The following is a 57,671-nucleotide window of genomic DNA, read 5'->3' on the forward strand; positions in this document are numbered from 1 at the left end:
TCACCGTGGCCGACCCCGCCTCCAACGATCGCGTGCTCCGGCTCCTCGCAGCCCACGCGGCCCTGGCAATTCTCTGACTCTTTTCCCATTCCGTTCCACCTACCAAGTAAGAGGAATCCCCATGGAACACCAGACAAAGACGTCTGCCCGCGCCCTCGGCGCGGCCCTCAAACCCCGGCAGCTCACCATGATGGGCCTGGGCAGCGCCATCGGCGCGGGCCTGTTTATCGGCTCCGGCGCCGGCATCCAGGCCGCCGGCCCGGCGGTGCTGCTCTCCTACCTCGTGGTAAGCACGCTGATCATCCTGGTGATGTGGGCGCTCGGCGAGATGGCCGCCGCTAACCCGGACAGCGGCGCCTTCTCCGTCTACACGGCCAAGGCGTACGGGCCGGTGGCCGGCGCCACGGTCGGTTGGCTCTGGTGGATCCAGCTCGTCGTGGTCATCGCGGCCGAGGCGCTCGGGGCGGCCGGTCTGCTCGCCACCATCTTCCCGGCCCTGCCGGTGTGGCTGATGGCCTTCGTGTTCATCGTGGTGCTCACCGCCGTGAACCTGACCAGCGTGAAGAACTTCGGCGAGTTCGAGTTCTGGTTCGCCCTGCTGAAGGTGGCGGCGATCGTCGGGTTCCTGCTGGTGGGCTTTGCGCTGCTGTTTGGCTGGGTGCCGGGCGTGCAGTCGCCGGGCCTGAGCAACTTCACGGGGGAGGGCTTCGCGGTCAACGGGTTCGGCGGGATTGCGACGGCGCTGTTCGTGGTGGCATTCGCGTTCGGCGGCACCGAGATCGTATCCGTGGCTGCAGCTGAGACGGCGGAGCCGGTCCGCAGCGTGAAGAAGGCGGTCCGGACGGTCCTGTGGCGCATCCTGGTGTTCTACATCGGCGCCATCTTCGTGATCGCTGCTGTGGTGCCCGTGGGTTCAGCGGGACTGAAGAGCCCCTTCGCTGCGGTGCTGGACGCCGCCGGCATGCCCGGTGCGGCCACCGCCATCACACTGGTGGCCGTCGCAGCACTGCTCTCAGCGCTGAACGCCAACCTCTACGGTGCTTCCCGGATGGCGTTCTCCCTGGCCGAGCGGGGCGAGGCGCCGCGGTGGCTCGCTTCGGTGTCCAAGGCCCGGGTTCCGGTGGTGGCGGTCCTGGCCAGCGTGGCCTTCGGTGTGGTCACAGTGGTGCTTGAGCTGGCCTTCCCCGAGATGGTGCTTGGCGTTCTGCTGAACATCGTGGGTTCGACGTGCCTGCTGGTGTGGACGTCCGCGCTCCTGGCCCAGCTCGCGCTGCGCCTCCGCGCCGACCGCGAGGGATCAGAGCTTCCGCTGCGGATGCCCGGCTTCCCGTGGCTCACAGGCCTTGGCCTGCTCATCCTCGCGGCAATCTTTACGGTGGGCTTCATCGGCGAGGAGTCGCGGCAGCAGTTGCTGAGCACGTTCGCCCTGGTGGCGCTGCTGGCCGGGGCTTGCTGGGTGAATCACTGGAAACGGGATCCTGCGCCCGTTTCCGAAACTGCCGACAGTGCCAAGTCCCCGGTACTCGTCGACTGAACCAGATCGGCCACCCGAGGGCGCGTCCGGCTTTGGCCGGGCGCGCCACTTTGCAATTATTGCCAGGTAGCTGCGCTGACTGCCCTTGCATTCCGGCCGCCCGACCTTAGCCGCTGTCCGGACCCTTCCCATTTGTAGCAGGGGTCCTGTTGCTTGCGACGCGCCGAAGCCCGTCGTTCCTTCCTTACGGCGCGCAGCTTCCGGACGCTAAAGGGGAGCGGCCGCACCCCAAAGGGTGTAAATACGACCGCTCCCCGGCTTCATGTCAGTCGTCGCCTGGGCACTTGCTACTGCTGGACTTGGACCGCGCGGCTACAGGATGGAGCTTCCTGCTCACGTCCTTCATGTCGTCCGTGGCTTCGCTCATTCAGTCTGTAGCTCCTGGCCGTCGCCGCCTTAATGGCATCGCGCGAATACCCGATGACATCCTTTGGCAGGCTCAAGCCCTCATTGGCGGCAGCCAGAGTCTCCTTGCAGGATGATGGTGTGCCGTCAGTGACGTGGTCGATACCCACGCCCAGGCTCCCGGCAACTACGACCCCAACACAACGAGGCTCAGGGTCAGGCCGTGCTTCTTGATAAATCCCGCCGCGCTTTTTTGCGCGCAGGACTCCCGGACCACCAGCGGACGGTTGGCCAGTGTTGGGGGTCGTGCTCCGGGTGTGAGTAATGGGCGGTGGGCGGATCGACCTGCGCCCGCTGCTGCGGGTGCTCCGACGTTAGAAGTTGTATTCCCAGCCGCCGATGTTGCTAATCAGGTAGTTGGTGTAGATCAGCGTGCCCGTGGTATCCGGCACGTCGAGAACAACCTTGCCGGTGACCTTTTCAGCCGGCCCTATCCCCCGGCCATTGGCTGAGAGCATTTGAGTGTCAGGCAGGCATGTGTACGCGGGGCCAGTTCCAAGGTTGCCGTTGTACGTGGTGCCGTTCTTGCCAACGAATTTCATCATGCCCGGACCCATGTCGAACGTGAGCGGACCTTGCGAACTCACGAAGTCCGGTGTCGTCTCAACCGCCACGTCGAGCACTACAAAGTGCCCGTTCTGCGGAGCCTGTGGGTACGGGCCAGTGCATGGCGCATCCGGCGTGATCGAGTTGACGGTGAAGTTCACCATGGGCTTGCCGTCCTTGTTGGTTATACCGGCAGGATCCCCCAGCTTCTTGATGAGGTTGCCACGCGGGGACTTGTTGCCTGCGGCGGTCGGCGTCGGCGTGGACGGTGCAATGGACTCCACACTGGGGGCCGTGGGTGACGAGCTGGTAGCGCCGCCGCAGGCGGTAAGTCCCAGGCCAGCGGTTGCGGCGAGTGCGAATACGGAAAGAGACCTTGCGAACTTCAATCTAGTGTGCCTTTCTAGCATGAGTGATTCGGGAATCATCTCACGTTGTTACATATCATTTAGTTAGTGACTGGATTATGACTTTGTGGCGTGCTAATTGATCGAGTGAACATTCCGCTCCGCTTGCTATGCCGCGGGCAGTAATCAGTCCGATCTGCCCGTACACTCCCAGCTTTCTGGCGGGTCATGTCAGCTCCATGGCGCAGTTCATAAGCGTTTATGCGGACGCGCCCTGATCCAATGGCTGAATTCCATGAATATTGTGGGGAGGCGTTGCAATCAAACCTGCCTGCCCTTTAATTGCGTGACAGAAGAAGACATGATGCCTGCGGTGCAGCGTCCCTCCGTAATAGTAAGCCTGCCAGAGTCCACAGCTCATCATCTGATGACGAAGCCGTGACAGGGTGCGGCCGCGATTCGACGTGTGCAGCTTCTCGATGGGGTAGGGGATGAAGTAGTCATACAGAGCGGCGAGGGTCTCGTGACAAACGCCGACGGCTGCCCCATTCCTGACGCCGTGCCCATCCGTTGGTCGAACTGCTCGTCGGCTGGTGTAGTAGAACGAGAAAGAGCTCACTCCCGGCAGATGTTGCGGCCAGATTTGGGTGACCATACGCTGAGCAAATCGGGTCTAGCGGAGCGGACTGGACGATCTCCCGGGATTGACCGATTGCCCATCCACTCACAGGCTGCTGATTAGCAGCTCACACGAAACGTTGGTCTGGGTATGGATGCGGACGTCTTAGAGGCAATTGGACTTTCCCACCTTCATCAGGTTGGGCCCGAAAGTCTGAGCAAGTTGCTCGCAGGTTCCCATCGCAAAGATGTGCCCGCCCGTACCGTCACGCACCGCGAGGGCGATACGAATCAGCACCTGGAACTGATTTTGTCTGGTGTCGTAAGAGTCTTCGTCAGAGATCCGGACGGACGCACCATGACCATCCGCTACTGCCGGTCTGGGTCTCTTCTCGGCGCAGCATCGCTGTTTGCCCCGGAATTCTCCCTACCGGCTTCCCTCCAGACGCTGACGGCCACAAAGTTGTTGAGCTTGTCGCCGGAAAACGTGCGGCAAATCGTAAATGAGGATCCGAAAGTCGCGGTTGCGTTGCTCGAAGAACTCAGCGAACGGGTCCTCACCTTCATTTACCAGATTCCAGGCAGCGCCTTCGCTAGCGTCCGCCAACGGGTTGCCCGCCATTTGCTCGATTTGGCCTCCGAGTTGGCGCCTGAACATGTCCGGGCTGGGCCGGAGCCTAAATCTGAGCTCGTGGTCACGGCATCGCAGAGTGAACTCGCGGAGGCAGTGGGGACGGCGCGAGAAGTTGTGGTGAGGATTCTGCGTGAGTTACGGCATGAAGGCATAGTTCACACTGGCCGGACCGGCATCGTCATTTTGGACCCCGCGCGGCTGGTCCAGGAGACGCGGTGGAACATAGGTTCCTGACAGGCCAGCGTATCCAGGCCCACACTGGAGTTCTCGAAGATCTAGTAAGGCAGGCGCGTCATGGTCATCGATTGTGTGGTGGTTGGAGCTGGCCCAGCCGGGCTCGCGGCTAGCTCCTTACTATCGGAATTCGGCATTGAGCACGTCGTTCTGGAGCGGGCGCGGCCAGGTGAAACTTGGCGGACCCAGCGCTGGGATTCGCTTCACGTCAACAATCCCGCGTTCATGAATGCGATGTTAGGTGACCAGGAACCGGATACCTACCTGAGCCGACAGGAAGTGGTGCAGCGCCTCGAAGAGCTGGCTTCGAAAGCGCCGGTGTTCGCTGGCATCGACGTCGTCGGGCTGGCTCGACACAACGGTCGGTGGCTCCTCCGCACAAGTGACGGCGAACTTCAAGCCCGCAGCATCGTGGTTGCAAGCGGCGGCGAGAACGTACCACGTGTGCCTGCCCTAGCAGGCCGCTTACCCGTTCGAGTCATTCAATGCCATGCCGCAACCTACAGGAACCCCGGCGATCTGCCCGAAGGAGCGGTACTTGTTGTTGGCAGCGCGCAGTCTGGGACCCAAATCACTGAAGACTTACTGGCTGCTGGCAGACGTGTTTGGCTGGCAACGTGCCCGGTCGGTCGCGCATCGGCAAAATATCGCGGAGGAGACATGGCCCGTTGGCTGGACGAGGCAGGCTTCTTCGAGCACCGCCCTGAGGACCTGCCAGACCCTCGCGTGGTCCGGGCTGTACCGGGATTGCTGGCGCCCCGCGGGCATGACATGAGCCTGCAGCTGCTGTCCAAGGCTGGAGCAACGCTCACGGGCCGTCTCGTAGCAGTCCAAGGCGAGACTCTCGCTTTCGATGACAGCACTGCAGCCAACATTGCCTACGGAGATCGTTCCGCGGCGAGCATCCGAAGCTTGATAGATGCACATATTCAAGCTCACGGGCTTGACGTACCAGAGGCCGAACCCGACCCAGCGGAACCGGCGATCGACATCGACCCGCCCCGACAACTTCGCCTTGCGAGCGCGGGGATAAGCAGTGTCATTTGGTGCACGGGCTACAAAGGTGCATTCCACTGGCTTGGGGAGGACCTTACAGATTCGGCCGGGGCACCATTGCGCCAGGGACCAACGTCGCCTGCGCCGGGTATCTGGTTCATCGGCTTACGGTGGCTCATACGCCGCACCTCGGGAAACTTCATGGGTTTTCCCAGAGATGCCGAAGTCATCGCCAACCAGGTACGAAGCTTTCTGGCGGCCAGGGTTTCCTGAGCAGGCCATGGCCGCCAGAGCGGTGGTTAACTTCCACCACTCGCCAGCCCCATAAACATCGTCCGGTGAAGGATGTCCACGTGCTTCCGGGAAACCTCCACCGCATCCTGAACGTCGCCTGCGCGAAGGGCTGCCACTAGGGCGATGTGGTCCTGGTTGGACTTGTGCAGCTTCTCGATGGGGTAGGGGATGAAGTAGTCGTACAGCTCGGCGAGGGTCTCGTGATAAACCTCGACGGCGGAGTCCAGGCATGATGCCGTGCCCACCAGCTGATGGAATTGCTCGTCCATCCGGTGGTAGTAGGACCAGTCGCTCGACTCGGCCATTTCCCGGGTCAGCCGCTCCAGCTCATCCAGCTGCTCAGATGAAGCATTTACCGCTGCATAGTGAGTCACCGCGCATTCGAACAGCAACCGCCGGTCCACCAGCCGGTTCACAGCTTGGGACTCCGCCGGTGACGCAGAAAGCTCCGACAAAACATCAGCAGGCGGCGCATCCGCCACGAACGTTCCCCCGGCCCGCCCGCGCCGCCGCACTACCACGCCCTGCTCCGCCAGGCTCGCCAACGCTCGGCGGGCCGTGATCGGGCTGACCGAAAGCCCCAGGGCCACGTCCTCCTGGTCCGGCAGCCGCTCGCCCGGCTTCAGCAGCCCCAACGAAATCGCCATCCCGATTCGCATGCGAACGGCGTCCATGGCACTGCGGCGCTCCATCCCTGGCATCCTGCCGGCACTCAGGCGTGAGGGGTCGGCGGTGTCCTCCAGCTGATCGGTCATAACCGCTACTTTACGGCCCACGCCGGGCCCCTTCCCTTTATTGGATCATTCTGATCTAATATAACCCGGATCACACCACACAGCGGAGAAAACCCATGCAACGCATCCTTCCCCTCGTCGCGGCTCAAGCAAGGCCCCGGCTCATCGGCGAACCCGTCTCGGCCTTCGCGGACGAGGTCAAAGCAGCCCTCGAAGCCCAGCCCCACAGCAGGCTTGTCGTCTTCCCCGAGCTCCACCTCTTCGGCGACGAAGACCCGGACCTGCAGCGCACCGAAATGCTCCAGGCAAGTGCCGAACCGTTGGACGGCCCACGGGTCAAAGAGCTCAAGCAACTGGCGAAAGACCTCAACATCTGGCTGGTTCCCGGCAGTGTCTGTGAACGCGGGCCGGAAGGGCAGCTGTTCAACACCCAGCTGGTCCTGTCCCCGGAAGGGGAGCTCGCCGGCTATTACCGGAAGATCTTCCCCTGGCGCCCGTTCGAGCCCTACGACCCCGGCGACAGGTTCACCACCGTGGACCTGCCCGGCATCGGCAGAGTCGGCTTGAACATCTGCTACGACGCCTGGTACCCGGAGGTGTCCCGACAGCTTGCCTGGATGGGCGCCGAGGTGATCCTCAACGTTGTCAAAACCACCACCCCGGACCGCAAACAGGAACTGATCCTCGCCAAGGCCAACGCCATCGTGAACCAGATCTTTATGGTCAGCGTCAACTGCGCCGGCCCCACCGGCCAGGGCAAGAGCATCATCGTGGACCCGGAGGGCAACACCCTCGCCGAGGCCCCGGACGATCAGCCGCAGCTGCTCACCGCGGAACTGGACCTTGCCGCCGTCGAACGCGTCCGCACGCACGGCACGGAGAACCTCAACCGCCCCTGGTCGCAGTTCCGCGAGGGGGAGCCCGCCGTCGAACTTTCCGTCTACCAAGGCCGGATCAACCCGGCCACCTGGACACCGCCGTCCTACAAGCCCTAAGGAAACACCGTGACAACAACCCTCACCCGCACGCTGAAACTGCCCAGCCTGGTCCTGTTCGGCCTGGCGTATCTCACCCCGCTGATCGTCCTGGGGATCTTCGGGATCATCGCCGAAGCCACCGGCGGCGCGTCGCCGGCCGCCTACCTGGTGGCGCTGGTCGCCATGCTGTTCACCGCGCACAGCTACGGCCGGATGGCCATCGCCTACCCCGTGGCCGTCTCCGCGTACACCTACGTGCGCCGGTCCATCGACCCCCGCGTGGGCTTCCTGGTGGGCTGGGCCATCCTGCTGGACTACCTCTTCCTGCCCATGGTCATCTGGCTGATCGGCGGCTCCTATCTCAGCGCGCAGTTCCCCGGCATCCCCATCGGGCTCTGGATCGTGGGCTTCATCGTGGTCACCACGCTGCTGAACATCCTGGGCATCAAGGTGGCGGACAAGGCCAACTACGTGCTGATGGCGTTCCAGCTGCTGGTCATCATGTTCTTCGTGGCGCTGTCCATTGGCAACGTGGTGTCCACCTCGGGTGCCGGGGGACTGGTGAGCAGCCAGCCGTTCGTCAACGACACTTCCAGCTTCGCCACCATCTCCGCCGGCGCGGCCATCGCCGCCTACTCGTTCCTAGGGTTCGACGCCGTCACCACCCTCACCGAGGAAACCGTCAACCCGCGCAAGACCATGCCGCGCGCCATCATGCTCGTGGCGCTGATCGGCGGCGGCATCTTCGTGGCCGTGTCCTACGTGACCCAGCTGGTCCACCCCGGCGGCGAGTTCGAGGACTCGGCGTCCGCGGCCAGCTCCATCGCCCTGCAGATCGGCGGGCAGCTGTTCGGCGCCGTGTTCCTGGCCGGCCTGGTGGTGGCGCAGTTCGCCTCGGGCCTCGCCGCGCAGGCCAGCGCCTCCCGCCTGATGTACGCGATGGGCCGCGACTCCGTCCTGCCCAAGGCCGTCTTCGGCAGGCTCAGCGAGAAGTTCCACACCCCGGTGGTGAACCTGGTGATCACCGGCATCATCGGCCTGATCGCGATCTTCCTGGACGTGGCCACGTCGACGTCGTTCATCAACTTCGGTGCCTTCACCGCCTTCACGCTGGTGAACGCCTCGGTGGTGTTCCACTACGTGCGCCAGCGCCGGGCCGGGCAGCAACTGAACCCGGTGTCCTACGTGGTGGTCCCAGTGATCGGCGCGGTCATCTGCGCCTACCTGCTCTCCCAGCTGGACAGCAACGCCATTACGCTGGGGGTGTCCTGGCTGGTGCTGGGCGTGCTGGTCCTGGCCCTGATCACCCGCGGGTTCAAGGCAGCGCCGCCGGAGATGACGGCCACCGAGAAGGCGACGGTCGAGGCGGCTGCCTGAACCTGTCTTGTTTGTAGCGTGGCTTTGGGGCCAAGGGAAGGAGCACTCGTGAGGATAGCGCTGGGGCAGCTGGAGTCGGGCGCCGACATCCGGGCCAACCTCGCCGTGATCGAACGGTTCGCCGCCGAGGCAGCGCGCGACGGCGCCGCACTGGTCGCCTTCCCGGAGTACGCCACCTACGAGAAGAAAAAGGTGGACGCGACGTTCCCCGCGGTGGCCCAGCCGCTGGACGGACCCGTCTGCCGGGAACTCGCCGCTATTGCCCGCCGCCACCGCATCGCGCTGGTGGCGGGCGTCGTGGAAACCTCGGACGAGCCAGGCCGGGCGTACAACACGCTGGTCGCTCTTGGGCCCGACGGCGACCGGCTGGCTTCCTACCGGAAGATCCACCTTTTCGACGCCCAGGGCTTCGGGGAGTCCGAGTTCATCAAGCCCGGCCCGTCCACGGACCCGGTGGTGTTCGAACATGGGGGAGTGCGGTTCGGGCTGATGACCTGCTACGACCTGCGGTTCCCGGAGCTGGCGAGGTCACTGGCCGACGCCGGTGCGCAGGTTCTGCTGGTCTGCTCGTCCTGGGTACCGGGCGAGCACAAGACCGAGCAATGGCTGGCGCTGAACGCAGCCCGGGCCATCGAGAACAGCGTCTACGTGGCGGGCGTGTGCCAAGCGCCGCCCGTGTCCGTGGGGCGGAGCGTGCTGGTGGACCCGATGGGCGTTGTCGAGGCCGACCTTGGTTTGGAGCCAGGCGTCATGGCGGTGGAGGTGTCGCTGGAGACGGTGGATCGGGTACGGGAGTCGTTCCCGATGTTCCGGCAGCGGCGGCTGTAGGAACGGATATTGGCAGTTTCGGCAGTGATAACTGTTGAACTCCGGGTCCGGACGTGTCTACTCCGGCGCCCAAACCAATTTCCAATTCTTGGTGTTACAGTAAGCCCAGAATCTCTGCCTTCTTTGCGTTGAACTCAACTTCGGTGAGAATGCCCGCGTCCCGAAGCGAGGCGAGCTTGGAGAGTACCTCTGTGACATCTGGTGTGGTGATTGGTGCGGGGACCGCCGGCGGAGTCTTGGCAGGTGCAGGGAGCCGATCCTTAATTATTCCCGATACGAGCGAGAATGCCTGCTCCGTCACCGTCGGCTTCTCCACGGGATCAGGAATGGCCTCACCGGAGAATGCCTCAGCGGCGGGCACACGCTGATTCTCAAGTACGAGTTCAAAATGCTTGAACATCCCGTCAGGCAACTTGATTAGCGAGCGCTTGCCGTCCGCCCAATCGACGCGAACGGTATGCGAAGATCCCATGGCATCGAACGTCGCGCCCACGGCCGCTGAAGCTGCCTTTCCAAGCCGCCCTGGAAGTACGGCTCCCGCTACTGCCTTGCTCACATCGCCCACCGGATTTTTCTTCCCGTCGGTGACAACTTCGTCCCAACCGGCCACGTTCTCAGGGGTTAACTTTCTGAACTTGAGCCCTGCCTGCACAACGAGTGTGCTGCCCAGTGGGGTGGACACAATCGCACCCTTGTAATCTCCGCCTACGACGCTCCCGTTAGCCACCATGGCCGTAGTCTAACTACAGCCGGACACAAAGGGGCGAATTTGATGCGAGAGCTTGGCGCGGGGGTGGCGTGTCCGGTAGGCGCTCGGGCCGTGCAACCCCGGAGCCAGGGTGCAGTGTGATAGGTCTGGGCCCCAACGGTGGGGGACTTTCACTACGACCCTCAAGTCAATCTTGGCCCCTTGCACGCTCGATAGCCCCCGGTCGGCGGATGTGAGATCTTCCTGCGTCTATCTCTCCGCCATCTCGCAGTTTGGCGATGTCATTTCCGACGGTACTCATGTGCACAGCAACTCGTGCAGCAATCTGGGACCGAGTCCACCCTTGCTCGTAAAGTGTCTTCGTTAGCGCCAGTCGTTCGTTAATGGCGTCTGTCTTTGAGATAGTAGGCAGGACGTCTGCCGAATTGCGACGTCTTGTCACCTCCACAGGGACGGAATTCCCACCCAAGACTCGTGCTCCTATTGCGAGGCTTTGCATCTCGGCCGCTGTGGCACTGGTGTGCCGCTGTTCTGGGGTCAGTCCGTCACGGTTCAGCGGCGGCTTCAGCGATGCGCGGAGAGACTTTTCAGTGCTGTCCACAAGTGAATCTGGAACAGCTACAAAGGACATCGCCAGGTTATTCGTCATCCAGCTTGATAATTGCGTCTCATGATCCGGGAGTAGGCCAGGATGCGCGGACTTCCCACGCCACTCCGCCTGAAGACCCATCAGGGACGCAAGCGCCCGGCGGAGAGTCGAGTGAGATGTGGGGAGTTTATGATGCTTGGCGCGATTACGGAGAGACTTCGCTCGTCCGATGTAAATCAGATCACCTTGCCGAATGGGAGTCAGTGCAGGAGGCCAATTCAAATTCTTTGGGAAATCTCCCTGAAGAATCCATCTGTAGACTCCGGGTGACGTCGGAGTGGCGGCCCAGGCCTTTTCACATGACTCGACGTCGCTCCATCTGTGATTTCGGGGCAAGGATTCCATTATCGAATATTAGCCCCCACTGCCAGGAATATTAGAAGCCGGGTGTTGCCAGATCTTAGTGGAATCCACGGTGTTCAAAGCACTGTGGCCAGGAGCCTGTGCGAGGACCACGACCGGGCGCCTGAGGTGCCGAGGGCGGCGGAAATACCATCTAGCAGGGTCGGGGAATTCCTCCGTCGAGGGCGCGGGGCGTTGTAGCCATCTACTCTTTGAACTCAAATTCGACGGTAACATCAGGATCGACGCTTGCGATGATTCCGGAGTAGAACGACTTGGCCTGCTCCTTCAACGCTGCCTCGTTTTGAGTGATGAATTTCTGCTTGTTCTCGTCACTAAGAATGTTGTTGATCATGCGAGTTTCAACGGCTGGTGGTGTCAACCAGCTCAGCGTTCCGCTGCTCTCTAGGGGGTCCTCGAACGAGGGATCGTCAAAACCTAGGCCGATGAAATTCGGGATGGTCACCCGAAAGGACTCCGCGCCGTTGGGTTCGATCTTCACTTGGGACCCATCGATGCCCAATTTTGCATTGAACTTGTATTGGAGCAGCGTCGTCTTCGCGCTCGCGGGCACGGTTATGCCGAGAATCTCTCCATTGCTTTCTTGCCTCGAAACACCTTCGATGTGAAGGCTTAGCAAGGCGACCTCCTGGACGCGCGTGACGGCCTGAACTACCTGTGAATCGCGTTCGTTCGAGTTGCTGCTAAACAGCGAACCGAGAGCGAGAGCGTTAAGTCCACCGGATATGAAAGTGGCGCCAGTTCCCGCGACAATCAGCGCGGTGACCAGCAGGACAGGCCAAAGCAGAACCTTAACTTTGAAAAACTTCAGGGCTGCTTTGAAAAAGTTCATGACGGTTCAGTCTCCAGTCTTGTCCGACGGCGAAACGCCTTCAGTATTCAGCGGTGAGGGCCGGGTACAGCAGGTCGCGGTGTCGAGTCCCCCTCGAACCGTATACGCAAGCAGGAACTGGTCTATTAGGGCGCGCCCCACCGACTTGGAATTGCGGCTCCGAGCAAGGCGTTCACTTCTGGTGCGCATGGAGCTTGTGCCACCGGGGTTAGTCCGCAACGCGGGATTCCTGCTCGCTCAGCCTGCTGATGAGGCCGTCGTACCGGGAAAGCATGGGTTCCATGACGGAGTTGTCGGTGCTGGTTCGTCGGATCCCGTCTATCTCCAGGATCTGGTTGGTGATGCGGTGGAGGTCGGCGGTGCCGCGGGCCACCACCTTGGCCATAAGGTCCGCATCCCCGGTGGTGGCGCGCACTTCGATGACCTCCGGGATCGCGGCGAGCCCGCTTTCTTCCGAGCCGAACCGGGTCTGGCTGATCTCGAGCGAGAGGAAGGCCATCAGCTCGTAGCCCAGCGCCGCCGGGTCCAGCCTACGGCTGAAGGAGAGGAGCGCTCCGCTGCGCTCCAGCCGCGCCAGCCGGGCGTGGACGGTGTTGCGGGCGACGCCGAGTGTCCGGGAGAGTGACAGGGCGCCGGCTTCGGGGTCCTTGTCCAGGGCAAGGATGATCCTGCCGTCGAGGGAATTGTGGGTGCTGGAGGCTGTGATGGTCATATTTTTGACCAGAGGTAATAGAAGTTGAGCAGAAGTCCCAAGCACGAATGGGTACCTTTCAATGTGGTACGAGTCACTTTGCGAAGTAGACATGGGCGCCCTCGACAGCAATGGAAGCGAGAATTGACTAATCCACCTCACCATGGTCATTCCCGGTCTTCGGCAGCATCGACAGAGGGCTCGCCTGGGGGAGGAGTTTCAGATCCCCTGGTTGTCGGAGGCTGCCGATGTATATTTGTCGAAATTCGGTGGTTTTGAGCTCGCGGCTAATTGGGCTCACAAATAGGGTGGGTGCATGGACGCAATACTCGAGAGACGAGCCGTCGGAGACATCGCAGGATCTTTCTTCGTTCCCGCCTACCAGCGCGGCTATCGGTGGGGGACCGAGGAGGTCGGACGCCTGCTCGACGACATTTGGGCGAGTAATGGCGACCCCTATTATTTGCAACCGCTCGTCGTGAAGCCGATGGAGGATGGCAGGTGGGAGTTGATTGACGGTCAACAAAGGCTGACTTCGTTGTTTCTCATATTCCAGTACATGCGAAGCGAGGGTCTGCAAAACGCGGGCGCAGGGTTCACGATCGAATACGAGACGCGACCCGGAAGCGCAGGTTTCCTTAGCAACCCGACGGAAGACCGCCGGCGTGAGAACATTGACTTCCATCACATCTTCGCTGCATACGCGCGTATCAGTGAATGGTTCGCTCGCTACGAGCATCGCAAGCAATGGGCCGCGAATCGGTTCTACGATTACCTTTTCGAATCGGTGCAATTGATTTGGTATGAAGCTGCGAAGGAACTTGACTCGATTGCGCTCTTCACTCGCTTGAACGTTGGACGCATCCCGCTCTCGGATGCTGAACTCGTTAAAGCGCAACTGCTCGCCAAGCTTAAGCATTGCGAGGGTTCATCTGACCGCAGCGAGCAGACTGCCGCTCAGTGGGACCAGTTCGAGCGCGAACTCCGAGTACCGGAGGTCTGGGCGTTTGTGACAACGCTTAGCGAAGATGAACCCACGCGAATTAGCTTGATCTTGGACACCCTTGCGGATCAGCACCGAGGAACGCCACCTGATGGGCATCGGCCGCGGTACTACACGTTCGAGGCGCTGCGGCCAGTGATCGAGGCCGACCCGCAGGCATTTTGGGATGATGTGGTTAAACTGCATTCACTCGTCGTCGGTTGGTACGAGGATCGCGACATCTTCCACAAAGTGGGCTACTTGGTAGCGACCCGCAGACACACTTTCGGGGGACTTCTTGAGGCAGTGACCGGGCTGACTAGGTCTGCGCTCCAGACCGTGCTCGATGAACTCATTGCCAAGCACCTAAATCTCACTGCTGGCCAAGTCGCTGATCTCGACTACCAGAAGTCGGGATCGAAATGCTCGGACGTCCTTCTGCTGATGAATGTTGAGACAGTCCGTCTCCGATCCGACTCAACAGAGCATTACTCATTTCATGCGCACTCTCGTGGCGTATGGTCCCTAGAACACATCCACGCGCAGAATGCCCTCGACCTCAAGCGCGACGAGAAGGTGTGGACCGAATGGCTCCGGCTTCATCGCGGTGCCATCAACGACGTCCCGAGTATCGACGAGGACCTGCGCAAAAACCTCTTGGCGGAAATTGATCGCGTCCTCGCGGCGATCGCCGACCCCAGGATCGTCGGGTTGGGCACCCAGTTTGATCAGACCAAAGCCCTCGTCGAAGCTGCGTTAACCGAGGGAAGAACCGATGGTGACGAAGGTGTGCATACGATCTCCAACCTTGCCTTGCTTGCGAGCGGCGATAACAGCGCCCTGTCAAACTCGACATTTGAAGTGAAGAGGAGGGAGATCATCGGTCGCGACAAAGCGGGCTCTTACATCCCTCCGTGCACTCGCAACGTCTTCCTGAAGTACTACACGGATGCTGACGACCAGCAGATCCATTTCTGGGGAGTCCAGGACCGAGAGGCGTATCTGGACGCGATTTTCGCAGCAATTCAGCGGTACCTGACACCGGATCCCGAGTTGAGCCAAGAGGAGTTTGTCGCATGAAGGGACTCAAGACGACATTCGCCGGAATGTTCGGCGACGCGACGGGCGAGATGCCCACCGTCGCGCGAATCGAAATTCCCCTCATCCAGCGTGACTATGCGCAGGGGAGACCAGGAGCACTCGTCCAGACGATTCGACATGACTTCCTCGATGCACTCATCGAGGCGGTTGGCGGCGGCGAGCCATTGGATCTCGATTTCGTTTACGGGGAGATAGAGAATTCGACTCTCAAACCGTTGGACGGACAGCAACGCCTCACGACACTCTTCCTCCTGCACTGGTATCTCGCTGCGCGAACCGATCGGCTGGCTGACGCGGAAGGAATCCTTAGGCTGAGGTACGCCACTCGCCCAACAGCCGAACTCTTCTGTCGACAGCTCGTGAACCCCAAGCATCCACTTACCGACGACTTCGCTCTGCCATCCGAATGGATTACGAACCAGTCGTGGTACCTATATGCCTGGCGTCACGATCCGACGGTTCAAGCAATGCTCGTCATGTTGGACGCCATCCACGATCGGCTCGGCCAAGCCCACATTGATCTCGAGGAGGCGTGGGCGCGTCTGATTGCTGGGGACAGGCCTGCGGTTTCGTTCTATTTCCTCCCCATCGGTGACATGCCTTCCGGGGATGAGCTGTACATCAAAATGAACTCCCGTGGAAAGCCGCTAACTGGCTTTGAGAACTTCAAAGCCAGATTCGAGAAGCTACTCGCGGACGGGACCGACGCGGAGAGGTTCAACCGCATTATTCACAAGATCGATGGTGCATGGACCGACGTTCTGTGGCAGTTCGACGGCGGCGATGACTTGGTGGACGACGAGTTTCTTCGCTACTTCGAGTTTGTGGTCGAAGTATGTGAGTGGCGGGACGGCGAGACGCTGCAAAGCGCAACCCTGCTTGAGCGCACGGAGCGAGCTTTCGGGCCCGACAATTCACAACGCGAAGCGAACCTGGACTTCCTGGAACACGCGTTCGACACGTGGGTGGGTGTTGACGACGTCCGTGGCGTGTTCGCGAGCGTGTTTACCGAGTCGGATGGCGCTCGGGAGGCAGCCGACCAGGAAAAAGTCCCACTTTTCGACGCCGCCGACATCAACCTGTTCGCATCTTGTTTGCGCAGTTATGGCATCAAACGTGGGCGCAACCGTCACTTTTCCTTGGCGGAGACGCTGTTCCTGCTTGCCGTGCTCATCCACCGGCAGTACCGGACCGATGATTTCGCGACGCGGGTTCGTGTCTTGCGCAACCTTGTCGACCTAGCGGATGACGAGGTCCGTGAAGCTCGCATGACCGACCTCGTTTCGGGCGTTGAGTTGTTGATCAGGGGGGCCCCGCTGGAGGAGCTTCGTGGCTTCAATCCGGATCGAGTCCGTGACGAGCAGGCGAAGCAAGAGTTCAGGGGAACTGGGCTCGAAAAGGTGATTCATCGCCTTGAAGATCATCCGCTTCTCCGCGGCCGAATCTTCGCGTTCGACCTCGAGCCAGCAACACTTCCGGCGAGGGCTGATGCGTTCACACGCGTCACCGAGCCAGAAGCCTGGGGGCACTTCGCTGCCGCATTACTCGCCAAAGGCGACTATGGCTTTGATCTTGGCAACGGGCGCGTCAGACAGTTCGGAACGCGCGCGGCTAAGCAGGCGTCGCGCTGGAGGGAAGTCTTATCCCACTCCGGCCGCGGGAAAAACGGCGAACTGCGGTCGGCGCTTGGAGCCCTACTGGACGAAGTCGCCGCATCCGACGAATCCACGCTGACCAGCCTAGAGCGCGCAGCCGGTGACTTCGTCACATCCTGTCGCGAATCAGGCAGGCTCGACTGGCGGTACTACTTGGTGGCCTACCCTGCAATGCGCGAAGGGGAAACGGGGATTTACTACGGCGAGCACCGACCCAGTCGGGGGATTTGGGGCTACTCGATGTGTATGCTTCGCACCGCCTCTTTGACGGGCAGCGCCTACTACCGTGACCCCTACTTACTCGCAATCTATCGCGCCAGCGCGGTAGAGCACCGAATTAACGATCCCTGGTTTCGAGGTTACGAGACGGCTCCGCGATGGCTTCAGCTCTCGTGGAGCGGCGGCGGCATTCGGTGTGTCGAAAAAGGTTTCGAACTGGCAGCGCCGCAACATGCCGACCTTGCGAGCCGTTTCCACTCTGTTTGTCGGGCCCACGGCGCAACAAATGAGAGGTTCCTACCAATCCGTCAGGTAGAGATCGATGGGGAACTAGTCGACACTGAGGATCGGGTTGTCGCAGGTGCGGCGCTCGTGCGGGCGCTGGTCGAAGCGGGAATCTGATTTCGATGGTGTGCCGCACTCCTTCGCTTTGTGATGCGCTTGCACAATTCACGGGCAAGCGTGAGGTACATTCCGGCGGGCGCCTCGACAGGTGGGTCTACACCACCCGCGAAGACGTTTTGGCGGCTGCAGCGGCGTCGCCAGCGTCTCGGTTTGCAGGGGGACGAGGGATTGTCCTTGGGCTGGTCCTTGAGACGCCGCCCTAACGCAGCCGCGTGCGATCTTCGGGAAGCCCGCCCCGCCTGACATGGCCCGCTCTGTAAGACCCGCCGAAATGACCGGTGAAGGTCCCCTCCGGGCTGCGAGGTTTCGCGGTGGTCATATATTCACCAGAGGTACTAGAAGTTGAGCAGAAGTCCCAAGCACAAAAGCGTGTCTTGCATTGTTTTCCGCCGGGAGGCGATAACACCGCAGCTCAGGCAGCCAGGCAGCTCGTCAGTCTCAATGACGACCTGCCGCCGGCCGGCAGTGATGGTGGTGGAAATGACGCGGTAGTCGGGCAGGTTGAAGGGGATGGTGGCAGCGTCGGCTGCGACCCCGGTAGGCTCGATCAAAGGCTCGTGGTCCTGTTCCAGGTTGAATGCTAGACACACTCATCCCAGCAGGGCCACGGGCCCCCTTGTCTTCAACGACACGAACTTAATTCCCACCAACCGCGAAGAGCCGGCAAACCGTGGACTGACGAGGAATTTGCGGCAGTCGTGGAGAAGGATTTGAGATGCAAACTATGGATAGTGAAGGGCGATCATTCGTTAAGGCAGCCCTTTATAGAGATCTAGCAGTCAAGATTGGCAGCCGCAACAGGACGTCCGTCGAACGCAAGATGTCCAACGTCAGTGCCGTGTTAGTCTCCCTGGGGTTCCCCTATATTCGCGGCTTGGCTCCTTCGAGCAATTATCAGCGCAGCCTTCAGGTATTTGTGCAAGCCGAACTCAAGCGAAGCCGGATCTTCGAGTAGCGAGTTCCCTCCGCGATATTTCGAGAGGGCCCGAGTTACAGGAGGCTTGTCGCCAACTGACCAGCGAACTATTGCTTCGGACGGGACGAGATGCATGTCCCTTCCCTGTGGTGCACGATCAGCCCTGTCCGTTGAAACTCTGTATTCATCTCTGCTGTGCTCTCGACAAAGTCCCTGGGGCTTCTGAACGAGTAACACGAGCTTGTTCAGAAGCCCCAGGAGCATATGTGATGAAAAGGTTGTCCTAACGGGCTAGGCGATACACAGCGAAAAGGACATAGCTGGGGATCCTAAAAGCTGCTGCGGAAAAGGTTCACGACATGGCTAGGATTTCGGTCGAGCATAAACGAGTCGACATAAACCACTCCATCCAAGCCGTCCTGTTCTGCTTGGATTTGTGCCGTTGCCTTTGCAAGTCTGTCTGACAAAAGGGCAGCTTCTCCTGATTCCAATGGATGCCGCAGGATCACCGCGATGCGTCCTTCGGCTGGTTTGTCCCAAAGGGCGCAGGCGGCGAAATCATTCTTGAGTGCGGCAACGTTGTAAACCGCGGCCCAGTTTTTGATTGCTTGCCGATGCTTGTCCAGCTCAATGGTCAGGTTCCGGCCGTCGAGTACTGCTTTCAGGTCTTTGGCTAGACGCCAATCAAGAAGCGCGTGGTACGCCATATTAGAATAGTCGCGCAGGCAGCGATAGCAGGATGACGAGCACTCGAGTGAGTGCTCACCCGCAAGCTCGTCCAGGTATGTGTCAACCTCGGCAAGGTATTCGTGAAGGATCTCGGGTCTTCCCAGGTGGCTGCTGAAGCCCGCGCCGTTTTCCAAGGTGTCGGCAAGAAAGGCGAACGTGGTTGGCTCGCCGTCCTTCAGTCCCGTATAGATTCCGGCGTTGAATTCCTGGGATTGGATGTCTAGCTTCTTCGCAGCCACTGTCCTCATCAGGAAGCTCAGGGAGTACCAAGCCGCTCGGCGGCCTTGAATAGAGTCATACGCGCCGTGTTGTTGAGGCGCTCCGGTGCTCAGATCCAGCCGTAGCCCCTGATGTTTGATCACTGCTGACTGCGGTCCGTAGAACAGGAAGTCCGTCGGTTGAATAGTTCCCAGCGCAGCAGCGATGGAAGGTTCGGACTGGTCGGTGTGCACCGCGCTCGTCCCGTCAGGAGCTATGGCTATGTAGCCGCCCCAGTAATCATTCGGGAGGGCCTGCTTGAACTGGAAGGATTTGCCGGAGTTGTCATTGATCACGTACCTCTTCCCACGGCCCGAATATGTGACTGAACCGGGGAGGGAGACAAATAGCAGTCTTTGGAGGTCGGCCACCGCGCGGGTTGAGGTCGACTTGGGTGACCAGGAGAAGTTGCCGTCGAAGTCTCGGGGGGTGCCTGCGCGATAACCTTTTGGCTCCCGGAGGTCGATGGTACTAAAGATTCCGGGGTCAGCTCCGCACTGTGGGCAAGAGCCTGCTGCGTGTTCTGAGCCTGCTGGTTTTTCTTCCACGTATGCACACTGCCTGCATACATCGATTAGTCGCTGGTCGCCCAATGCATTGTCTTCAGCCGTGACTGTGCGACCAGCGGGGTAGAAGGAGGCCACTCCGATGACAGGATAAATTTTCCCGTCGCGCACAAGCTCACTACCCGGCGCGAACTGGTTGACTGCCATCGCTGCATCGCGGTCGATCACATTGTCCGGCGGCCAGGGGAAAGCGGAGCTTGGTTTTTTGAGGTAGAGGTCCCGCACCTTTGAGGGGAACCCGAACATCGGCAGGAGACCGCTTTCGGCCAACCGCTGACTAAGGTCGGAATGGCCAGGGATGTCGCTGAAGGCAACTAAGGAAATATCCTCAGCCAGGGACGCGATACTGGTACGGGCGATGTCCAAGTCATCCTGGCTTAGGTTCGTGTACGTCGCCAAACCAGTCGCCGCCTCTTCAACTGTGGACCAGTTGTCATTCAGCCATCGACTGAGCAGTGGCTTCACCGTTGCCCAGTCCGACACCAACCCAAACTGGCCATGTGTGTTGTTCCCTAAACCGGAAAATCCGTCATCCAGAGAAAGGGCGTCGGTAAAGTCAATGAATGCACGACGAAGCGTTTCACTTCTCAAAGCCCGTGTATAAATTTCGGGACGTTTGAGGGCCAGGTATGGCGGCGGTGTCGGTTCATTGGTGATGAGTTCGGGCCGTCCAAAGTAATACTCATCGTGGCTGCGGCCCCTGCACACGGTGAGTGACACCGCCATGGGCGTCAGACGTCGGCCGGCACGCCCTACGCGCTGCTGGTAGTTGAAGCGGGTAGGTGGCATGTTGGCCAAGATGACGGAATCGAGGGCGCCAATATCGACGCCCGCTTCCATCGTTGTGGTGACGGAGAGCAGCTCAATCCCATCGGACTTCTTGTTCTCCGTCTGGTTGAGGAAAACATTTTGGAACCGGGCTTGCCGGGATTGGGCGGCGAGCCGATCGGTTTGGCCGGTAAGTTCAGCCGCGGTGAGACGGAACTGGCCTTGCTCATAAGTGGCCTTATGCCCGTAGTAATCAAGATCTGTCCCATGAGCAGTTGCCTCCGGGAGGTCCTTACCGCAATACGTGCATAGACCGCACCCGTATACCAGGTGCCGCCGTCGGCAAGTCTGACATGTCCATTCACTGCTAGAGGGCTGGTAGATGGTTACCGTCTCGGCGTGGATGAGGAAGTTAGATACTGCATCGCCCCATACCTTCCGGACCGACGTCTGAACGTCATCAATGTCCATGTCGAACTTCACCGAGACTGCCTGCCAGAAGGTCTTCAGCTTCCTCGGTGGCGTGTCGGATACGTTTCTCATACCGGCGAATCGGCGCATTCCGGCAAGAATGCGCAAGCTGGACTGTGCGATGGCAGCCGGAGAGGACGGGACACTCTCGACGGCGCTGACAGATTCAACGAGTCCAACCCAACCTAAGCCTAGAGACTCATAGTCGCGTCCTACGCCGGAAAATAACCCGTCAATGATCTCCTTCTGCAGGTTTTTGTCTATGGAACCCTCGAGCTTCCTCTGAGCAGTGGATAGGTCTGTTTTCCGTGCTGGTGAAGGATCCCAGCGGTAAATATGCGACCAGGAGGACGGGACCTTCTCGTCAGTTTGTTGGAGGGAAGCCGATGGACCGCCGGGATTTATACCCATCTCCACCAACCGCTGACTAACACGGTCAGTAAGTACGGGAAGCGAAGGAGATTGAGCAAGCTGGCGGATGGCCTCCGTTTCCGGCATGTCATTCTCAAGGTCCCACACGTCCTGCAGCAGGGTGAATGCCTTCAGATCCTTAGCACGCAGGCGTTTGATCGCGTCCTTGGTCTCTGCGGTCTTCTTTCCGTCGACGATATGTTCCTTGGCTAACAGAATGTCGGCTGCAACCTGGTCTGCTGCCGCAAGTTCCGTACGGAGGAGCAACCGCAACAGATCCTGGTAATGCCGAAGGCTGATTCCGGACGATAACTTGGCGGCGTCCTGTCGGCTGTCCGTGAAGACGATGGTTTTCCGGTTCGCCGGCTCGAGGTCTTGGAGTAGTTCCGTGATGAGCACCTGATTTATTTTTTCGAAACCGGTGCGCATGGCCCGAATGGGTGATCTTTGACGTTTCTTGTCTGCCGCTGGCACGACCCCGTCAGAGGTGTGGGTTATCTCCCAGTCATCGGCGCAATTAGGGCACCGCGTAGGAAACGGAGACAACTGCTCGGGGTTCCGTTTGAACACGCCCGAGTTCTGGCCGCGCTTGCCTGCTGGTGTAGCCACCTGGAATGTCCAGCCGGTGTGGTCGTTACCGCCGGTTGGACGGAGCTCGCCCGTCTCGGGTCTGAGGATCGAGCGTCGAAATGCGTACTCCACCTTTTTTCCGTCTGCAGACCATTCCAGATCCTCCAGATCCGGTCTCTGCTTCTGCGGCCAGTAAAGCAGATAGTTATTGGCTGTTCGCTCAAGACCCACCTGATCGGGCAGATGTTCTATGTCCGACAGGTCTGCCAGCAGGGTTACTGACTTTCCGGGAGGTTGGGTCGAACCCGCGGGTACATACCCTCCCAGGAAGACGTCTCCACAATTTTGGCAGTACAGGAATTCCAGTACTCTGGAGCCGCACAGGCATCGGCTGACCGGTTCCGAGTACAGGCGTCCTACAGAACGCGTCTGGCTGCCTCCTTCCTGAACTTCAGGGCAGGCCGGGTCGGTGCAGGCCCACATGCCCGGTACATTGCGGAAAAAAAGATGGCTTCGCAGCAAAGGCCATTTGACCCCACCTGTTTTTTGCGGAGGCGCTGCAGCAGCTTTCAAGAGCTTCTGTACTGCTTGACGGCGTGAATCTTCAGCCAGCGCGGGGAATAGATAATGTTCCATCTGTTTTAGAGACTTCGCCTGCGGTTTTGATTGAGGCTTCCCATTTTCGGCCAGGAAGAAGACGTTACTCAGGGCACTGGCTGCTGTGAGCTCGTCCGTGTGGGCGATGACTCCCTCCGGTGTTGCGAAGCCCGTTTCCGACAGGTCAAGAGCCGGATCTTGAGCGCGGATGAGCTGTCCGGAAAGGAAATCAAAAGATTCGCGCGGCACCCCAAAGAATTCCTCGACGAAGGCTTCGTCCCGTTCAGATTCCAAGGAGGCTGAGGCGGCGATGACTTGGAACTGGTTGGTATCTTCAGCCAGTCCGAGCCTCATTTTTAGATTGCGGATGAGTAGCGCTACTTCTGTGCCGTCGGTACCTCTGTAGGAGTGCAGTTCGTCGACGATGAATGTGAATCGATGGTCAGAGCTGGCTTGAAGCCACTCACGGGTTGAATCGAAGTACCGACTGTCACGCTCGCGCAGGAGCAGGACGTTGAGCATCGAATAGTTGGTGATGAGAATGTCAGGGGCCGCGTGGGCCATGTCCCACCGGGAGACCATTTCAGCTCCGCCAAGATGGGGCATGAAGTACCTAGACTCGTCATCGAGTTGCTGCATCTGGGTACTGCGCTGATCAATATCTTGAAGATATGAGCGTAGATTGCCGACAGCAACTTTGTTGTCCAGCGCTCCTGTGACGGGCGTTGCCCCGGTGTACCGCCCGAAGTAAAAGCGGTGGCCCCGCCTGTTCTTATCTAGCCACGTCCGAGCCGCATCGCTGTCCAGTGCCTTTCGCAGCCGAATGAGCTGATCATCAACCAGCGCGTTCATTGGATACAAAATGATGGAGCGGACAGCCTTAGTGCGACCAGTCTCTGTCTCCCGCTGTGGCACGAATGGACTATTTGCCCCTCTCCACCATGTCGCGAAAGATGACCCATGACCGGTCCAGGAGGTTGATTCGGCCAAAAGGTTAGAAAGTAGGGGCAGGAGAAAGGCCTCGGTCTTTCCTGCACCGGTGCCTGCGGTCACCACCACATTCCGTTTGTCCTTTACGACCGAAACCAGGGCTGACTCCTGGTGGGTGTACAGGTCCCGATCGGCAGGGATGAGACCGGTCCGCGCGAACTCAACCAGGTCCTTTGAGGCCTGGGCCCGTTGGACTGAATCCTCGAAGGACTGCGTGGAGGCCATGTATTCGGGGCGCAGTTCGATGAAGGGTTCCCTGTAGACGCCGTTGTCCTTGTCGAGGATCCGCCGCCGTTCTGCTTCAAGGTTTTCATCAGCAAGTCCGAACGGTGTGTCGTAATAACGAAAATATGACTCCCGCAAGTGGTTGAACGTTTCCACTATGTCTAAAGGCATGATGTCGGCTTTCTGTAGAACGAACGGGAGCCCTGCATGGGCTCTAACGCACTTGAAGGTGTTGGTGAACGGATCGAGCGACGGCTAGGGCAACAGAGTTGGGCACATTGTCGTAGGTCCACGATCCGCCCGGAGACTTGACGGGGTTGACCCCGCTGCACAGTGTCAGCGCTTGCCGGTGTTGCACCGGTAGCGGCAGGGCGGCATTGACACGGAGTGTGCCGATGGGATCTTCGACATCTTCGAGGATCTTCAACTGGAGACACTTACTGTCCACCTCTGACATTGTCAGGCACATACCTTCCGCATAGCTGGTTAATGACCAGATCCCGGATCTGAACAACCAGTATTGAGGCCGTCTGTTCACCGTTTGTCTATACAGCCCATCGCGGCGGAAAGCCTCAACGTGCGAGAACTCCCGTTGGGAGACGTTGAACATTTCAACTGCTGATCCGTAAGCGTTGGGCCCTGCTGACCGAGGCCCGGGACCGAGCAGAGGAAGATTCGCCGCCATGGACAAGGCTGCACAGGGGATGAACGATGCTCCTGCGTTGGCGGCAAGCTCCATGAGTTCTGCTTCACTGTCATATTCAACGAGAAGGATCCCAGGGTCGCCGAGTGACGCTGTCCCGCTGTTCGGGGGTTCCACCTTGTGCAGCACCACATTCGCTTCGAGCCGGTCCTCTAGCTCCGCCGTTCGTTTGCCGATGACCAATGCAAACGCCGAGGACCCTGGAAGTTGCGTAAGCACAGTGGGTCGAATTCGCCATTTGCTCTCCGACCACAACAAATCCAGATGTCCCAATCCTTCCAGCCGCCGCAGATACGCTCGCGCCGCCTTCGTTCTGGCATGCGGAAGACCGTTCATCAACGCGGCGACTGTGGATGTTACGTCAGAGAGGCGGCCATGACCGCGAAAACTCAACCACTCGAGAACGAGATCACCGTCCATAGATGCTGTCCTCCATTGACTGTGACAAATATGATCTCCACAGGCGGTCATGGCTACCGATAGTGTCCCTAGCGGCCCGGCGCCAAAAAGCGTGGGCCGTGTCGTCTATCCATCCAAAGTTTGGTGGATCAGCCGCAATCCGTTGAGGCGGTGAAAACTTTCCTGCCTGTTCAGTCAAAACCCAGGTTGTCCCCTTCGGGACAGAGACTTTCCACCGGTAGGACTTGGGGAATCCGAGCCGAGTAATGAAAGGGGGAATAGGAGGTTCGCCGCACCTTTGTACCAGTCCCGAGGGCGCCACGAACCATACAGCAGCATCCCGTCCCCGTCTACACAGCACAAACTCGGGAACCGTCGCTTCTGGCGCCGGACCGGGAGGCATCACAGCGTCGTGACCTGGAGTGTGCGCCGCCTCCCACTGAGCGGCAGAACCGGCGGAGTGGACAAAAAAATCTAAGGTGAGGCCAGCGACAGTAACTGTGTGCTTCCCCTGCGTAAAGGGTCCGGCGAGCCGGAGGGGAAAAAGGGAACCATTGGCCTTCACCCGTGTTCCGGGGAGTCTGTTATCAAGAACAACATGAATGTACTCGTCAGAAGATCCCTCCGGGAGCTGGACATCCGGCTCGCCCCCCAGCAGGTAGTGGCGGCCGCCGACATCCGTCCGCAATTCAAGCCCGTTTACGAGTTTGGGCCGGGAGCTAGGACGTGGCTTCAGGAGCTGGCCTAAGCTGTTGAACGACCCTGCCGCTGACAGGTCAATCGGCTCCACCAAGGACACATCTACATATACGGCCCACCCTGGGAAGACCTTGCCGCGAAGCTTCCAGTACCCGGCCGCTGCACTTTCGGTAAGAAGCTCGTCCATTTCCGCTACATCCGTGTCCTGCACAACGAACAGGTGGGGCTCCTCCGGAGTGGCTTCTGGCACCGACTGCCAGTGGCCCGACGAAGGATCAATGCGCAAGATCCACAGTTGACGCACATTTTTGGTAAGGACTGCCCGGGCTCCTGTTGCCCGAAAACGGTGATTAATCAAATTAGCGCTTTGGGGGAGGCTGCCCAGTATAACGTCGTAGACAGATCCATAATCGGGTTTTTGGATCGATAAGAGCGAACCGTTGTCTTGCCTAAGCTCGTCCGTTTCCAACCGCGGATCAACAGGGATCACCCAGCTGATCGACCAGTCCTCTGGGTCAACGCGAAGGCTCAGGTCCAAACGCACCCGGCCCTTTTCCGCAGTCGGCCCGGAACTTTGCTCAGCAGCCAATTTGGCAATCACCGCCAGGAGCAATGGATTTCCGGAGCCTTTTTGAACCAGGTCCACGAATGCCGGGGAGAACCCCCGTGGCTTGTCCAGCCACAGACGGAGTAGAGCCAACAACTGCTCCGGGGACGACCTCAAATTCCGATCAACACGGAGCCGGTCAAAAAAACCGGACAACCGATCCCGGTCGGACGCTTTCAACACGGTTTGAGAAAGCGGATAGCCGATTCTGTTGAAGGTTTCATGAGTGCGGATAGTGCTCGGGCCTAAGAGGTCGTGGCTTCTTTCTATCCAGGTATCAAGCGTCTGCCACATCTCAGCAACTACATCGAAGTGCTTTTGAATCCCCCTAGCGGTGAGACTGTTTGTACCCGACGTCATCAGGGTGACCAACCGAGGGTAATAAGCGGCAGACGAAAATTTCCCGTCGTTTCGCATTCTGGATCCTGCGATAACGGTGGCGGCCAAAAGAGGCAGGCACGGTGGGGGTTGATCCTGGGAACCCTTCCTCCACGAGGCGAGCCGCCGCTCGATAGGCTCGAATACTGTTGGCTTGTCGGTCTGCCGGAGCTCCGCGAGAACAGCCGAGCGCAGCGACTCCACAGGATCAGGTAGGAGAGGACAAATCCGCGTCATTTCTTCATCATCGAGAAACATAATGACCGGTTCATCGGGTTGATTCATCGGGAAAAATTCATCCGACAGCTTTGACTGCCACCTGTCGTAGTCCATATGAATCCCCAAAACTTCCTCGTCCCCCACGTCATGATTGTATTCGCTGGTACCGACACACATTGCTGGCCCCACAGCTACGAGGATCGATCATCGAAATCAACGGAGGCTGGGACTGGTGAGGTCAGTGTAAGTAGGACTAGAGGTACTACCCGGTAATGCCGCTGGTGACATGCCGGTGATGGGACTTCGACCTGCTCAGTGGGAGAGCAAGTGGAGGAGGAAGTGTGTTGTTGCACATGTCGGCGAGCGTCCCATACGGAGTCGGTGGGTCTGAAAGAATAGACACATCATGGATGAAATGAAACGCGCGAGTGAGCTGACAGTGGTCGAGATCTGCGCTGGGGCAGGTGGTCAGAGCCTCGGGTTGCACCTTGCGGGGTTCCGGCACACACTCGCAGTTGAGCTTGACCGCGACGCGGCCCAAACCCTCGCGCTTAATCTTTCTCGCCTTGCAGCCGCTGAGGGGCAGCCGGAGCCGAAAGTTGCGGTGGGGGACGTTGCTGACGACTCAGTGTGGAACCCCACTGAACATGCGGGAGTCTCGCTGCTCGCGGGCGGAGTGCCCTGCCCCCCGTTCTCGATTGCCGGTAAGCAACTCGGTTCGTCGGATGAGCGCGATTTGTTCGCCTGGGCCGTCGAGGCTGCTGGTCGCATGCAGCCTGACGCGGTGCTGCTGGAGAACGTCCGCGGGTTATCGATGCCGCGTTTTGCCGGGTATCGGCAGGCCGTCCTCGACCGGTTGGCCGAGCTGGGTTACCGCGCCGACTGGCGGCTGCTTGAGGCGAAGGATTACGGTGTCCCGCAATTACGGCCTCGCTTCATCCTCGTGGCTCTGCGTGAAGAATTCGCGCCCTACTTCAACTGGCCTGAACCGACCCCTGCGGTGCAGACGGTGGGCTCTGCACTCTATGACCTGATGGCAGCGAACGGGTGGCCGGGCGCCGAGGTTTGGGCGAAGAGGGCCGACCGAATTGCCCCGACCATCGTTGGCGGCTCCAAGAAGCATGGCGGGCCTGACCTCGGCCCGACACGGGCGAAGCGCGATTGGCGCGCCCTCGGAGTCGACGGCCTTGGGATCGCAGACGCAGCGCCCGGCCCCGATGTCCCAGTGGACTTCGTCCCCAAGCTGACGAATCAGATGGTTGCCCGTATTCAGGGCTGGTCGGGCCAGGCGTACGAGTGGGACTTTGCCGAGCGCAAAGGGCGAAAAACTACAACCTACCGGCAGATCGGTAACGCCTTTCCCCCACCGGTAGCCCGTGCTGTCGGGGTCGCTATAGCAGCCGCATTACGTAAAGACGGAACTCCCACCGGCCGCCACGGCGCGGGCAGCCATGACGAGGTCTACCGCGCGCTACGCGAGCATGCTGGTTTTGTCTCGTTCGCAGGGTTGCGGAAGGCGCTCGGAGGGAGTCTCGCCGACAGTGAGATCGAGCGCAGGATTGACTTTATCAGCCGTGACTTTGAGGTTGAGGTGCGCGTTCGCCGCGGCGTGCCAATGTACAAGCTAGGGGAGTGGCGGGCCTTCCGCGGGCAGGCGAACCACGCCCGCCACGAAGTGTTTGCGGTCGATCGCTTGCGCGCCAAGGTTAGCTAGCCCCCTCATCTATGGCTATGGCGCTCTTTGCGAATGATCTTGTCGGTGCAGCGCTATGTGCGCCCAGGATACAGCGTGTCGCGGATTGACGTCAGACGGTCAAGGCTCAATTTTTGGAACACTGATTTTGATCTAGATTTAGGAGTTTTCCATGCCAGACTTCGGCATTCCTCCCAAGGGGGAGGAGATCAAAGCAGTCATCGACCAGCGCCTCAAACTTGCGATGACAGAAAACGGTGCGAAGGTCACGATTGACTGGCGTGGTGAGCCCCGCCACCTGTACGTGATTTCCGTGCCGGTCGAGATGCTCTACTTCAACCCGGATACCCACCGAATCCGTGCTCAGCGGACCCTCGACCCAGAACGCGATAGGGCCATTGAGGAGAACCCTTGGGGTCAAGTAGCCCAGGACTACCTCCACGATCTGCTTAGGCAACGGCCGTCCAACCCAGACCAAACGGACCCCGATTACACCGCCCTGATGGACGAGCTGGACGACGTCGGCCAGCGCGAGCCTGGGATCGTTACCCCTCACGGGATCCTGGTCGACGGCAACACGCGAGCCGCCGCGCTGATCGATCTCGGCGAGCAGAACATCAGGGTCGGCGTTCTGCCGGAAGACACCTCGCGCAAAGACATCAACGCCGTGGAGTTGTCACTCCAGCTGCGGAAGGACCGCCGGCGCGACTACTCCTACATCAATCGCCTCATCGCGATTGACGAGGAACTCGGGCGCGGGCGCACGGAAGCCGATGTTGCGAAGGATTTCAATATCAAGCTTGCGACGCTGCAGCGAGACCGCTGGGTCTATGCGCTAATACTCGACGCGATTGACCGCAGTAAGACCGCGGACGGGGCGGCCCTGCGTCTGATTGATTTCGAACAGCACCAGGAAAAGCTGCGTGAGCTCCACCGCGACTTTTCGAAGCTGGCTATGACCGACTCTGATGCTGCCAAAACCCTGATGCAGTCGCGTCTGGCAATGGTTCTCCTGGACTACCCGAAGACCTCCTTGCGTCTCGCTGAAGCAGATTTCCACACGCGATATCTCGAGAGCCGTCTCCCGGAGGACCTAAAACCGAACTTGTCCGTTTTAGAAGAGGTCTTAGTCCCGGGTATTCCCGGGGCGGTCCTACCAAGGCAGAGTAGTGCTTCTGCCGCAGCCGAAGCTCTCACAAACCAGCTTCTCCGTGCCAAGGCGACGGCGACTGATGGCAAGAGCGCCAGTCCCGCGGATGTCGCATGGGCTGCCGGTGTCATGAAGCAGGCGCGAGATACGTTCGACACCGCCGTGAAGCTTGCTGGGCAGAACGCAGAACTCGTGAAGCGGCAGACCGCGGTACCAGAGCGGCTGACTGATGCAGCGGACTACGTCACTCAATGTGCAAGCGAATTCGCTGAGGCGAAGGCAAAGCGCGCCCTCGACGACGAGGCTTTTGACGACGCACTGATCGTGCTCCGCGATAGCCTCCAAAGCCTCGCCCGCCAGGCTGGACGCACCTTCTCCGCGCCCGGGGAAGGTGTTGCTTGGCTGCTCAACGCCGTCCGGTCCAGGTGATGATGCCCGACCAGCCAAGCCTCAGCATCAGCCTCGGGTTGGAGGTTACGCACGCCCGGCTCGTCGCTCGGCCAGGGCTGGAGGATGACCTCCGTAGACTGGCGGTCGGCTTCCGCACTAGCGTGCAACGGTCGCCAGGTAGTGTCGAGATTGAGCTCGACGACCTCCTAACAAACCTTGAGGTACTCAGCAGATGGCCGCATACGGCAGATGGTGATGTGCTTTGGGACGGACAGCTACAGGCGCTCGTAGTCGACTCGCTGCATGATGCTCAGACACTGTCTAGTCAGTTGCATGACCGCAGAGCGGAGGCGGCAGTGGGTTCCGAAGCCGTCCACGGCCTTCTCGGGCCTGAATGGACAGGAGACCTCACATCCTTTCAGCTGCGCGACATCGCCAAGCTTCTGTCGCTTCGGCACGGAGCCAACTTTTCCGTCCCCGGTGCTGGTAAGACGAGAGTCGGACTTGCTGTATTTCACGCGCTGAGGCGCCAAGAGAATCTCGAGCGACTACTCATCGTCGGACCCAAGTCCAGCTACGACGCGTGGTGCTATGAGAACAGGGAATGCCTGCAGCCGCCGCTGACTATGGAGGTGGCCGATGGCGTCCCAGCGAGCACTGTGGAAGCAATCATCGTCAATTATGAGCGCCTCCCCAACATGGTCAGCTCGCTTGGTCGCTGGCTCACAGAACGGCCCTCCATGATCATCCTCGATGAGGCCCATCGCATGAAGCTCGGGGCGGACGGTGCATACGGCGCGGCCTGCCTCGCTCTCGGCCCTCGCGGGAGGCGCCGGTTTATCCTTACAGGGACACCAGCCCCGAACGGGGTCAGGGACCTCGAAAACCTCTTCGGATTCGTGTGGCCCGGTACTGGTCGCCAAAGCGTACTTCGGGCGGTGAACGGTGGCGACCTAGCCGATGCCAGCCGCACGCTCAGACCTCTCTTCACGCGAACGACCAAACATGAGCTCGATCTGCCGCCAGTGGAGACCAGCCTGCGAGTTGTACCGCTGCCTCCTTTGCACGCTGAAATTTACGAGGCCCTCGTTGGGCAGTTCTCCGCGCGCGCGGCCGGACACGAGGGCGACTTCCAGGCGCTTGGCCGAATTCTGGTATACATGCTAATGGCTGCGACCAGCCCTGCCCTGCTCGCAGTCGGGACCACGCGGTATGAGCCGCTTGCATACCAAGTGCCGCCGCTGCCGGTTCCCGAGCGATCATCGCTCTATCAGCTGATGCAGGACCTCCCAACCTACGAGATGTCGCCGAAATACCAGGAAGTGCTTGCGATAGTTAGCCAGAATGCTGCCCAGGGTCGAAAGACGCTCGTATGGTCAACGTTTATCCGCAGCCTTAACACACTGCAGAGAATTCTGGCGAGATTTGGCCCTGCCGTGGTCCACGGTGGCACTCCCGATCGCGAAGAGCAGATCCAACGGTTCCGGAGTGACCCTGACTGTCTGGTGCTGCTGTCCAATCCTGCAACGCTCGGCGAGGGGATCAGCCTGCATCACGAGTGCCACGACGCGGTTTACGTTGACCGAGACTTCGCCGCTGGGCGCTTCCTACAGAGCCTAGATCGTATTCATCGCCTTGGGCTCAGGCCGGACACCACGACCCGAGTCACCGTTCTCGCCGCAGAAGGCACCATCGATGAGGTGGTCGCGGCACGGCTCGCGAGCAAGCTGAAGTTTATGGGAGGCATCCTCGACGATCCAGCGGTTCAGCAGCTGGCTGATCTGGACGAGGAGCCTCCGGTCGGTGGAGTTTTGGACCAGGCGGACCTTCAGTCGTTGATGGGCCACTTGCGTGCGACTGCCACCTGAGCCGATCCTGCTCGCTGCCCGGCGCTGGTTGGAAATTCTCCCATTGAGTGGTGGCATCCCACGTGCCCAGGCATTACTGGCGACCCACAAACAGTACAGCGACTTGTCACCCACTCAGTATGCAACAGCACTCGGTTGGCTGCGTGACATGGAGCTACTCGAAAAGATCGGATCACCGATTCCGTTGGCCAACTTGGTACTCGGCGCCATCTTCGAGAATGCGGCACCTCCGTGGGTGCAGGACGCCGACGAGCTTGTTCAGTCACCAGACGAGTTGCCCTCGGACGTTGTTTCGGCCGGTGAAGTGCTGGGCCTTGATGCGGACGGTGTATACGAGCAGCTCGTCACCAGTTGGGGCAAGGTCGACACCGCTGTTCGCGAACGGGTTGGTTTTGCGGGCGAAGCAGCGCTTGTCTCCATCCTCAATGAGCGCGCTGACAGCCGTGTTGACCATGTGTCGACGTGGTCCGATGGGTTCGGATACGACATCGCCTTCGCTCAGGGTGATGCATCTGCCCACTTGGAGGTGAAAAGTACAACGAGGACTGGACGATTCACTGCCTACTTGTCACGGCACGAGTACAAGGTGATGCTACGAGACCCTCGTTGGGTGCTCGTCGTCGTGCGGCTTACCTCCGACCTCGACATCGCCGCAGTGGGCTCAGTGCCCCGAGAGTGGATTGGTGCGGCCGTACCACGTGACGCAGGATCTTTTGGAAGCTGGGCGTCATGCAAGCTCGAGGTGCCTGGAGAGGTTATCGAAGAACGTGTCACGCAGCTTGGAACGGATGTGGCCAGCAGACTTCCGCCATGGCGTACCGTGTAGCCGCGAGCGACGGCTCGGCGAGCCTGAATCCCGGCTTCCGGTGCAGGATCGTATGATCATCGGGAAGTAGATGCCCACTCCTGTGTAGGCAAGATTAGAAGGAACAACGTGAAACAACCGGCATGGGATGACCCCGAGTCCAAAGCGGGGACCATGATTCGTGGAGCGCTGTGGCTCCTGCAGGTGGTCGGCGAAGGGGGTACTTTCACAAAGAATGAATTGCGAACGGCTTTTCCCGGCATTTCGCAGATCGACAGACGGATCCGGGATCTCAGGGACTACGGGTGGATTCTGCACTCCAACGTCGAAGACGCATCTCTGCTTGCTGAAGATCAGCGGTTCGTGAAGGCCGGGGTGCCGGTATGGGACCCGCACGAACGGAGGCAGGCCGCGCCTCGAAAGGCGATGTCGAGTAAGGACAGGCAGGCAGTGCTTATACGAGACGGGTACATGTGCACCCTGTGCGGCATCGCAGGCGCTGAGCCCTATCCGGACGACCCCGTCATCACAGCTGTCGTCGCCGTCTCTCGACGCACAATTCGAACTCTTGACGGCCGAGAAACCGAAGCGTTTGTGACGGAGTGCAAGCGGTGCACGTCCGGACGAGGGGCATCGCCTATTCTCGAGCGCGACGTCCTTTTGGCCGCCGCAGAACTTAGCCCCGGAGATAGGCGGCGATTCGTTCGGTGGATGGAGCGTGGCCGCCGCGGCAGCACCGAGCTCGACCGCGCATGGGCCGCGTACCTCCGGGTGCCGACGGATAGGCGACAAAACATCGCGGATCAGCTTCGCCGGGAACAGTGAGCCCACCGCCACTCTATTTCGAAGAAAGTGCAAATTTTGCATATGCAGCGAACTCTTGGGGTCGAAATCTGGCCGCGGTTGCGGTGGCCGAATCGACTGACAAGTTGAACCGTTACCCGGAGCGGCCACCGTCGAACTCTACCAATGGATCGCTAGGCGCCCGGGCGTAAAGGGGAGGAGATCACAGCGGGTCGGCAAAGCGGTGCCTTCCCACAGATCATCACGGACTGTTCACTGCTAGGGATGAAGTGGTGATCCCGTGGCGCTCCTTCCAGGCCTACCCGTCTTGATGGAACTGTCAGTACTCCGGCCGGTCCGACTACCGATAGACGATGTTGAGTCATGACCTCGATGCCATGGCAGCGGGCATGATCTCCGCACCAAGCTCATCCTGTTATGTACGCCCAACAGCCCCGCGTGACGATCAGCAGCGAATATATCCTGGCCCTCCTTGTACCCTCTACGCCCGGACAATCTAGTGGTCATTAGTGAGGCAAACGTGGGGATTGCCGAGGCGGGCAGCGGTCACAATGCGCGGACGCTCTACCGCCGGTAGACGAACGACTGGATCCTGCGAGATATCTCCCAGGCCTCCACACTCGTCGGCTTGCGCGTGGGACACTCTGTGGTGGTTAAGGCTATCGCCGAAGCACTGCGCCGTAGCGCCCTATTTCTTCGCCTAGGTGTATTGACCACGGACGTTAGGAACATGCGGCGTGGTTAGGTGACAAAAAGAAGACCTCCAAGTGGAGTGGGGCTTGTCTAAGAGTCCGATCCACAAGGAGGTCTTCAATGTCCCATGCTAACGCGCTTCTGACGCCGAAGGGGCGACTTCGGCTGGCCCGGTGCGTGGTCGAGGACGGGTGGTCCCTTCGCAGGGCGGCTAAATGATTCCAGGTGTCTGTCACGACAGCTGCGCGGTGGGCGTGGACCGGTCGTTCATCCCGGCCTCACCAAGAGCCCGGTAACGGGCCGTCACCAACCTCGGGTCAATACACCTATGCGGCATCGCCCCGGACGCGCCTATCGCGTCGCTGGGGACTTCAAAAGGTAGACGGCGACCAATCTCGCCCCCTCGATGACTTGCACGCCTGTTGCGAGGTTTTGAGTTGAACTTTATTAGTCGTCAGCTCTTCGTGCGAGGTTCACGGAAACGCCACTGGGCGTGAGCAGATCGCTAGTCAGCCACTGATAGATCTCCCCGCACAGTCGGCGGTAGCGCTCTGGGTCAAGCTTCTGCCCGCCCGTGACGTCTCCGTGAGCAATCGGATTCCTTACAGAGTAGAGGTCGTTCAAACTGTCGCGCCTCGGCCTAGTCAAGAACTCATCAAATCGGGCGGCATGATCTTCTCCGAAGCGGCCTAAAAGCTTTGCGAAGGAGTCCGCGTTGAGGTTGGGAGCATGGGAGAAGAATGACTTGGCGAACGCCCGGCTTGGGCCTCCGCCCGTTGAATCGAGGTAAAGGTGTACGCTCACATAAACGAGTTGTTCCAAAAAGCCGGCGCATCGTAGGCATAAATAACGGCGAAGATCCTCTTGCAGCCGCATCTGGTCAACCGGTATGAAAGTGATTGCCTTATGGTAGCGCTCGAACTCTGATTCTAGACGAGTCCAGAGGGAGTATGCTGCGGGGTGGGCGATAGTAGTCTCGGACATTTCTATCCCAATAACACCGAGTAGGCTGTCCTTAGCCTCCCGTACACACTGTCACGGTGAGACGTACTGCGCGAGACCCAGTCAGTGTAGTGTTCGTCGGCCCGCAGCGTTACGATCGCCTCCCTGACGATGTCAGCGCTCAGCTGCAGTCCACTCTCATGTGCAAAGATCAAGGTACCCAAAACGGCGTCCACATGCGCCGCATTTACCCTGCCCGCGTATTTCAAACCATCACGTCCATTAGCTTCCACTAACAAAGCACAACTGGCGCTGAAGGCCGCTGCTAATGAGACGGTATCGACATCCTTCATAGATCCCCGCCGCTCAAGAAAATCATTTAGAAATTGCGCCATTGGTGGCTTGTATGCTGTGCGGCGTAATTCTTCGTCATCCCAGGAACCGGCGATCTTTCTAATCACCTCGGCCATTGCCAGAGCCCTCAAAACTAGCTCATGGTCTTTAAGCTTCTTATGCGCGGCTCCAAAAAGGTAGCGCCACGATTTATCGTGGTTGAGTTCCCGTATGAAGTCCACCAAGGGGCCTCTGTATAGGGCTACGCGGATTTCTTGTGCGGTTAGTGACACGCCACCGCTATTCAGTCGGCCGAACAGACGGTACACAGCATCGCGACCCTCCTCTCCAGCTGGTTCTATCACCACAGCCTGGATAAAAGTGTTGTTTAGCCGACGTTTGCTCTCACTCGAAAGTGTTTCAAACGTCGCACCTTGAAAGTCTTCAGCAACATCTCGAAGTGCAAATTCACGACCATCAGGGAGATTGCCGCTGTAGAAACTCTGCAAGGTAGTGAGGCGTTGCTGCCCATCCAATACAAGGTATCGACCGTCAGGTTCCACCACTAAGAATATGCTTGGAACAGGCCATCCTAGAAGCAGCGACTCGATGAATTTCTCCATACGAGGTAAAGTCCACACGCGCTGGCGCTGAAATCCCTCAATCGTTAGGTCACCAGATTCATCAGGATCAAACCGAGGTATCAATATATCGTGATCATTCAGCCGCCTAACAAGCCCGGCAACGTCAAAGTCTGCGCCGAAATAAGGGAGACTTGATGGAGGTGTTTCATACAGGCCTGCGTCGTCAGCTTCAGTTTCGTCATCGACGATAACGTCAGCTTCGTCTTTGTAGGAAAAATCGGTATCGGTCATATCGTCCTGCTGGCTCTTAAAGGGGCGGTAGGTTCAAACATTCGGCGGTGACGAGTGGGGTGTCGTTATACAAGTTACAGCACTCGAGCTAGGCAGAACTGCGGCATTCGCTCATAATGCAAGTGGGTGCAGTTGCGTGGACTGATATGGCCATGTGAGGCTGTGTTCCCACCGGGGCCTGACAATACGAGGATTCGCACCCGTGGAGCTTCTTCCTGAGGCGCACTTCTATCACTTCACGATCTACAGGTGACAGCAACCGGGCGCGGCCGTACATCATGTCGACCCTATCTCTGATCCTGTAGCCCAGGTCTAGCCAGTGAAGCATCTTAGCAGCCTGCGCTTTGGCTATATCTAGGAGCTCTGGAAGTATCTGCTCGAGCTTTTTCCCGGCGCGGATTTCCTGGCGCACTGGCTCAACTTCAATGCTTACACCGAGCGCTCCGCCGCGACGCCGGAGTGCCTGGTACCGCGCATCCGGTTGCCCCACCAACCGACCCAGCGCTTCCAGGGACTCAAAATCTATAGCGCCCATATCCGTGGACAGCCACCGCACCAGAAGCCTGGCATCTGCGCTGCCCCGCGCGGCCGCGCCAACGGCCCGGTTCAGCTGGTCCCGCAGCAACTGCACGGCCAGGACGCCGGACCGGCTGAGCAGGGGAGCGGTGTAGGCTTCGAGGGCCTCAACCACGAGGCCCTCCCGCAGCAGCCGCAGCACCCGCCCCGAATCCGAGCATCCGGCCAAACCTGCAGCGAGCCGGTACGGGTTCGACTCCACGGCATCGCCCAGCATCGACCGGACCCGGAACATCTCCGTCCGGATTGCCTGCGGCGTGCCCGCGTCGCCGTGCAGCTCATAGGCCAGCTCGTCAGCACTCCAGCCCAGCGACCGGGAATCCAGCAGCGCCAAGATCTCCGCCCGGCGCAGCGTCAGCGGCACCCGGCTCCCGTCGGCAAACACCGCCGCGGGCCGGTCCCCAAGCAGCTCCAACGCTGAAGCCGGAACACCAGGCCGGCGCACACCCTGCCGGGACGCACGCCCCGTAGAAGACGCACCCAAGGAGGCGCCGCCGTCGGACGTTCCCAGCAGCGACTCCGCCACCCGGACCGCACACCGCACCATCCGCAACGTGTCCGCGCTGATGCTGTTCAGCGGTCCGGAGACGTCCAGCACGCCCAGCAAAGCACCCGTCAAAGGGTCCGTGATGGGCGCCGCCGTGCAGGCCCAGTCGTGGTGGGTGCGGACCAGGTGCTCGGCGGAGAACAGCTGCACCGGCCCGCCGGTGACCAGCGCCTCGCTGATGGCGTTGGTGCCGATGCCCGCCTCGGACCAGTCGGCCCCCTCGGAGAACTCCAGCCGGTCCGCCCGGCGCAGCGCCTCCCGGCTGCCCACCCGCCACAGGATCTCCCCGGTGGCGTCGGTGAGCACCAGCAGGTGCCGGCCGGAACTGGAGTCGTCCGCCAGCAGGTCCTGCAGCGTCGGCATCACCCGCTGCAGCCGGTGCTCCCGCCGCAGCTGCGCCACCTCGGCCGGATCGTGCAGGTGCCGGGGGCTGTGCTGGTCCGGGCTGATGCCCAGCGCCATGGACCGCCGCCACGACTCCGCCAGCGGCACGGGGATCTGCGGGGGCTGGCTTCGCACGGGTAGGCATGGTGTTAGTAACACCTCTTCTTCGGGGTAACATTCCGCAGGGTTGTTTCGAGATTATGCCGAACTGGCCAGCTGGATTTGCGATGTGCAAAGTGACTATTGGGGGAAAGTATCGTGTTTAAGTTCTTGAGGAGAAAAGGAATTGTCCTCGTTTCCACTGACGACCAAGGGCAGTCGAGTTGGCAGATTGATGGTCGACGACATGATTTCATCGGGCAACGAAGCGATCTACAAGCCGCAGTCTCCGCCTCTGCCGCTCACCATGCGAAAAGGCGGAAAGTGTTGGTGTACGAAGAAGTTCCCGTGTCTAAGATTCGGCCTTTTTACGATGAGCTGGTGCCGATAATTCTTGCCATACTAATAGCAGGCTCGGCATTCCTTTTTGTTGGGATAACCCGTCAACCTGAGATCACCGCCCTAAGTCTCACGGCTCTTCTTAACGGTATAGCTTTCACTTTGGCTATAGGGCACGCCGGATGGGTCCTTGCTCGCGCCTGCGGGCGAGGCAGGCGGTTCCACCCGATGTCAAGGACTGTATGGAAACAGCACTGGAAACTCCTCGCGTGCATTGCAGCATGCACTTTGCTGGGTCTGGGGTTTGCGTTCTGCCTGCCGGACCAGTCTCGGTTGGAGTGGGCCGTCAAGGCCTATGAGTGGTTTACGAATCCGTGGGGCGCAGTCGGCAACATGTTGGGGTTCGGGTGGCTGAGCATTTTTTTCCTAGTCTGGGAACTTCTGCGTGGCTTCACAGCCTCATCAATGCTCGTGGCGCTTAACGGTGCAGGGCAGCAGCAGTACCGTTTGGATCATCCCGTTCTGGGATGGCTGTACGGCTTGTGGCAATGGCGGGTAGACCTGGCTCACTAAAGCAACCAGCCTACTTACGGCCATCGCGTTGTTGTGATGCAGGTGCGCAGGCCGGCGGCGGGGGAGGGCTGAGCGAGAAGATCGTGGTGGACGCGCGGTGGGTGCATCCCATCGGCAACATCCCGCTGGACGAGGCCGCACTCATCGAGCCGCTGTCCGTGGCGCACCACGCGGTGGCGCGCAGCGGCGTGAAGGCGACACCGCGCTGGTGGGCGGGTCCGGGCCGATCGGCCTGCTCACGGCGGCGGTCCTCAAAGGCATGGGCGTGACCACGATCATCAGTGAGCTCACCCAGGCCCGCAAGGAGAAGGCCACTTCCAGCGGCGTGGCGGACCACGTCCTTGACCCGAGCAAGGAGGACGTCCCGGCGCGGGTGCGCGAGCTCACCGGGGGCACCGGGGCGGACGTCGCCTTCGAATGCGCGGGGGTGAACGCCGTCCTGGACACGATGCTCGACGCCGTCCGGCCCGGGGCTGTTGTGGTCAACGTGTCCATCTGGGGCGCGCCCGCCACCGTGGACATGCAGAAGATCGTGCTCAAGGAGATCGACCTGCGTGGCACCATCGCTTACGTCCGCGACCACCCCGCCGTGATCAAGATGGTGCAGGAGGGCAAGGTGGACCTCAAGCCGTTCATCACGGGCAGGATCGCGCTGGAGGACCTGGTGGAGCAGGGCTTCGACACCCTCATCAACCACAAGGACACCGCGGTGAAGGTGCTGGTGCACCCATAGCAGCTCAAGGGCGTGCGGCCGGGCTCGAAGGCAGGACGACGGCGGGAGGCAAGTTCCGTCGTCGTCCTTCCGCCACTAGGTGGATGGAAACGGCCGCCTCTATTTACGCGGGGTCGCCCGGCGGGCGCTGCTGCGAACCACAAGGGTGGGTGCGATGGGGGTGCGGTCCACGTCCCGTCCTTCCATTGCACCAAGAAGCACTTCCATGCTCATGAGCGCCAACGCGGTGAAATCCTGCCGCACAGTGGTCAGGGGAGGCAGGAAGTAGTCTGAGCCTTCAATGTCGTCGAAACCGACCACGCTCACATCCTCCGGCACCCGGATCCCATGTTCGGCGAAGGCGCGTATCAGGCCTAGAGCGGTGTGGTCGCTGGCGGCGAAGATCGCTTGGGGTACCTTTTGGTCCTTGACGAGCTGGAGTGCAGTCTCGTAAGCCCACCCGGGGCTCCAATCGCCTTCGAGGCACAGCCCTGGTGTCAGCCCGGCGTCGCGCAGCGTGGCCTCCCACCCGCGTTTGCGTACCCGGCCGTCGAACCAGTCCATGGAGCCGGCGAAGTGGGCGATGTTGGTGTGGCCCAGGTCTATTAGGTGCTGGGTGGCCAGCCGTGCGCCCAGTTCCTGGTTCTCCGAATAGGTGAAGACGTTTGGGGTAGATGATGCTCCCGCCGCAATCATCTCCACGGGGATGCGGCAGGAAGCGTTCCATACGGCTGCTGCCATGTCCACCACCGGGGCAATGACGATGATTCCCCCCACGCCGGTATCGTCCAGGGTGTCAAGGGCGGCTTGGACCGACTCCCCGTAGGGCTGTTCGACGCTAATGACGGTAGTGGCGTACCCCTTCTTGCGCGCAATGTTCTCGAGGGCCATGAGCGTCCCCACCGGGCCGAACCGCGGGGAGCCGTCCGACAGTATGCCGATGGAAGTGGACCGGCTGGTGACCAGCGCCGTGGCTGCCCGGTTCCTGCGGTAGCCGATGTCCTTGATCACCTGAAGAACCCGCTGCCGCGTTGCCGCACTCACGTCCGGTGCCTCATTGAGTACCCTCGAGACCGTGCCAAAGGAGACGCCTGCGATGCTGGCCACATCGTTGATGGTGGGCTTCCGGCGCAGTGGTGCATCCGGCAGCCCCTCGGTCGCCTCGCGGGGAACAGCTCTGCCTGCCACACTCTCTCCTGTCTTGCACAGCGCAAACGGAACCCACTTGATCCCGTTTGGTTCCGTGCGTTTTGATCTTACGTCTGCCGGGATTTCCCCGTCTCCAAAAGCGCTCCCAATGTGATGCTTGACACTCTTCTCCGTAAACGTTTACGATGATGTCCGTAAACGTTTACGCTCTGCTCGTAATCGTTTACGGACAAGATATTTCGATGAAGAAAGGCGCCGGATGACCAGCCGTATCGTGGACGAACTCGCGCTCGAGCCGAACTCCGGGCCCCGGGACATCGACCAGAACCAGTGGGCAAATCTCGAAGCGTTCCTGAGGGACACCCCGGCCGGCGATCTGGCACTCGCAGTCCGCACCTTTGTCCCTGCCGGCTCCTCGGCGGTCATCGGAATCTTTGATGAAAATCGTCTCTGGGCAAGCCTGGCGGTCTCCGTCGACAACTCGGGCAAACCCTCGTCAGTCTCCACCCTTCGAGGCCCGGCCGCGGAAGCGGGCGGCGACATGGCGAAGGCGGCCAGCGAGGCAGTGAAGTGGGTTCAGGCCCACCACGGTCCGTGTTCCTTGGGCTTCTTCGTCGACAGAGTACATGCAGAGGCGCTGCTGAGAGCTTCAGACAAGGCCTCTGCCATCCGCACAGCGTCGGCCTCCGGCGGGCTCGTCCTGTCCCCGGTCCCGCCGGCCCTGGCCATTGCCCTCGCCTGAATCCCAGGCATCCACCCCCACCCACCCACCCCAAGCACTGGAGAACAATGATGATCCGCAGGCTTCCCTTTGTGGCCCTTGCCGCAGTCCTGTCCCTTTCGGTCGCGTCCTGCAGCAGTTCGACCACGGGCACGTCCAATGCGCCCGACGCCGGCGTGTCCAGCAAGGCCCAGCAAGCCCTTGACCAGATCAAGGGACAGGTCCTGAGCAAGGGGCCCAACGGCGAGACGCCCTCCCCGGCGTCCACAGCAGACCTCACTCCTGACGAGATTCAAAAGGTCAAGGCGCTCAACGCCAAGGCAGCCATCGTGATGCACTACGGCGGCAACGACTGGGCCACCGCCCAGATCAACGGACTTAAATCCGAGTTCGAAAAGCTCGGTGTCAAGGTCATTGCCACCACTGATGCGAACTTCAAGCCGGACAAGCAGGTCTCGGACATCGAGACGGTCATGTCGCAGAACCCGAACATTATTGTCTCCATCCCCACGGATCCCGTAGCTACGGCCTCCGCCTACAAGAAAGCCGCGGCCGCCGGCACCAAGCTCGTCTTCATGGACAACATCCCCCAGGGACTGACGGCCGGTCAAGACTATGTCTCTGTGGTTTCCGCTGACAACTACGGCAACGGCGTCGTCTCCGCCCACCAAATGGCCAAAGCCCTCGGCGGCAAGGGGAAGATCGGGGTGGTCTTCCACCAGGCTGATTTCTTCGTGACCAAGCAGCGCTACCAGGGATTCAAGGAAACGATTACGAAGGAATACCCGGATATCAAGATCGTCGAGGAAAAGGGGATTGCTGGGCCGGACTTCGCTGGTGATGCCCAGGCTGCTGCGAACGCAATGCTCAGCAAGTACGCCGACCTGTCCGGAATCTGGGCGGTCTGGGATGTTCCTGCAGAAGGTGTCATGGCCGCAGCGCGGGCCGCGGGCCGGCCGGACCTGAAGATCGCCACGGAGGACCTCGGCAAGAATGTCGCGATTGCCCTGGCCAAGGACGAACTTGTCGTAGGCCTTGGAGCGCAGGTTCCGTTCGACCAGGGTGTCACGGAAGCGCGGCTGGCCGCGGGGGCGCTCATCGGCAAGCAGGCGCCCGCTTATGTGGCTCTAAGTGCGCTTCCGGTTGACCACTCCAACGTCCTGGATGCCTGGAAGCAGGTCTACCACGAGGACGCCCCGAAGGACATCCAGGACTCCTACAAGAAGTAGCCAAAACCGGCGGTGCGGGGGTTTCCCACCCCCGCACCGCGCCGAAAGGGCAACGATGAATACCGCAGACAATGTCGTCGAGATGCGCTCGATTTCCAAGAGCTTCAACGGCGTTCCCGTATTGAAGGATGTCAATTTCGACGTCCGTAAGGGTGAAGTCCATGCGCTCGCAGGAGGAAACGGCGCAGGGAAGTCCACGCTCATGAAGATCCTCCAGGGCGTCTACCAAGCGGACGCCGGCGAGATCCTTATCGGAGGAAAGCCCACCGCCATCAACTCGATCCAGGACGCGAAGGCCGCCGGGATCGGCATGGTCTTCCAGGAGTTCAGCCTGGTACCGAGCCTGACCGTTGCGCAGAACATTTTCCTCGCCTCCGAACCGCTCGGCACCGGCGGCCTCATCGACGACCGTGCCTCGGTGCGCCGGGCCCGGGAAGTCTTCAGTGAAATGGAGGTCGATGTCGACCCGCGCGCCGGAGTCGCACGGCTGGGCACTGCTTACTGGCAGCTGACCGAGATCGCCAAGGCACTCGCGCAGAATGCCCAGGTGCTCATCATGGATGAGCCCACAGCCAGCCTTGCCCGGCATGAATCCGAAGCGCTCTTCGAACTCATTGACCGCCTCAAACAGCGTGGCATCTCCATCATCTACATTTCCCACCGCATGGATGAGGTGTACAGGCTCGCGGATCGGATCACCATCCTCCGCGACGGCCACCACCTCCTCACCGCGCCACTGACGGACGTCACTCCCGGACAGATCGTGGAAGGCATCGTCGGCAAGAAGATCGAGGGGCAGCTTTCCTATCGTGCGCGTGATCATGTGGCCTACGACGGGGCGCCGCTTCTGGAAGTCCGCGGGCTTAACGCGGGGCAGCGGGTGAGGGATGTTTCGTTCACGGTCCGGCCTGGCGAAATCCTCGGCCTGGCAGGGCTGATGGGCAGCGGACGAACCGAGCTCGCCCGTGCTCTCTTTGGCATTGACAAGTTGGACAGCGGTGAAGTCCTCCTGCGGGGCAAAAAGGTCAACCTTAGCTCGCCGCAACAGGCCATCAACGCGGGAGTTGCCCTCATCCCGGAGGACCGCAGGGCCCAAGGCCTCGTCTTGGAGCACTCCGTCCAGGACAACCTGCTGCTTCCCCTCCTGGGCCAGATCCAGCGTGGACCCTTTCTGGACGGCGGAAAGGGTAAGGAATTGTCCGCATCACTGATCAAGAGGTTCGCAGTGAAGGTGGCCCACCCCCACCGCCCGGTGCGGCTTCTCTCGGGCGGAAACCAGCAGAAAGTGGTCATCGCCAAGTGGCTGGGCACCGATCCGGACATCCTGATCCTTGACGAGCCAACGGCGGGCGTCGACATCGGCACCAAAAGCGAAATTCTCGACATGATCCGGGAGCTTGCCAGTGCAGGCAAGGCCGTCATCGTCATCTCCTCCGAGTACCCCGAACTACTCGCGGTCAGCGACCGCGTCCTCGTCCTCAAGGACGGCTCCATCATCCGTGACATCCCCCGCAGCGAGATCGCTGACGAGGAATATCTCCAACTTGCAGTCCAGGGAGTCTGAAAGTGAGCAACGCAAAAACCATCGCGCCCCGGGACACCGCGGCCCCCCGAAATTTCGGCACCATCCTCAAGGAACTCGACTGGCGGCGCTACGTCATCTACATCGGCTTCGTCGTGGTTTTCCTCTTCTTCGCCGTTCTGCTCCGCGACCAGGGCTTCCTGTCGCCCAACAACCTGCTGAACATCTTCCGGCAGACCGCCACAATCACCGTCATCGCCGTCGGCATGACATACGTGATCGCCTGCGCAGAGATTGACCTCAGCGTTGGATCCGTGGTAAGCCTCTCCAGCGTGTGCACCGCTATGGCGCTCTCCCAGTGGGGCCTGGTCCCCGGCATCCTCGCCGGCCTCGCCGTCGGGCTCGTCGTCGGATCGGTCAACGGTGCCCTGGTCAGCCTCCTTGGCATCCCATCCTTCCTGGTGACACTAGGCATGCTGGGAATCGCCGTCGGCGTTGCCCAGTGGATCACGGCGTCCGCGCCCCAGCCCATCCTGAACGACACGTTCAACACGCTGTTTGGATCCGGCAACTTCGGTCCTGTTCCGGGCCTGGTGGTCTGGAGCGCCATCTTCGTGGCGATCGGCGCCGTCGTGCTGAACCGCACCAGGTTTGGCCGCCAGGTCCTGGCCACAGGTGGCAACCGCAACGCCGCTGAGTTCACCGGCATCAATACCAAGCGCATTAAGTTCCAGGTGCTCCTCATCTCGGGCATGGTGGCAAGCGTCGCCGGCATGCTCTACGCCGGCCGGCTGCAGTCCGGACGGTTCCAGTGGGGATCGGGAGACGAACTCTCCGCCATCGCCGCCGTCATCCTGGGTGGAACCAGCCTCTTCGGCGGGTTCGGCTCCATCATCGGCACCCTCTTCGGCGCCCTGTTGATCGGCCTGATCAACAACGGGCTGATCCTCGCAGGGCTCGACAGCAGCCAGCAGCAGGTGGTCCGCGGCGCGATCATCATCCTGGCCGTCGCCCTCGCCCGAAAGAAGTAGCGACTGTGACCTTCCAACTTCGCGCAGGAATTATCGGAACAGGATTCATGGGTTCTGTCCACGCCCATGCGGTGCGCGCGGCAGGCGCTGAAGTCATCGCAGTCGCCGGCAGCAGCAAGGCGTCCGCCGAAGCCGCAGCCCCCGCGCTCGGCGCCCGCACCGCAGCCGAGTCCCCTGAAGCACTGATCTCACGTGCAGACGTGGACGTCATCCACATCTGCACGCCGAACGCGACCCACGCCGACCTCGCCCGCAAAGCCATTGCGGCAGGAAAAGCAGTCATCTGCGAAAAGCCACTGGCGACGAGCGTTGAGGACGCCCGGGAATTGACAGCCCTCGCGGACCAGGCGGGAGTCGTCACGGGCGTGCCCTTCGTCTACCGGTTCTATCCGGCCGTCCGCGAAGCCCGCGACCGTATCCTCCGCGGCGACGCCGGCCGGCTGTGGCTCCTTCACGGTTCCTACCTGCAGGATTGGCTGGTTGGCGCGGGAGCCACGAACTGGCGGGTCGATTCAACGATCGGAGGAGCCTCCAGGGCGTTCGGTGACATCGGCGTGCACTGGTGTGACCTGATGGAGTTCACCACTGGACACAAAATCACCAGGCTTGTGGCGGAGACCAGCAGGGCCTACGACCAACGCGAAACCGGCGGCCGGGTGTCCTCCGTTGCCACCGAGGACGGGGCCACGCTCCTGTTCGAGACGGACAAGGGTGCCACAGGTTCCCTGGTGGTCAGCCAAGTCAGCCCAGGCCGCAAAAACCGCCTGTGGTTCTCCTTCGACGGAACCGAAGCGTCATTCAGCTTCAACCAGGAACGGCCGGACACCCTTCACGTGGGCGGCACCGGGTCCAGCTCCGAAATCGCCGTTGGCCCGCAAACGCTGACGACTCCGGGCGGCCGGCGGTACGCCAAACTCCCACCGGGGCACCCCCAGGGATACCAGGACAGCTTTAACTCATTCGTCGCCGACGTATACGCAGCTATCCAGGGGCAGACACCTGAAGGCCTGCCCACGTTCCGGGACGGATTACGGGCAGCCCTCATTACCGACGCGGTCGTTACCTCCGCTGCACAACGGTCATGGGTTGATGTTCCCAGCACTGAGGCCCCACGCGAATTACTCAAGTCTTCCTCCACCGTTGAAAGGCAGAAGCAATGAAACTCGGTTACTGTTCCATCACCTGGGGGGGCGTCGTCGGCCACCCGCAAGGTGTGACGAGCGTGAAGGACCTTTTCTACCTGACCCACGGATCTATGCGGCAAGCAGTCCAGGACATCGCATCCGTCGGCTACCAGGGTGTTGAAATGTTTGACGGCAACCTCGCGGACTATGCAGACAAGCCCGAAGAACTCAAGGAAATCCTGGCCACTGCCGGAGTCGAACTGACAAGCGTCTATACCGGGGCGAACTTCATCTATGCCGACATACTTCCGGACGAAATGCACCGCATTCACCGCGCCGCCGAGCTGGCCGCAAGCTTCGGAGCGGAACGGCTCGTGGTGGGTGGCGGGGCACGCCGCGCCGCCGGAACCACTGACCAGGACTACCAACGCCTCGGTGAGGCCCTGGACAGCGTCACGGACATCGCAGAAAGCTTCGGGTTGTCGGCAAGCTACCATCCGCACCTGAGCACCATCGTCGAAAGCCCGGCGGAACTGGACAAACTGATGCCGCTCACCCGGATCGGCTTTTGCCCGGACACCGCCCACCTTGCGGCCGGCGGAGCAGACCCGGCGGCGGTCATTCGGAAGTACGCCGGCAGGATCCAGCACGTCCACCTGAAGGACTTCCAGCAGGACCCCTTCAATTTCCTGCCATTGGGACAGGGCGAGCTCGACTTCCCGGACATCATCGCCGCCATCCGCGAAAGCGGATATGACAGCTGGCTCATGGTGGAACTCGACAACTACGACGGTGACCCACGGGAAGCCGCAGCCCTCAGCAAGAAGTACCTGGAAAACCTCCTCTCTCACTAATTTTCAACCGCAGGGCCTGCCACCGACGGCACCGCCCCGCCTTCCGGAAGGAACAAGATCCACATGCAAAACCTCAACGTCGGCCTCATCGGAGGCGGCTTCATGGGCAAGGCCCACTCCCTGGCTTATGCCGCCATGCCTATGTTCTTTTGGCCTGCACCGGCACTCCCTGTCCGCAAAGTCATCGCCGAAGCCAACCCGGATCTCGCCGCCGAGGCGGCCCGCCGCTTCGGGTTCGAGAACTCCACGGCGGACTGGCGCAGCATCATCGACGATCCAGATATCCACGTTGTAGACATCGCCACGCCCAACCATCTCCATGCCGAAATCGCCATCGCCGCCGCCGAAGCAGGCAAGCACATCATCTGCGAAAAGCCTCTTGCGCGTACCGGCGAAGAATCCAAGGCCATGTACGACGCGGTTAAAGACAAGAACCTCGTCCACATGGTGGCGTTCAACTACCGGCGGACCCCTGCCGTGGCACTGGCAAAGAAATACATCGAGGAAGGGGCAATCGGACAAATCCTCAACTTCCGTGGCACCTACCTGCAGGACTGGAGCGCCGACCCCAACTCGCCGCTGTCATGGCGTTTCCAGAAATCCATCGCAGGTTCCGGCGCCCTCGGAGACATCGCGACGCACGTCATTGACATGGCCCGCTATCTTGTCGGCGAGTTCAGCGCCGTCAACGCCCTCATGTCCACCTGGATCCCCGAGCGGCCGCTCCAAACCGGAGGTGCTGACGCGCTCGGCACGGTACGGGGCGGAGAAGGCCCCCGGGGTCAGGTTGACGTGGACGACGAAGTCATGACCATGATCCGCTTTGCCAACGGTGCCGTGGGTTCCGTGGAAGCAACACGCAACGCCCACGGAAGGAACAACTTCATCACCTTCGAAATTCACGGAACCGAAGGAAGCATTGTGTTCAACTACGAGCGGCGCGACGAACTGCAGGTCTGCTTCGCTTCGGACCCCGGTGACCGCCGGGGATTCCGAACCGTTTACACCGGGCCCGCACACCCCTACGGAGAAGCACTCTGGCCCATCCCTGCCCTCGGCATCGGATACGGCGAAACAAAGATCATCGAGGCCTACGACTTCTTCAAGGCCATCGCAGAAGGCGGCAGCGTAAGCCCGAATTTTGCCGACGGCTACCAGGTGGCTCTCATCGACGACGCAATCGTCGAGTCGGCTGCAAAGGAATCCTGGGTCGAGGTTCCGCAAATCAACGCATGACCCAACGGGAGGGGCGGCGATCAGTCCGCCCCTCCCGCAGGCCCAGGAGCACCCGAGGACGAAAAATGCCACACACAACAGTCAAGCAAGAAGAAGCGCAAGTCTGGTTAATGCCCGTGTTCATCGCAAAGGCTGGGTACGAAGCAACGCTTCATGAAGCACTCATCGGACTGCAATCCCTAAGCCGAAAAGACACCGGATGCCTGGAATACACCGTCTTCTCTGACGATCAAAGGCCAGGTACGTTCGTCCTCATTGAGGGATGGGCCCGCAACGAGGACCTCAAGACCCACAACGAAGAAGTCCATGTAAAGGAATTCGTGAACGTGGTGCAGCCCCTGCTGGCCGCACCCTTCTCCGTAACCCCCATTACGCCTCTCGGCTGATACCTACCGGGGTGAGGGAGGCCGACGGCGGGAGGCAAGTTCCGCCGTCGTCCTTCCCCTTCCTTCGCGCCGGAGCGCCGTTGTAGGGTCAGGGCGTGATCGTCCCCGATATTTCCCAGAACGCCGTGGCGGTGGCGGATCACTACGATGAGCTCGATCCCATTTACCGCCGGGTGTGGGGCGAACATGTCCATCACGGGCTGTGGGCGACGGGCCGCGAGACACCCGCCGGGGCCGTCGAGGCGCTGGTGGACACTGTCGGCGACCGGCTGGGCCTCCTGCCCGGCCAGGCGTGCATCGACATCGGCTGCGGCTATGGCGCCACCGCAAGGCGCCTCGCGATGACGCGCGGGGTTCGCGTCACCGGCGTCACGCTGTCCGCTGAGCAGGCGCGCTACGCCGCCGAACATCCCGTGCCGGGCGTGGACGTCCAGGTCCGCGACTGGCTCGACAACGGGCTGGCCGATGCCTCGGCCGACGCCGCCTGGGCGATCGAGTCGAGCGAGCACATGGCGGACAAGCCCGGGTTCTTCGCCGAGGCGCACCGCGTGCTGGCACCGGGCGGCCGCTTCGTCATCTGCGTGTGGCTCGCCGAGGCCAATGCCAGCGGTTGGAAGGTCCGCCTCCTGCTCGAGCCGATCTGCCGCGAAGGGCGCCTGCCCTCGATGGGCACGCGCGAAGAATATGAGGCCATGGCGGAGGCGGCGGGCTTTGTGGTCACCGGCTATGAGGATGTCAGCCGCCGGGTCGCCCGCACGTGGATGATTTGCGCTCGCCGGCTCCTGAAGGCCCTCTTCGTTGACCGCGAAACCCGCCAACTCGCCCTGGGCGCACGCAATCGCGGTGCCATTCTGAGCATTCCCTGCCTGATCCTGGCCTACCGCACCGGGGCGATGCACTACGGAATCTTCACGCTGTCCAAGGCAGGGGAGAACCGGGCGCCCAGGTGAAGCGCCGTGACGCCTAAGCTGCGGCCACGGGGCGAGAGCGTCCACATGCTTGGGCCGGGCTTGTTGATTAGACGCAGGTCACTAACTGGTGTCAGGGTGGATGCGTGAATGCCGACATCAACTTCTACTTTGACCCCGTCTGCCCCTTCGCCTGGATGACCAGCAAATGGGTGCGGCAGGTGCAGGCGCAGCGCGACTACACCGTGGATTGGCGGTTCATCTCATTGCGTCTGATCAACTCCAACGTGGACTACGACGCTCACTTTCCGCCGGAGTACGAGGCAGGCCACACCGCCGGGCTCCGGCTTCTGCGGGTGGCGGCCCGGGCCCGCGCGGAGCATGGCCGCGAGTCGATGGCCAGGCTCTATGAAGCGTTCGGCAAACACATCTTCGACACGGCACCGGACCCGGCCGAACAGCGCACCGAGGGCGAAATCCGTGAGCAGCGCGGAACACGTGAGTTCGTGGAGCCGATCCTGGCCGACGCAGGCTTGCCCCTGGCACTGGCGGACGCTCTCGACGACGAGTCCTTGGACCGCGAGATCCGTCAGGAGACGGATGAGGCACTGGCGCTGACGGGCAAGGACGTGGGCACGCCCATCATCCACTTCGAGCCGCCCGTCGGGGTGGCCTTCTTCGGTCCGGTGATCAGCCGTCTCCCGGACGAGGATTCGGCCGCCGAGCTGTGGGACCACGTAGTGGGGCTGGCACGGTTCCCCGGTTTTGCCGAACTCAAGCGGAGCCTTCGCGAGCAGCCTCAGCTTGCTGCCTTCGGGGTCGATGCCGATACCGTCGGTCAGCAGGAGGACTGGCACGGCGGCAGCCGGCGGCAGAAGAAATGACGTCAGCAGAGGATGGATCGATGAAGACAAACACCCGCCAACACCAGGAATCGGTCATTGTCCAGGTCTCAGCCGATGCGCTCTATGACCTGGTCTCCGACATCACCCGCACAGGCGAGTGGAGCCCGGTCTGTACGTCGTGCTGGTGGGACGACACGGCCAGCGCGGGTCAGGCCGGCGCCTGGTTCACCGGCCGCAACGAGATCCCGGGGCGGACGTGGGAGACCCGGTCGCTGGTGGTGGCTGCCGAGCGCGGCCGCGAGTTCGCCTGGGTGGTGGGCGGCCGCTTTGTCCGTTGGGGTTTCACCCTTGCCCCGGCTGATAACGGGACGACGCTGACCGAGTCGTGGGAGTTCCTGCCCGAAGGGATCGCGATGTTCAGGGAGAAATACGGCGATGAGGCCGACGCCCAGATCGCCGAGCGCACCCAGCAGGCGCTCGACGGCATCCCGAAAACGCTCGCCGCGATCAAGCGGATCGCTGAATCTACTGTTGTTGGGGATGCCCGGGTGGCGAAGGCCTGATGGACCCGAAGCGGGACCCGGCCGAAGCGGCAGGGCCCCGCTGCTGAACGGCGCTAGGAGCGCGGGTCGATGGGTGTGAACGTCCCGGCCCTGGATTCGATGACGGTGGCGGCGTCAAGCAGTGAGTCTTCGTCAAAGCGCCGGGCTAGGAGTTGCACTCCCGCGGGCAGGCCCCCGGCCAGACCGGTGGGTACCGACATGGCGGGGAACCCCAGGAGGGGAATTGCCATCATGGATGCTTGGGCTGCCATGAGCCGTCGCATGCTGTCCACGCTGGCAATATCCGCGTCCTGTTCAAACGCCTGTTCCGCCGACACCGGCAGGAGTATCAGCGGGTGGGCCTCCAGGATTTCGGCGAGCTGCCGAATGAGGGTGCCCCTTCGTGCGTAACCGGCAATGAACTGCTCGAGCGTCGGTTTCTCCCCCCACCACTCAGCTGCCACGGCGTAGTAGTGCTCCGCTGCCTTTTGCATCCCCTGGTCGCCGACTTCGTTGACCAGCGGCATCGCCAGACGGAATTCCTCCATGCACAGCAGGTACCAGAGGCGGTAGGCCTCCGCCAGGACAGGCAGTTCGATCTCTTCGACGAGGTACCCGACGTCGCTGAGGTAGCGGGCTGCCTGGTCCAGGGCGTGATTTACTTCCGGCGTTGGGGCTGCGACGCCCAGGTCCCGGACCAACCCCACCCGCATGGGCCGCCGTGCATGCCGCGGCGCCCGGGCACCGGGGACGAAGGCAGGGTCCCGAGGGCTGAAGTCACTCAGTGCGGTCATGGCGAGGCGAACGTCCCCAACAGTCCGGGCCAGCGGGCCCTGCACAAGCATGCTCTGGACCGACAGGGATGCATCGACGTCGTCCGGGTGGTACGTCTGCGCAACCCGTCCCACGGTGGGCCTGAGGCCGACAACCCCGCAGGCGTAGGCGGGGTACCGGACTGACCCACCGATGTCATTGCCGCCCGCGATCGGGACCATCCCCGATGCCACCGCAGAACTAGCGCCGCCGCTGGAACCTCCGGGGGTGCGGGAGGGATTCCACGGGTTGAGGGTGCGCCCGTGCAGGTCGTTGTTGGTGAACCAGCGGTAGGCAAAGGCGGGGGAGTTGCTGCGGCCCAAGAGGATGGCCCCAGCGCGGCGCAGGCTCGCCACGTGCGGGCTGTCCTGATCCGCCATGGCGTGCTGGAACGCAGTAACGCCCTGGGTGGTGGCGTAGCCTGCCTGGTCGGAGTTCACCTTGATGGACACGGGGATCCCGTTCAGTGGTCCCAGCTCCTGCCCTGACGAGCGGGCGCGGTCAGCCTCGTCGGCCGCTGCCAGGGCCTCGTCGGGGCGGACCTCAACCAACGCGTTTAGCTGGGGGTTGACTTCCTCGATCCGGCCAAGGCAGCTCTGCACCACCTCACGGCTGGAAATGAGCCCCGTCGAAATCGCATTGCCCATTTCTGTCGCGCTCCACCGCCACAGCTGCTCTACGGACTCACCAACAATTGACTCCATGGCCATCGCAGTGTTCGTCGTGGTCATAAATGATCTCCTTTGATCCAAGCCGTAATCTCCGGCTGCTGAAACCAGTCAAACAGCGCGCAAGGGGACGATCAATAGCTGACTGAGACAAGGAGTGGCGGTATTGATATGGGAGGAATATCTTTGAGGGCAGCCATCCACCTTCACATTCACGATGTCCGGGGTCCGGGAACTGCTCCTGGCCCTGGCCCAGTCCGCGGCGAGCACCACCGCCGCTTTGATGCTGGCTGCGCTGCTCGGCCGCTCAAGCCCCGGCTGACGCGGATTGAGTCTGTTGAGCGGATGAGATTGCCAGGTGCCCGTCCCGACCCGGAACAACGGTGGCCGCGGCGGCGGTCGAACTGGAAATCAGCCGTGCCACGATCTACCGGCGCGTGGCCCGGCTGCGATCATCGGCCGAAGCAGCCCTGACCTTCGACCCTTGTCTGTGGCCTCCGCAAGGCCATTACTGATGAAAGGAGCGGAATCCCGCCGCCCCACCTGCGCCCTGAGGGAGAAAGACTATGTTCGCCAGAATCAGCACGTACAAGACCGGCCCCGAGACCCGCAGGGATAACCCCAGCGACGACGTCGTGAACAGCGTGCTCCAGCTCCCGGGCTGCAGAGGCGTCTACTACCTGAACGGGAAGGGGACGGACAACGCCCTGTCCATCACGCTCTGGGACACGGAGGACGCGATGGTGGCCAGCCGCCAGGCGGCCAGCAGGATCCGGGAGGAGAGCAGCCAGGCGGACAGAACCGAGATCGTCTCGGTGGAGGAATTCGAAGTGACAGCCAGCAGCCTTAAGGCTTGAGCCGCCGTCATCCTTTCTGGCCTGCCTGGTTCAACCCGCCCGGCGCGCGCGGCTTTAGTGCAAAACTGCATGCAACAATGACGTCATGACTCACGAGCAGCCTCACTCCCTTGCGCCGGAACTGGACAGCGCCGACCTTCCCGCATTCGAAGCCGCCTATAACGCCGCGCAAAAAGGCCTGGCCGAAGGCGGCATCCCCATCGGGGCTTCGATCGCGCGGGGCGGCGTGGTGATTGCGAGCGGACACAACGAACGGGTCCAGAACGCGGATCCGATCGCGCACGGGGAAATGTCCGCACTCCGCAGCGCGGCAGAGGAGCTACCGGGACACCACGCTGTACACCACCCTGGCACCGTGTGCCATGTGCGCCGGAACCATCATCCAGTTCAAGATCCCCCGCGTGGTGGTGGGGGAGGCGAGGACGTTCGACGGCGAACTGGAGCTTTTGCGGTCACGCGGGGTCGAGGTGGTGGTGCTGGATGATCAGCGTTGCGTGGAAATGATGCACACGTTCCAGACTGACAACCCGGAGCTGTGGGCGGAGGACATCGCCGAGTAGTGTCGGTCCGGTGGTGCGATACTCGACCGCTGGCGGAGCTGGGTAGGGCGAGGCCCGGGTTCCTCTGATTTTGAGGGCCCGGGCCTTAGCGAATATGGAGGGGCTATTTGAGGACTTCGCATACGTTGACGGCCTTGCCAGCACTTGCGTCGACGGAGATCACGGTGTTGTTTACGGGGTTGTCAACGGTCAGGACCACCCTGCCGGTATAAACAAATGCTCCGGGTCCGGTGGCGTCCCCCGAGAAAAAGACAAAACCGTTGTGCGGGTCAGGGTAAGCGTATATGTGCCATCTGGCTGCTTGACATACCTGCCCACTGAACCGGACGTGTTGACCGTATACGTTTTACCCGTGCTTTGATTGGACCAGGTGAGGATTACACCGCTGCCGATTTTGTAGAGATTGCCGTTGGCAAATTCAATCTCTCTGATCGTGCCGCCGCTGGCAGAGAGACCAAGGTCAAACGTCTTGCAGGAGTCTTGGGCGGAGATCACCACAGTATCTGGGGCCGCCACCGCTGGGGAAGCCGCCATAAACAGTGCTCCCGTTGCAGCCAAAGGCACGTACCAGCGGGACTTTTTTCCTAGCATCTGAATCTCCTCATTTTTGCGTCCAGACGCATCACCCTAGGGGCGGAGACCATGCGGGGTAAATCAGCACGGGCGAGCCCTGACGGCGGCGAGTGTGCCGCCCGCAAAGGGCCGGATCTGCTGTCTTCTGGCCCGTCAGCCGATCGTACTGGCCCATGTTTGGTTTAGGGCGAGTAATTGATACGCACGTTTAGAAGTAGGGGGGTACCCGGGTACTTAACCCCGAATGGTAGTCCGCTCTCCGAAAACTCAACCGCCTTAGGCATTAAGGGCGAATGGGTGTCGCCGCGTCATTTCCGAGCACCGTTGTCCACGGGCTGGCGGTCCACGCTGTCACGACGCCGTTGATGACGTAGGGGTCGGCGGCTGCGAAAGCTTTTGCTGCCTCAAGCGGGTTCTCGCCGGTGAAGATCAGCAACCCTTTGAAGGGTCCTTCACCAATTGCACCGCCGAGCAGGAGCTCGCCGCGTTCGACTGCTTCCCACCCCGCCCGGAGGTGGTCTGCGCGGTACTGTTCGCGGGACTCGAGGTAGTCGTCAGCGTAGGTGTATTCGAGCACGGCGTGCATGGGGGCTCCGTTCAGGCTAAGGGCTTCATTCCTTGTAGCAGCAGCGTACCCAGCCGGGCCTACCCAGAAACCGCCGCCACCTCAACCTGTACCCCCGCGTCCCGGAACTTTTGCACCTGCGCGGGGTCGGCGCCGTCGTCCGTCACCAACGTCCAGGGCAAAGCCAGGCGGGCCCACGCGTGGAATGGCCGAAGCCCGAGTTTGGACGAGTCCGCCAAAACATAAACGGAACGCCCCCGCCGGGCCATGAGCTCCTTGAGCCGGGTCTGGGCGTGGTCGGCCTCGCAGATGCCGTCCTCGGCGGTGACGGCGTCGGCGCCCAGGAACACCCGGTCAAAGCTCATCCGCTCCAGCGCCGCCTCGGCCAGCGGCCCCACGAAACTCTGCGACACACCCCGGAGCCGGCCGCCCAGGCAGTCCACGTCGATGCCCTCGGAATCGGCCAGCTCCTGCAAGGTATTCAGACCAGGCGTCGTCACAGACAACCGATCAAAACCGCGCAGCTCGTGCGCCAGCGCACCCGCCGTGGAACCGGCGTCGAGCAGGATGCTCTCCCCGGGCTGGATCACCGACGCCGCCCAGCGGGCGATCGCATGCTTCTGCTCGAACGCCTCGCCGGTGCGCTGCCGCAGCGACGCCTCCGGGTGCGCGCCCATGGCCATCGCCCCGCCGTACGTCCGGGCCAGCCTGCCCTGCGAATTCAGCAGCGCAAGGTCGCGGCGGATGGTGGACGCGGTCACCTCGAACTTGGCGGAGAGCTCCTCCACGGAGGCCAGGCCGGTGGTTACGGCAAGGTGGTAGATCTCCTCGCGCCGCGCGTTTGCGCTGAGCATTCCCGGTCTCCTTCCCGTGGGCATGGCGGTGGCAGTGCTACCCATGCTAGTGCTCGGCAGGGACGGCAACGGCCGGTCAACGCTTGCACGATGACCGGCCGTCCTGTTCGTGCAGGAGCTAGAGGGCTTCGTCCCGTGTCGGTGCCAGGTCAACAGCTTGCCGCAGGGCCTCGAGCAGCGACTCGTGGTCCGCAATGTTCTTGCCGGCGATGTCAAAGGCCGTGCCGTGGTCAACAGACGTCCGCACCACGGGGAGGCCCACGGTGATGTTCACACCGTTCTCCAGGCCCAGGACCTTCACGGGGCCGTGGCCCTGGTCGTGGTACTGGGCCACCACCAGGTCGAAGTCGCCGCGGCCGGCCAGGAAGAACAGGGTGTCAGCCGGGAGCGGGCCGAAGGCGTTGATGCCGTCCGCCTGCGCTTTCTCGATGCCCGGCTGGATCTTCTCTGCCTCCTCGCCGTAGCCGAACAGCCCGTTCTCGCCGGCGTGCGGATTGATGGCGCACACGGCGATCCGTGGGTTCTCGATGCCGGAGGTACGCAGCAGCTCATAGCCGCGCTTGATGGTCCGGTAAACCAGGTCGCCGTTGATCCTGGCGATGGCGTCGATAAGCCCGATGTGGGTGGTCACGTGGATGACGCGCATCTTCGGCGCCGTCAGCATCATGGACACTTCCTCGGTGCCGGTCAGTTCGGCGAGGAGTTCGGTGTGGCCGGGGAACTTATGCCCGGCCGCGTGCAGGGCCGCCTTGTTCAGCGGGCCGGTGCAGATGGCGTCCACCTGGCGGTCCATCGCCAGCTGCACGGCCTTTTCGATGAAGAGGTACGAACCGTGCCCGGCCGCGGCGGACAGCTCGCCCCAGGCGAGGTCCTCCGGAATGCAGTCGATATCGAGCACGTCGATGGTGCCTTCCTCGAACAGCGCCTCCGACGGTTCCGCTACCTTCCGCAGGGCCAGCGGGCTGGCGACGATGTCCGCGGCGAGCTGCAGCCGGCGGAGATCGCCGATGACCAGCATCCGTGCCTTGGACCGGAGTTCGCTGTCCGCCAAGGCCTTGACGATGATTTCCGGGCCAATGCCGGCGGCGTCACCCATGGTGATGGCTACGATCGGGCGTCCCATTACTTGGTACTCATTTCAGTCGTTGTGCTAGAGAAAAACTGTGTGGTCCTGGCCAGCGTGCCGGCATCGCCGAAGGCACCGGCCTTAGTGACCAGGAGGGGGAGGGGCTCCGGCAGCAGGCTCATCACGACGCCGGGCTCCACCTCGCCCAGGACGGTGAAGCTGCCGGCGCCGAGCGCCTTCAGCACCGCCGTCGCCGTTTCACCGCCCGTCAGGACCAGCGCCTCGCAGTTTCCGATGCCGGCGGCAGTGGCGCGTGCCAGCGCTTCGGCCACGACCAGCGCCTGCGACTTGTCCACGGCACCCATCGGATCCGGCGTCAGTACGACGTCGGTCCGCAGCATCGCGGCAGCCACCTTCCGGGCTACCGCCGGGTGCTCGAGCGCCCCGTGGTCCAGCGTGATGTGCTCGGCGCCCGCGGCGACAAGGGCCTCGGTCTGCTGCCGGGCGAGGCCGGAATAGCTGCCGATCACGGTCAGGGTCCGCTTCACGTGACGCGCTTGCTCCCGAAGAACATCGCGTCCTTCTCCACGAGGGGCAACGTGCCCGGCCAGTCCGCCGGAACCCACCAGGAGAGTGGGGAAGTCCAGCAGGGCCGCCGCGGCGGCAACCCGACTGAGGTCATCGTCAGAAACAGCGTCAAGTACGACGGCGTAAGTCCCGCGTTCCTGCACGTCGCGCAGGTGCGCGGC

At 61.3% G+C, this 57,671-nt stretch carries 48 protein-coding genes and 3 pseudogenes (2 of these 51 only partly in view); 30 read left to right on the forward strand and 21 right to left on the reverse strand.

Annotated features, from left to right (window positions below; all coding sequences use genetic code 11):
* Positions 1-77 carry the final stretch of a histidinol-phosphate transaminase gene (gene hisC, locus NMQ03_RS05345; protein WP_255174713.1) on the forward strand. The gene continues 1,033 nt to the left of window position 1, outside the view, so only the last 77 of its 1,110 coding nucleotides appear in the window; the start codon falls outside the window, past its left edge; the stop codon is at positions 75-77.
* Positions 78-121: 44 nt separating this feature from the next.
* On the forward strand, positions 122-1,534 hold the full coding sequence (locus tag NMQ03_RS05350; protein WP_255174714.1) for an amino acid permease: 1,413 nt from the start codon (positions 122-124) through the stop codon (positions 1,532-1,534).
* A 719-nt stretch (positions 1,535-2,253) separates the two neighbouring features.
* On the opposite strand, the gene NMQ03_RS05355 is transcribed toward NMQ03_RS05350, so the two are convergent.
* Positions 2,254-2,769, reverse strand: coding sequence for a DUF4352 domain-containing protein (locus tag NMQ03_RS05355; RefSeq protein WP_255174715.1), 516 nt, complete (start codon positions 2,767-2,769; stop codon positions 2,254-2,256).
* A 322-nt stretch (positions 2,770-3,091) separates the two neighbouring features.
* Positions 3,092-3,487 (reverse strand): hypothetical protein, encoded by a 396-nt coding sequence (locus tag NMQ03_RS05360; RefSeq protein WP_255174716.1) that lies wholly within the window; start codon positions 3,485-3,487, stop codon positions 3,092-3,094.
* Positions 3,488-3,601: 114 nt separating this feature from the next.
* Here NMQ03_RS05360 and NMQ03_RS05365 point away from each other — a divergent pair, with 114 nt between their 5' ends.
* A complete protein-coding gene (locus NMQ03_RS05365) occupies positions 3,602-4,318 on the forward strand; it encodes a Crp/Fnr family transcriptional regulator (RefSeq protein ID WP_255174717.1) in 717 nt (238 codons plus the stop codon).
* Positions 4,319-4,378: 60 nt separating this feature from the next.
* The gene (locus tag NMQ03_RS21095) at positions 4,379-5,587 is read left to right on the forward strand and encodes a flavin-containing monooxygenase (RefSeq protein ID WP_369693200.1); all 1,209 of its coding nucleotides are present in this window, start codon (positions 4,379-4,381) and stop codon (positions 5,585-5,587) included.
* Positions 5,588-5,613: 26 nt separating this feature from the next.
* On the opposite strand, the gene NMQ03_RS05370 is transcribed toward NMQ03_RS21095, so the two are convergent.
* Complete coding sequence (locus NMQ03_RS05370) at positions 5,614-6,363, reverse strand: FadR/GntR family transcriptional regulator (protein ID WP_255174718.1); 750 nt, start codon at positions 6,361-6,363, stop codon at positions 5,614-5,616.
* Between the two features lie 95 nt (positions 6,364-6,458).
* On the opposite strand from NMQ03_RS05370, the gene NMQ03_RS05375 reads away from it, so the two are divergent.
* Genes NMQ03_RS05375 through NMQ03_RS05385 form a run of 3 tightly spaced genes read left to right on the forward strand, consistent with a single transcriptional unit; the run spans position 6,459 to position 9,524 of the window.
* On the forward strand, positions 6,459-7,337 hold the full coding sequence (locus NMQ03_RS05375; protein ID WP_255174719.1) for a carbon-nitrogen hydrolase family protein: 879 nt from the start codon (positions 6,459-6,461) through the stop codon (positions 7,335-7,337).
* A 9-nt stretch (positions 7,338-7,346) separates the two neighbouring features.
* The gene (locus tag NMQ03_RS05380) at positions 7,347-8,696 is read left to right on the forward strand and encodes an APC family permease (RefSeq protein ID WP_255174720.1); all 1,350 of its coding nucleotides are present in this window, start codon (positions 7,347-7,349) and stop codon (positions 8,694-8,696) included.
* A 48-nt stretch (positions 8,697-8,744) separates the two neighbouring features.
* Positions 8,745-9,524 carry a carbon-nitrogen hydrolase family protein gene (locus NMQ03_RS05385; protein WP_255174721.1) on the forward strand — a complete coding sequence of 260 codons (780 nt, stop codon included), beginning with the start codon at positions 8,745-8,747 and terminating at the stop codon, positions 9,522-9,524.
* A gap of 94 nt (positions 9,525-9,618) precedes the next feature.
* On the opposite strand, the gene NMQ03_RS05390 is transcribed toward NMQ03_RS05385, so the two are convergent.
* The 4 genes from NMQ03_RS05390 to NMQ03_RS05400 all read right to left on the reverse strand — a co-directional run bounded on the left by NMQ03_RS05390 (position 9,619) and on the right by NMQ03_RS05400 (position 12,789).
* Positions 9,619-10,254, reverse strand: a complete 636-nt coding sequence (locus NMQ03_RS05390) for an SHOCT domain-containing protein (RefSeq protein WP_255174722.1) — start codon at positions 10,252-10,254, stop codon at positions 9,619-9,621.
* Between the two features lie 166 nt (positions 10,255-10,420).
* Positions 10,421-11,227, reverse strand: coding sequence for a GIY-YIG nuclease family protein (locus tag NMQ03_RS21100; RefSeq protein ID WP_369693201.1), 807 nt, complete (start codon positions 11,225-11,227; stop codon positions 10,421-10,423).
* 202 nt (positions 11,228-11,429) lie between these two features.
* Positions 11,430-12,077 carry a hypothetical protein gene (locus tag NMQ03_RS05395; protein WP_255174723.1) on the reverse strand — a complete coding sequence of 216 codons (648 nt, stop codon included), beginning with the start codon at positions 12,075-12,077 and terminating at the stop codon, positions 11,430-11,432.
* A 208-nt stretch (positions 12,078-12,285) separates the two neighbouring features.
* Entirely contained in the window at positions 12,286-12,789 is a 504-nt protein-coding gene (locus NMQ03_RS05400; RefSeq protein WP_255174724.1) for an Lrp/AsnC family transcriptional regulator, read from the reverse strand.
* A gap of 295 nt (positions 12,790-13,084) precedes the next feature.
* On the opposite strand from NMQ03_RS05400, the gene NMQ03_RS05405 reads away from it, so the two are divergent.
* Together NMQ03_RS05405 and NMQ03_RS05410 are read left to right on the forward strand one after the other, a co-directional pair.
* Positions 13,085-14,830, forward strand: coding sequence for a DUF262 domain-containing protein (locus NMQ03_RS05405; protein WP_255174725.1), 1,746 nt, complete (start codon positions 13,085-13,087; stop codon positions 14,828-14,830).
* On the forward strand, positions 14,827-17,127 hold the full coding sequence (locus NMQ03_RS05410) for a DUF262 domain-containing protein (protein WP_255174726.1): 2,301 nt from the start codon (positions 14,827-14,829) through the stop codon (positions 17,125-17,127). The genes NMQ03_RS05405 and NMQ03_RS05410 overlap by 4 nt, the downstream gene beginning before the upstream one ends.
* Before the next feature lie 338 nt (positions 17,128-17,465).
* Here the strand turns inward: NMQ03_RS05410 and NMQ03_RS05415 are convergent, their stop codons facing one another.
* The 4 genes from NMQ03_RS05415 to NMQ03_RS05430 form a co-directional block, all read right to left on the reverse strand.
* The gene (locus tag NMQ03_RS05415; protein WP_255174727.1) at positions 17,466-17,681 is read right to left on the reverse strand and encodes a hypothetical protein; all 216 of its coding nucleotides are present in this window, start codon (positions 17,679-17,681) and stop codon (positions 17,466-17,468) included.
* 694 nt (positions 17,682-18,375) lie between these two features.
* Positions 18,376-23,787, reverse strand: a complete 5,412-nt coding sequence (locus NMQ03_RS05420) for a DEAD/DEAH box helicase (protein WP_255174728.1) — start codon at positions 23,785-23,787, stop codon at positions 18,376-18,378.
* Positions 23,788-23,845: 58 nt separating this feature from the next.
* The gene (locus NMQ03_RS05425) at positions 23,846-24,754 is read right to left on the reverse strand and encodes a hypothetical protein (RefSeq protein ID WP_255174729.1); all 909 of its coding nucleotides are present in this window, start codon (positions 24,752-24,754) and stop codon (positions 23,846-23,848) included.
* Entirely contained in the window at positions 24,744-26,780 is a 2,037-nt protein-coding gene (locus tag NMQ03_RS05430) for a hypothetical protein (RefSeq protein ID WP_255174730.1), read from the reverse strand. Before NMQ03_RS05430 ends, NMQ03_RS05425 begins: the two co-directional genes overlap by 11 nt.
* A gap of 262 nt (positions 26,781-27,042) precedes the next feature.
* Here NMQ03_RS05430 and NMQ03_RS05435 point away from each other — a divergent pair, with 262 nt between their 5' ends.
* The 6 genes and pseudogenes from NMQ03_RS05435 to NMQ03_RS05460 all read left to right on the forward strand — a co-directional run.
* Positions 27,043-28,350: a DNA cytosine methyltransferase gene (locus tag NMQ03_RS05435; RefSeq protein ID WP_255174731.1), complete on the forward strand. Its 1,308-nt coding sequence runs from the start codon at positions 27,043-27,045 to the stop codon at positions 28,348-28,350.
* 151 nt (positions 28,351-28,501) lie between these two features.
* Complete coding sequence (locus NMQ03_RS05440) at positions 28,502-29,908, forward strand: transcriptional regulator (protein ID WP_255174732.1); 1,407 nt, start codon at positions 28,502-28,504, stop codon at positions 29,906-29,908.
* A complete protein-coding gene (locus tag NMQ03_RS05445) occupies positions 29,908-31,737 on the forward strand; it encodes a DEAD/DEAH box helicase (RefSeq protein WP_255174733.1) in 1,830 nt (609 codons plus the stop codon). The genes NMQ03_RS05440 and NMQ03_RS05445 overlap by 1 nt, the downstream gene beginning before the upstream one ends.
* Complete coding sequence (locus tag NMQ03_RS05450; protein WP_255174734.1) at positions 31,721-32,563, forward strand: DUF3883 domain-containing protein; 843 nt, start codon at positions 31,721-31,723, stop codon at positions 32,561-32,563. The genes NMQ03_RS05445 and NMQ03_RS05450 overlap by 17 nt, the downstream gene beginning before the upstream one ends.
* Before the next feature lie 108 nt (positions 32,564-32,671).
* Entirely contained in the window at positions 32,672-33,367 is a 696-nt protein-coding gene (locus NMQ03_RS05455; protein WP_255174735.1) for a hypothetical protein, read from the forward strand.
* Positions 33,368-34,159: 792 nt separating this feature from the next.
* A pseudogene (locus NMQ03_RS05460) lies at positions 34,160-34,255 on the forward strand (leucine zipper domain-containing protein); the annotation flags it as partial.
* A gap of 231 nt (positions 34,256-34,486) precedes the next feature.
* Here NMQ03_RS05460 and NMQ03_RS21105 read toward each other — a convergent pair.
* The 3 genes from NMQ03_RS21105 to NMQ03_RS05470 form a co-directional block, all read right to left on the reverse strand.
* Positions 34,487-35,023 (reverse strand): HEPN domain-containing protein, encoded by a 537-nt coding sequence (locus NMQ03_RS21105; RefSeq protein ID WP_369693202.1) that lies wholly within the window; start codon positions 35,021-35,023, stop codon positions 34,487-34,489.
* A 2-nt stretch (positions 35,024-35,025) separates the two neighbouring features.
* Positions 35,026-36,189, reverse strand: a complete 1,164-nt coding sequence (locus tag NMQ03_RS05465) for a DUF262 domain-containing protein (protein WP_255174736.1) — start codon at positions 36,187-36,189, stop codon at positions 35,026-35,028.
* Positions 36,190-36,277: 88 nt separating this feature from the next.
* Positions 36,278-37,831 (reverse strand): GAF domain-containing protein, encoded by a 1,554-nt coding sequence (locus tag NMQ03_RS05470; RefSeq protein WP_255174737.1) that lies wholly within the window; start codon positions 37,829-37,831, stop codon positions 36,278-36,280.
* Between the two features lie 123 nt (positions 37,832-37,954).
* Between NMQ03_RS05470 and NMQ03_RS05475 the strand changes: the two genes are divergently transcribed.
* The gene (locus tag NMQ03_RS05475) at positions 37,955-38,707 is read left to right on the forward strand and encodes a hypothetical protein (protein ID WP_255174738.1); all 753 of its coding nucleotides are present in this window, start codon (positions 37,955-37,957) and stop codon (positions 38,705-38,707) included.
* Positions 38,708-38,760: 53 nt separating this feature from the next.
* Positions 38,761-39,440, forward strand: a pseudogene (locus NMQ03_RS05480) (zinc-binding dehydrogenase); the annotation flags it as partial.
* Between the two features lie 99 nt (positions 39,441-39,539).
* Here NMQ03_RS05480 and NMQ03_RS05485 read toward each other — a convergent pair.
* Positions 39,540-40,607, reverse strand: a complete 1,068-nt coding sequence (locus NMQ03_RS05485) for a LacI family DNA-binding transcriptional regulator (protein ID WP_255174739.1) — start codon at positions 40,605-40,607, stop codon at positions 39,540-39,542.
* Positions 40,608-40,827: 220 nt separating this feature from the next.
* Here NMQ03_RS05485 and NMQ03_RS05490 point away from each other — a divergent pair, with 220 nt between their 5' ends.
* The 11 genes from NMQ03_RS05490 to NMQ03_RS05540 all read left to right on the forward strand — a co-directional run bounded on the left by NMQ03_RS05490 (position 40,828) and on the right by NMQ03_RS05540 (position 50,987).
* The gene (locus NMQ03_RS05490) at positions 40,828-41,310 is read left to right on the forward strand and encodes a hypothetical protein (RefSeq protein ID WP_255174740.1); all 483 of its coding nucleotides are present in this window, start codon (positions 40,828-40,830) and stop codon (positions 41,308-41,310) included.
* A 47-nt stretch (positions 41,311-41,357) separates the two neighbouring features.
* Positions 41,358-42,518 carry a substrate-binding domain-containing protein gene (locus tag NMQ03_RS05495; RefSeq protein WP_255174741.1) on the forward strand — a complete coding sequence of 387 codons (1,161 nt, stop codon included), beginning with the start codon at positions 41,358-41,360 and terminating at the stop codon, positions 42,516-42,518.
* Between the two features lie 55 nt (positions 42,519-42,573).
* A complete protein-coding gene (locus NMQ03_RS05500) occupies positions 42,574-44,082 on the forward strand; it encodes a sugar ABC transporter ATP-binding protein (protein WP_255174742.1) in 1,509 nt (502 codons plus the stop codon).
* Positions 44,083-44,084: 2 nt separating this feature from the next.
* The gene (locus NMQ03_RS05505; protein ID WP_255174743.1) at positions 44,085-45,071 is read left to right on the forward strand and encodes an ABC transporter permease; all 987 of its coding nucleotides are present in this window, start codon (positions 44,085-44,087) and stop codon (positions 45,069-45,071) included.
* Between the two features lie 47 nt (positions 45,072-45,118).
* Positions 45,119-46,231 (forward strand): Gfo/Idh/MocA family protein, encoded by a 1,113-nt coding sequence (locus NMQ03_RS05510; protein WP_255174744.1) that lies wholly within the window; start codon positions 45,119-45,121, stop codon positions 46,229-46,231.
* Complete coding sequence (locus tag NMQ03_RS05515) at positions 46,228-47,049, forward strand: sugar phosphate isomerase/epimerase family protein (RefSeq protein ID WP_369693203.1); 822 nt, start codon at positions 46,228-46,230, stop codon at positions 47,047-47,049. The genes NMQ03_RS05510 and NMQ03_RS05515 overlap by 4 nt, the downstream gene beginning before the upstream one ends.
* Positions 47,050-47,112: 63 nt before the next feature.
* Positions 47,113-48,285 carry a Gfo/Idh/MocA family protein gene (locus NMQ03_RS05520; RefSeq protein WP_141943033.1) on the forward strand — a complete coding sequence of 391 codons (1,173 nt, stop codon included), beginning with the start codon at positions 47,113-47,115 and terminating at the stop codon, positions 48,283-48,285.
* 65 nt (positions 48,286-48,350) lie between these two features.
* Complete coding sequence (locus NMQ03_RS05525) at positions 48,351-48,671, forward strand: putative quinol monooxygenase (RefSeq protein ID WP_255174746.1); 321 nt, start codon at positions 48,351-48,353, stop codon at positions 48,669-48,671.
* Positions 48,672-48,766: 95 nt separating this feature from the next.
* Positions 48,767-49,621 carry a cyclopropane-fatty-acyl-phospholipid synthase family protein gene (locus tag NMQ03_RS05530; RefSeq protein WP_255174747.1) on the forward strand — a complete coding sequence of 285 codons (855 nt, stop codon included), beginning with the start codon at positions 48,767-48,769 and terminating at the stop codon, positions 49,619-49,621.
* 104 nt (positions 49,622-49,725) lie between these two features.
* Entirely contained in the window at positions 49,726-50,463 is a 738-nt protein-coding gene (locus NMQ03_RS05535; RefSeq protein ID WP_255174748.1) for a hypothetical protein, read from the forward strand.
* A 20-nt stretch (positions 50,464-50,483) separates the two neighbouring features.
* Positions 50,484-50,987 (forward strand): SRPBCC family protein, encoded by a 504-nt coding sequence (locus NMQ03_RS05540; RefSeq protein WP_255174749.1) that lies wholly within the window; start codon positions 50,484-50,486, stop codon positions 50,985-50,987.
* A gap of 53 nt (positions 50,988-51,040) precedes the next feature.
* On the opposite strand, the gene NMQ03_RS05545 is transcribed toward NMQ03_RS05540, so the two are convergent.
* Positions 51,041-52,510 carry an amidase family protein gene (locus NMQ03_RS05545; RefSeq protein WP_255174750.1) on the reverse strand — a complete coding sequence of 490 codons (1,470 nt, stop codon included), beginning with the start codon at positions 52,508-52,510 and terminating at the stop codon, positions 51,041-51,043.
* A 503-nt stretch (positions 52,511-53,013) separates the two neighbouring features.
* Between NMQ03_RS05545 and NMQ03_RS05550 the strand changes: the two genes are divergently transcribed.
* Entirely contained in the window at positions 53,014-53,304 is a 291-nt protein-coding gene (locus NMQ03_RS05550) for a hypothetical protein (protein WP_255174751.1), read from the forward strand.
* Positions 53,305-53,389: 85 nt separating this feature from the next.
* Positions 53,390-53,864: pseudogene (locus NMQ03_RS05555) on the forward strand (nucleoside deaminase).
* A gap of 189 nt (positions 53,865-54,053) precedes the next feature.
* On the opposite strand, the gene NMQ03_RS05560 reads toward NMQ03_RS05555, so the two are convergent.
* The 5 genes from NMQ03_RS05560 to NMQ03_RS05580 form a co-directional block, all read right to left on the reverse strand.
* Complete coding sequence (locus tag NMQ03_RS05560; RefSeq protein ID WP_255174752.1) at positions 54,054-54,455, reverse strand: hypothetical protein; 402 nt, start codon at positions 54,453-54,455, stop codon at positions 54,054-54,056.
* Positions 54,456-54,720: 265 nt separating this feature from the next.
* Positions 54,721-55,023 (reverse strand): YciI-like protein, encoded by a 303-nt coding sequence (locus NMQ03_RS05565; RefSeq protein WP_255174753.1) that lies wholly within the window; start codon positions 55,021-55,023, stop codon positions 54,721-54,723.
* Positions 55,024-55,082: 59 nt separating this feature from the next.
* On the reverse strand, positions 55,083-55,856 hold the full coding sequence (locus NMQ03_RS05570) for a DeoR/GlpR family DNA-binding transcription regulator (RefSeq protein ID WP_255174754.1): 774 nt from the start codon (positions 55,854-55,856) through the stop codon (positions 55,083-55,085).
* A 118-nt stretch (positions 55,857-55,974) separates the two neighbouring features.
* Complete coding sequence (gene pdxA, locus NMQ03_RS05575) at positions 55,975-56,979, reverse strand: 4-hydroxythreonine-4-phosphate dehydrogenase PdxA (RefSeq protein WP_255174755.1); 1,005 nt, start codon at positions 56,977-56,979, stop codon at positions 55,975-55,977.
* On the reverse strand, positions 56,979-57,671 hold the 3' portion of the coding sequence (locus tag NMQ03_RS05580) for a four-carbon acid sugar kinase family protein (RefSeq protein ID WP_255174756.1). 507 nt of this gene lie beyond the right edge of the window; only the last 693 of its 1,200 coding nucleotides appear in the window; its start codon lies beyond the right edge, outside the window — the gene reads right to left on this strand; the stop codon is at positions 56,979-56,981. The genes pdxA and NMQ03_RS05580 overlap by 1 nt, the downstream gene beginning before the upstream one ends.

The sequence above is a fragment of the Arthrobacter sp. DNA4 genome, from assembly GCF_024362385.1.
GTDB lineage: Bacteria > Actinomycetota > Actinomycetes > Actinomycetales > Micrococcaceae > Arthrobacter.

Excerpts from the sequence above, each read along its gene's own strand:
- NMQ03_RS05350 (WP_255174714.1), top strand. The coding sequence starts at position 122 with ATGGAACACCAGACAAAGACGTCTGCCCGCGCCCTCGGCGCGGCCCTC.
- NMQ03_RS05360 (WP_255174716.1), bottom strand. The coding sequence starts at position 3,487 with ATGGTCACCCAAATCTGGCCGCAACATCTGCCGGGAGTGAGCTCTTTC.
- NMQ03_RS05365 (WP_255174717.1), top strand. The coding sequence starts at position 3,602 with ATGGATGCGGACGTCTTAGAGGCAATTGGACTTTCCCACCTTCATCAG.
- NMQ03_RS21095 (WP_369693200.1), top strand. The coding sequence starts at position 4,379 with ATGGTCATCGATTGTGTGGTGGTTGGAGCTGGCCCAGCCGGGCTCGCG.
- NMQ03_RS05370 (WP_255174718.1), bottom strand. The coding sequence starts at position 6,363 with ATGACCGATCAGCTGGAGGACACCGCCGACCCCTCACGCCTGAGTGCC.
- NMQ03_RS05375 (WP_255174719.1), top strand. The coding sequence starts at position 6,459 with ATGCAACGCATCCTTCCCCTCGTCGCGGCTCAAGCAAGGCCCCGGCTC.
- NMQ03_RS05390 (WP_255174722.1), bottom strand. The coding sequence starts at position 10,254 with ATGGTGGCTAACGGGAGCGTCGTAGGCGGAGATTACAAGGGTGCGATT.
- NMQ03_RS21100 (WP_369693201.1), bottom strand. The coding sequence starts at position 11,227 with ATGGAATCCTTGCCCCGAAATCACAGATGGAGCGACGTCGAGTCATGT.
- NMQ03_RS05395 (WP_255174723.1), bottom strand. The coding sequence starts at position 12,077 with ATGAACTTTTTCAAAGCAGCCCTGAAGTTTTTCAAAGTTAAGGTTCTG.
- NMQ03_RS05400 (WP_255174724.1), bottom strand. The coding sequence starts at position 12,789 with ATGACCATCACAGCCTCCAGCACCCACAATTCCCTCGACGGCAGGATC.
- NMQ03_RS05405 (WP_255174725.1), top strand. The coding sequence starts at position 13,085 with ATGGACGCAATACTCGAGAGACGAGCCGTCGGAGACATCGCAGGATCT.
- NMQ03_RS05410 (WP_255174726.1), top strand. The coding sequence starts at position 14,827 with ATGAAGGGACTCAAGACGACATTCGCCGGAATGTTCGGCGACGCGACG.
- NMQ03_RS05425 (WP_255174729.1), bottom strand. The coding sequence starts at position 24,754 with ATGGACGGTGATCTCGTTCTCGAGTGGTTGAGTTTTCGCGGTCATGGC.
- NMQ03_RS05435 (WP_255174731.1), top strand. The coding sequence starts at position 27,043 with ATGGATGAAATGAAACGCGCGAGTGAGCTGACAGTGGTCGAGATCTGC.
- NMQ03_RS05440 (WP_255174732.1), top strand. The coding sequence starts at position 28,502 with ATGCCAGACTTCGGCATTCCTCCCAAGGGGGAGGAGATCAAAGCAGTC.
- NMQ03_RS05445 (WP_255174733.1), top strand. The coding sequence starts at position 29,908 with ATGATGCCCGACCAGCCAAGCCTCAGCATCAGCCTCGGGTTGGAGGTT.
- NMQ03_RS21105 (WP_369693202.1), bottom strand. The coding sequence starts at position 35,023 with ATGTCCGAGACTACTATCGCCCACCCCGCAGCATACTCCCTCTGGACT.
- NMQ03_RS05465 (WP_255174736.1), bottom strand. The coding sequence starts at position 36,189 with ATGACCGATACCGATTTTTCCTACAAAGACGAAGCTGACGTTATCGTC.
- NMQ03_RS05490 (WP_255174740.1), top strand. The coding sequence starts at position 40,828 with ATGACCAGCCGTATCGTGGACGAACTCGCGCTCGAGCCGAACTCCGGG.
- NMQ03_RS05495 (WP_255174741.1), top strand. The coding sequence starts at position 41,358 with ATGATGATCCGCAGGCTTCCCTTTGTGGCCCTTGCCGCAGTCCTGTCC.
- NMQ03_RS05500 (WP_255174742.1), top strand. The coding sequence starts at position 42,574 with ATGAATACCGCAGACAATGTCGTCGAGATGCGCTCGATTTCCAAGAGC.
- NMQ03_RS05510 (WP_255174744.1), top strand. The coding sequence starts at position 45,119 with ATGGGTTCTGTCCACGCCCATGCGGTGCGCGCGGCAGGCGCTGAAGTC.
- NMQ03_RS05515 (WP_369693203.1), top strand. The coding sequence starts at position 46,228 with ATGAAACTCGGTTACTGTTCCATCACCTGGGGGGGCGTCGTCGGCCAC.
- NMQ03_RS05520 (WP_141943033.1), top strand. The coding sequence starts at position 47,113 with ATGCAAAACCTCAACGTCGGCCTCATCGGAGGCGGCTTCATGGGCAAG.
- NMQ03_RS05525 (WP_255174746.1), top strand. The coding sequence starts at position 48,351 with ATGCCACACACAACAGTCAAGCAAGAAGAAGCGCAAGTCTGGTTAATG.
- NMQ03_RS05540 (WP_255174749.1), top strand. The coding sequence starts at position 50,484 with ATGAAGACAAACACCCGCCAACACCAGGAATCGGTCATTGTCCAGGTC.
- NMQ03_RS05545 (WP_255174750.1), bottom strand. The coding sequence starts at position 52,510 with ATGACCACGACGAACACTGCGATGGCCATGGAGTCAATTGTTGGTGAG.
- NMQ03_RS05550 (WP_255174751.1), top strand. The coding sequence starts at position 53,014 with ATGTTCGCCAGAATCAGCACGTACAAGACCGGCCCCGAGACCCGCAGG.
- NMQ03_RS05560 (WP_255174752.1), bottom strand. The coding sequence starts at position 54,455 with ATGCTAGGAAAAAAGTCCCGCTGGTACGTGCCTTTGGCTGCAACGGGA.
- NMQ03_RS05565 (WP_255174753.1), bottom strand. The coding sequence starts at position 55,023 with ATGCACGCCGTGCTCGAATACACCTACGCTGACGACTACCTCGAGTCC.
- NMQ03_RS05570 (WP_255174754.1), bottom strand. The coding sequence starts at position 55,856 with ATGCTCAGCGCAAACGCGCGGCGCGAGGAGATCTACCACCTTGCCGTA.
- pdxA (WP_255174755.1), bottom strand. The coding sequence starts at position 56,979 with ATGGGACGCCCGATCGTAGCCATCACCATGGGTGACGCCGCCGGCATT.